General features: G+C 54.4%; 56 protein-coding genes and 5 pseudogenes (1 of these 61 running past the window's edge). 34 read left to right on the forward strand and 27 right to left on the reverse strand.

Annotation, left to right across the window (positions count from 1 at the left end):
- The coding region (locus tag BCA33_RS02870; protein WP_175469686.1) for an IS30 family transposase at positions 1 to 355 on the forward strand (355 nt) is incomplete at its 5' end.
- 101 nt (positions 356 to 456) lie between these two features.
- Here the strand turns inward: BCA33_RS02870 and BCA33_RS02875 are convergent.
- The 3 genes from BCA33_RS02875 to BCA33_RS02885 form a co-directional block, all read right to left on the reverse strand.
- Positions 457 to 1,650, reverse strand: a complete 1,194-nt coding sequence (locus tag BCA33_RS02875) for an O-antigen ligase (protein ID WP_139172864.1) — start codon at positions 1,648 to 1,650, stop codon at positions 457 to 459.
- A 326-nt stretch (positions 1,651 to 1,976) separates the two neighbouring features.
- Entirely contained in the window at positions 1,977 to 2,417 is a 441-nt protein-coding gene (locus BCA33_RS02880; RefSeq protein ID WP_071263358.1) for a pilin, read from the reverse strand.
- A gap of 346 nt (positions 2,418 to 2,763) precedes the next feature.
- The gene (locus tag BCA33_RS02885; protein ID WP_083394616.1) at positions 2,764 to 3,258 is read right to left on the reverse strand and encodes a pilin; all 495 of its coding nucleotides are present in this window, start codon (positions 3,256 to 3,258) and stop codon (positions 2,764 to 2,766) included.
- 399 nt (positions 3,259 to 3,657) lie between these two features.
- On the opposite strand from BCA33_RS02885, the gene pilB reads away from it, so the two are divergent.
- From pilB to BCA33_RS02945, 16 genes and pseudogenes are all read left to right on the forward strand, one after another.
- Positions 3,658 to 5,373, forward strand: coding sequence for a type IV-A pilus assembly ATPase PilB (pilB, locus tag BCA33_RS02890; protein ID WP_071263362.1), 1,716 nt, complete (start codon positions 3,658 to 3,660; stop codon positions 5,371 to 5,373).
- 2 nt (positions 5,374 to 5,375) lie between these two features.
- On the forward strand, positions 5,376 to 6,596 hold the full coding sequence (locus tag BCA33_RS02895) for a type II secretion system F family protein (protein WP_071263364.1): 1,221 nt from the start codon (positions 5,376 to 5,378) through the stop codon (positions 6,594 to 6,596).
- Between the two features lie 92 nt (positions 6,597 to 6,688).
- A pseudogene (locus BCA33_RS02900) lies at positions 6,689 to 7,562 on the forward strand (A24 family peptidase).
- 5 nt (positions 7,563 to 7,567) lie between these two features.
- Entirely contained in the window at positions 7,568 to 8,176 is a 609-nt protein-coding gene (gene coaE / locus BCA33_RS02905) for a dephospho-CoA kinase (protein WP_071263424.1), read from the forward strand.
- Positions 8,148 to 8,747 (forward strand): hypothetical protein, encoded by a 600-nt coding sequence (locus BCA33_RS21195; protein ID WP_254774133.1) that lies wholly within the window; start codon positions 8,148 to 8,150, stop codon positions 8,745 to 8,747. Before coaE ends, BCA33_RS21195 begins: the two co-directional genes overlap by 29 nt.
- An 80-nt stretch (positions 8,748 to 8,827) precedes the next feature.
- On the forward strand, positions 8,828 to 9,244 hold the full coding sequence (locus tag BCA33_RS21200; RefSeq protein WP_254774134.1) for a hypothetical protein: 417 nt from the start codon (positions 8,828 to 8,830) through the stop codon (positions 9,242 to 9,244).
- A gap of 32 nt (positions 9,245 to 9,276) precedes the next feature.
- Positions 9,277 to 10,019: pseudogene (gene tsaA / locus BCA33_RS02915) on the forward strand (tRNA (N6-threonylcarbamoyladenosine(37)-N6)-methyltransferase TrmO).
- 43 nt (positions 10,020 to 10,062) lie between these two features.
- Entirely contained in the window at positions 10,063 to 10,575 is a 513-nt protein-coding gene (locus BCA33_RS21205; RefSeq protein ID WP_254774135.1) for a hypothetical protein, read from the forward strand.
- Entirely contained in the window at positions 10,575 to 11,195 is a 621-nt protein-coding gene (locus BCA33_RS21210) for a histidine kinase dimerization/phospho-acceptor domain-containing protein (protein WP_254774136.1), read from the forward strand. The genes BCA33_RS21205 and BCA33_RS21210 overlap by 1 nt, the downstream gene beginning before the upstream one ends.
- A complete protein-coding gene (locus BCA33_RS21215) occupies positions 11,170 to 12,420 on the forward strand; it encodes a response regulator (RefSeq protein ID WP_254774137.1) in 1,251 nt (416 codons plus the stop codon). Before BCA33_RS21210 ends, BCA33_RS21215 begins: the two co-directional genes overlap by 26 nt.
- Positions 12,421 to 12,437: 17 nt before the next feature.
- A complete protein-coding gene (gene yacG / locus BCA33_RS02925) occupies positions 12,438 to 12,665 on the forward strand; it encodes a DNA gyrase inhibitor YacG (RefSeq protein ID WP_139172866.1) in 228 nt (75 codons plus the stop codon).
- 69 nt (positions 12,666 to 12,734) lie between these two features.
- Entirely contained in the window at positions 12,735 to 13,295 is a 561-nt protein-coding gene (locus BCA33_RS02930; protein WP_071263366.1) for a YfaZ family outer membrane protein, read from the forward strand.
- Positions 13,296 to 13,456: 161 nt separating this feature from the next.
- The gene (locus tag BCA33_RS02935) at positions 13,457 to 15,646 is read left to right on the forward strand and encodes a hypothetical protein (protein ID WP_071263368.1); all 2,190 of its coding nucleotides are present in this window, start codon (positions 13,457 to 13,459) and stop codon (positions 15,644 to 15,646) included.
- A gap of 103 nt (positions 15,647 to 15,749) precedes the next feature.
- A complete protein-coding gene (locus BCA33_RS02940) occupies positions 15,750 to 16,472 on the forward strand; it encodes a glucosaminidase domain-containing protein (RefSeq protein ID WP_368087208.1) in 723 nt (240 codons plus the stop codon).
- Positions 16,400 to 16,672, forward strand: coding sequence for a hypothetical protein (locus tag BCA33_RS22650; RefSeq protein ID WP_368087209.1), 273 nt, complete (start codon positions 16,400 to 16,402; stop codon positions 16,670 to 16,672). The genes BCA33_RS02940 and BCA33_RS22650 overlap by 73 nt, the downstream gene beginning before the upstream one ends.
- A gap of 38 nt (positions 16,673 to 16,710) precedes the next feature.
- The gene (locus BCA33_RS02945) at positions 16,711 to 17,622 is read left to right on the forward strand and encodes an acyltransferase (protein WP_071263370.1); all 912 of its coding nucleotides are present in this window, start codon (positions 16,711 to 16,713) and stop codon (positions 17,620 to 17,622) included.
- A gap of 20 nt (positions 17,623 to 17,642) precedes the next feature.
- Here BCA33_RS02945 and BCA33_RS21220 read toward each other — a convergent pair whose 3' ends face one another.
- The 5 genes from BCA33_RS21220 to zapE all read right to left on the reverse strand — a co-directional run bounded on the left by BCA33_RS21220 (position 17,643) and on the right by zapE (position 25,135).
- A complete protein-coding gene (locus BCA33_RS21220) occupies positions 17,643 to 19,346 on the reverse strand; it encodes a LuxR C-terminal-related transcriptional regulator (protein ID WP_254774138.1) in 1,704 nt (567 codons plus the stop codon).
- On the reverse strand, positions 19,337 to 20,329 hold the full coding sequence (locus tag BCA33_RS21225) for a hypothetical protein (RefSeq protein ID WP_254774139.1): 993 nt from the start codon (positions 20,327 to 20,329) through the stop codon (positions 19,337 to 19,339). The genes BCA33_RS21220 and BCA33_RS21225 overlap by 10 nt, the downstream gene beginning before the upstream one ends.
- A gap of 163 nt (positions 20,330 to 20,492) precedes the next feature.
- Complete coding sequence (locus tag BCA33_RS02955; protein ID WP_071263372.1) at positions 20,493 to 21,854, reverse strand: DUF1329 domain-containing protein; 1,362 nt, start codon at positions 21,852 to 21,854, stop codon at positions 20,493 to 20,495.
- A 33-nt stretch (positions 21,855 to 21,887) separates the two neighbouring features.
- On the reverse strand, positions 21,888 to 23,732 hold the full coding sequence (locus BCA33_RS02960; RefSeq protein ID WP_071263374.1) for a DUF1302 domain-containing protein: 1,845 nt from the start codon (positions 23,730 to 23,732) through the stop codon (positions 21,888 to 21,890).
- 269 nt (positions 23,733 to 24,001) lie between these two features.
- Complete coding sequence (gene zapE / locus BCA33_RS02965; protein ID WP_071263375.1) at positions 24,002 to 25,135, reverse strand: cell division protein ZapE; 1,134 nt, start codon at positions 25,133 to 25,135, stop codon at positions 24,002 to 24,004.
- Positions 25,136 to 25,329: 194 nt separating this feature from the next.
- Between zapE and BCA33_RS02970 the strand changes: the two genes are divergently transcribed.
- Positions 25,330 to 25,758: a YhcB family protein gene (locus tag BCA33_RS02970; RefSeq protein WP_071263376.1), complete on the forward strand. Its 429-nt coding sequence runs from the start codon at positions 25,330 to 25,332 to the stop codon at positions 25,756 to 25,758.
- Here the strand turns inward: BCA33_RS02970 and BCA33_RS02975 are convergent, their stop codons facing one another.
- From BCA33_RS02975 to BCA33_RS03020, 10 genes and pseudogenes are all read right to left on the reverse strand, one after another.
- Positions 25,759 to 26,502, reverse strand: a complete 744-nt coding sequence (locus tag BCA33_RS02975) for a Nif3-like dinuclear metal center hexameric protein (RefSeq protein ID WP_071263378.1) — start codon at positions 26,500 to 26,502, stop codon at positions 25,759 to 25,761.
- Between the two features lie 54 nt (positions 26,503 to 26,556).
- Positions 26,557 to 27,608, reverse strand: a pseudogene (gene hisC / locus BCA33_RS02980) (histidinol-phosphate transaminase).
- A complete protein-coding gene (hisD, locus tag BCA33_RS02985; protein ID WP_071263379.1) occupies positions 27,601 to 28,911 on the reverse strand; it encodes a histidinol dehydrogenase in 1,311 nt (436 codons plus the stop codon). Before hisD ends, hisC begins: the two are co-directional and overlap by 8 nt.
- Before the next feature lie 29 nt (positions 28,912 to 28,940).
- Entirely contained in the window at positions 28,941 to 29,579 is a 639-nt protein-coding gene (gene hisG, locus BCA33_RS02990) for an ATP phosphoribosyltransferase (RefSeq protein WP_071263381.1), read from the reverse strand.
- Positions 29,580 to 29,608: 29 nt separating this feature from the next.
- Positions 29,609 to 31,141 (reverse strand): UDP-N-acetylglucosamine 1-carboxyvinyltransferase, encoded by a 1,533-nt coding sequence (gene murA, locus BCA33_RS02995; protein ID WP_083394617.1) that lies wholly within the window; start codon positions 31,139 to 31,141, stop codon positions 29,609 to 29,611.
- A 25-nt stretch (positions 31,142 to 31,166) separates the two neighbouring features.
- Positions 31,167 to 31,475, reverse strand: a complete 309-nt coding sequence (locus tag BCA33_RS03000; RefSeq protein ID WP_071263382.1) for a lipid asymmetry maintenance protein MlaB — start codon at positions 31,473 to 31,475, stop codon at positions 31,167 to 31,169.
- Complete coding sequence (locus BCA33_RS03005) at positions 31,472 to 32,083, reverse strand: phospholipid-binding protein MlaC (protein WP_071263426.1); 612 nt, start codon at positions 32,081 to 32,083, stop codon at positions 31,472 to 31,474. The genes BCA33_RS03000 and BCA33_RS03005 overlap by 4 nt, the downstream gene beginning before the upstream one ends.
- 73 nt (positions 32,084 to 32,156) lie before the next feature.
- Positions 32,157 to 32,605 (reverse strand): annotated as a pseudogene (gene mlaD, locus BCA33_RS03010) (outer membrane lipid asymmetry maintenance protein MlaD).
- A gap of 34 nt (positions 32,606 to 32,639) precedes the next feature.
- Positions 32,640 to 33,422, reverse strand: a complete 783-nt coding sequence (mlaE, locus tag BCA33_RS03015) for a lipid asymmetry maintenance ABC transporter permease subunit MlaE (RefSeq protein ID WP_071263384.1) — start codon at positions 33,420 to 33,422, stop codon at positions 32,640 to 32,642.
- On the reverse strand, positions 33,419 to 34,231 hold the full coding sequence (locus BCA33_RS03020) for an ATP-binding cassette domain-containing protein (RefSeq protein WP_071263386.1): 813 nt from the start codon (positions 34,229 to 34,231) through the stop codon (positions 33,419 to 33,421). The genes mlaE and BCA33_RS03020 overlap by 4 nt, the downstream gene beginning before the upstream one ends.
- Positions 34,232 to 34,519: 288 nt before the next feature.
- Here BCA33_RS03020 and BCA33_RS03025 point away from each other — a divergent pair.
- From BCA33_RS03025 to yjgA, 12 genes and pseudogenes are all read left to right on the forward strand, one after another.
- Positions 34,520 to 35,499, forward strand: a pseudogene (locus tag BCA33_RS03025) (KpsF/GutQ family sugar-phosphate isomerase).
- An 11-nt stretch (positions 35,500 to 35,510) separates the two neighbouring features.
- Entirely contained in the window at positions 35,511 to 36,074 is a 564-nt protein-coding gene (locus BCA33_RS03030; RefSeq protein ID WP_071263388.1) for an HAD family hydrolase, read from the forward strand.
- 2 nt (positions 36,075 to 36,076) lie between these two features.
- Entirely contained in the window at positions 36,077 to 36,697 is a 621-nt protein-coding gene (lptC, locus tag BCA33_RS03035) for an LPS export ABC transporter periplasmic protein LptC (protein ID WP_071263390.1), read from the forward strand.
- Positions 36,681 to 37,214 (forward strand): lipopolysaccharide transport periplasmic protein LptA, encoded by a 534-nt coding sequence (gene lptA / locus BCA33_RS03040; protein ID WP_071263392.1) that lies wholly within the window; start codon positions 36,681 to 36,683, stop codon positions 37,212 to 37,214. The genes lptC and lptA overlap by 17 nt, the downstream gene beginning before the upstream one ends.
- A 27-nt stretch (positions 37,215 to 37,241) precedes the next feature.
- On the forward strand, positions 37,242 to 37,967 hold the full coding sequence (lptB, locus tag BCA33_RS03045) for an LPS export ABC transporter ATP-binding protein (protein WP_071263394.1): 726 nt from the start codon (positions 37,242 to 37,244) through the stop codon (positions 37,965 to 37,967).
- A 178-nt stretch (positions 37,968 to 38,145) separates the two neighbouring features.
- On the forward strand, positions 38,146 to 39,675 hold the full coding sequence (locus tag BCA33_RS03050) for an RNA polymerase factor sigma-54 (RefSeq protein WP_071263427.1): 1,530 nt from the start codon (positions 38,146 to 38,148) through the stop codon (positions 39,673 to 39,675).
- 103 nt (positions 39,676 to 39,778) lie between these two features.
- Positions 39,779 to 40,087 (forward strand): ribosome hibernation promoting factor, encoded by a 309-nt coding sequence (gene hpf / locus BCA33_RS03055; protein ID WP_071263396.1) that lies wholly within the window; start codon positions 39,779 to 39,781, stop codon positions 40,085 to 40,087.
- A gap of 84 nt (positions 40,088 to 40,171) precedes the next feature.
- Positions 40,172 to 40,642, forward strand: a complete 471-nt coding sequence (gene ptsN, locus BCA33_RS03060; RefSeq protein WP_071263397.1) for a PTS IIA-like nitrogen regulatory protein PtsN — start codon at positions 40,172 to 40,174, stop codon at positions 40,640 to 40,642.
- Positions 40,643 to 40,671: 29 nt separating this feature from the next.
- Positions 40,672 to 41,556, forward strand: a complete 885-nt coding sequence (rapZ, locus tag BCA33_RS03065; RefSeq protein WP_071263398.1) for an RNase adapter RapZ — start codon at positions 40,672 to 40,674, stop codon at positions 41,554 to 41,556.
- A gap of 6 nt (positions 41,557 to 41,562) precedes the next feature.
- Positions 41,563 to 41,832, forward strand: coding sequence for an HPr family phosphocarrier protein (locus BCA33_RS03070; protein WP_071263399.1), 270 nt, complete (start codon positions 41,563 to 41,565; stop codon positions 41,830 to 41,832).
- 94 nt (positions 41,833 to 41,926) lie between these two features.
- Positions 41,927 to 43,288, forward strand: a complete 1,362-nt coding sequence (mgtE, locus tag BCA33_RS03075; protein ID WP_071263400.1) for a magnesium transporter — start codon at positions 41,927 to 41,929, stop codon at positions 43,286 to 43,288.
- A gap of 22 nt (positions 43,289 to 43,310) precedes the next feature.
- Positions 43,311 to 43,835 (forward strand): ribosome biogenesis factor YjgA, encoded by a 525-nt coding sequence (gene yjgA, locus BCA33_RS03080; RefSeq protein ID WP_071263401.1) that lies wholly within the window; start codon positions 43,311 to 43,313, stop codon positions 43,833 to 43,835.
- 21 nt (positions 43,836 to 43,856) lie between these two features.
- On the opposite strand, the gene BCA33_RS21230 is transcribed toward yjgA, so the two are convergent.
- Genes BCA33_RS21230 through BCA33_RS03110 form a run of 8 tightly spaced genes read right to left on the reverse strand, consistent with a single transcriptional unit; the run spans position 43,857 to position 52,141 of the window.
- A complete protein-coding gene (locus BCA33_RS21230; protein ID WP_254774140.1) occupies positions 43,857 to 45,194 on the reverse strand; it encodes a YhdP family protein in 1,338 nt (445 codons plus the stop codon).
- Complete coding sequence (locus BCA33_RS21235; protein ID WP_254774141.1) at positions 45,191 to 47,110, reverse strand: DUF3971 domain-containing protein; 1,920 nt, start codon at positions 47,108 to 47,110, stop codon at positions 45,191 to 45,193. The genes BCA33_RS21230 and BCA33_RS21235 overlap by 4 nt, the downstream gene beginning before the upstream one ends.
- A gap of 2 nt (positions 47,111 to 47,112) precedes the next feature.
- Positions 47,113 to 47,619, reverse strand: a complete 507-nt coding sequence (locus BCA33_RS21240; protein WP_254774142.1) for a hypothetical protein — start codon at positions 47,617 to 47,619, stop codon at positions 47,113 to 47,115.
- 8 nt (positions 47,620 to 47,627) lie between these two features.
- Entirely contained in the window at positions 47,628 to 49,109 is a 1,482-nt protein-coding gene (rng, locus tag BCA33_RS03090; RefSeq protein WP_071263402.1) for a ribonuclease G, read from the reverse strand.
- Positions 49,106 to 49,708, reverse strand: a complete 603-nt coding sequence (locus BCA33_RS03095) for a nucleoside triphosphate pyrophosphatase (RefSeq protein ID WP_071263403.1) — start codon at positions 49,706 to 49,708, stop codon at positions 49,106 to 49,108. The genes rng and BCA33_RS03095 overlap by 4 nt, the downstream gene beginning before the upstream one ends.
- Positions 49,709 to 49,710: 2 nt before the next feature.
- A complete protein-coding gene (gene mreD, locus BCA33_RS03100; protein ID WP_071263405.1) occupies positions 49,711 to 50,187 on the reverse strand; it encodes a rod shape-determining protein MreD in 477 nt (158 codons plus the stop codon).
- A complete protein-coding gene (gene mreC, locus BCA33_RS03105; RefSeq protein WP_083394618.1) occupies positions 50,187 to 51,071 on the reverse strand; it encodes a rod shape-determining protein MreC in 885 nt (294 codons plus the stop codon). Before mreC ends, mreD begins: the two co-directional genes overlap by 1 nt.
- Before the next feature lie 29 nt (positions 51,072 to 51,100).
- Positions 51,101 to 52,141, reverse strand: coding sequence for a rod shape-determining protein (locus tag BCA33_RS03110; RefSeq protein ID WP_071263429.1), 1,041 nt, complete (start codon positions 52,139 to 52,141; stop codon positions 51,101 to 51,103).
- Positions 52,142 to 52,412: 271 nt separating this feature from the next.
- Here BCA33_RS03110 and BCA33_RS03115 point away from each other — a divergent pair, with 271 nt between their 5' ends.
- From BCA33_RS03115 to gatB, 4 genes are all read left to right on the forward strand, one after another.
- Positions 52,413 to 53,681 (forward strand): mechanosensitive ion channel domain-containing protein, encoded by a 1,269-nt coding sequence (locus BCA33_RS03115; RefSeq protein WP_071263406.1) that lies wholly within the window; start codon positions 52,413 to 52,415, stop codon positions 53,679 to 53,681.
- A 190-nt stretch (positions 53,682 to 53,871) separates the two neighbouring features.
- Positions 53,872 to 54,159 (forward strand): Asp-tRNA(Asn)/Glu-tRNA(Gln) amidotransferase subunit GatC, encoded by a 288-nt coding sequence (gatC, locus tag BCA33_RS03120; RefSeq protein WP_071263408.1) that lies wholly within the window; start codon positions 53,872 to 53,874, stop codon positions 54,157 to 54,159.
- Positions 54,160 to 54,199: 40 nt separating this feature from the next.
- Entirely contained in the window at positions 54,200 to 55,657 is a 1,458-nt protein-coding gene (gene gatA, locus BCA33_RS03125) for an Asp-tRNA(Asn)/Glu-tRNA(Gln) amidotransferase subunit GatA (protein WP_071263410.1), read from the forward strand.
- A gap of 21 nt (positions 55,658 to 55,678) precedes the next feature.
- On the forward strand, positions 55,679 to 57,130 hold the full coding sequence (gene gatB / locus BCA33_RS03130) for an Asp-tRNA(Asn)/Glu-tRNA(Gln) amidotransferase subunit GatB (protein ID WP_071263412.1): 1,452 nt from the start codon (positions 55,679 to 55,681) through the stop codon (positions 57,128 to 57,130).
- On the opposite strand, the gene BCA33_RS03135 is transcribed toward gatB, so the two are convergent.
- Positions 57,120 to 57,671 carry the 3' portion of a LysR family transcriptional regulator gene (locus tag BCA33_RS03135; RefSeq protein WP_071263413.1) on the reverse strand. It continues 414 nt past the right edge of the window, so 552 of the gene's 966 nt are visible here — the last part of the coding sequence; the start codon falls outside the window, past its right edge — the gene reads right to left on this strand; its stop codon occupies positions 57,120 to 57,122. The two genes, gatB and BCA33_RS03135, sit on opposite strands and share 11 nt — an antisense overlap.

Here is a 57,671-nt window from a genome sequence, read left to right on the forward strand (position 1 = left end):
CATCATCCGTGAGTTAAGGCCGATCAGAGGGGCTGTACAGACGCTGACATTGGACAACGGTTCTGAGTTTGCAGACCACCCAACATTTAGCAAAGCACTGTCGCTAACATCGTATTTCTGCGACCCTTATCGGTCCAGTCAGCGCGGCACCAACGAGAATACGAATGGCCTTTTGAGGCAATATTTTCCGAAAGGCACTGACTTCGCCAAGGTATCCAGAAAAGCCATCAGGCAAGCGGTAAACAAACTGAATAACCGGCCACGAAAACGGCTGGGTTATCGCACACCGGCAGAGGTTTTCTGGGGCGAATACTCAGGAGGCTTGGATACGAGCGGTGCTGCACTTAATACTTGAATCCAGGAACAAAGGCCCGAGGGTCGAAACCGCCGGGCCTTTGGGAATCACGTCAGGCCATGTGTGCCTGTCCGTGATCATTCAGTCCATGATGATCTATTCTATTCAGGCATTTGACTGGGATGACGCGGAAAATTTCCATGAAACCAGAATCTCGGTAACGTACCCGCAGGTACGCTCTCATAATAAAACTTTAGATCGTCTTCCATGGCTTCATGATAAGCCGACACCTCAGCCAACCAATAGAAGCCCGCTCCTCCGGAGGCTAAAACCACCGTAAGTGCCGCTACAAACCTTTTCCCAGTGCGCCCCTTACGGGTTACAGGCAACATATCGGGTGCTATCAGCGCCCAGAACACAGAAAGTACGAGAAACCCAATCAACATTGAGCCCGGAGCCATGAATACGGCTGAAACAGCCGCATGCAGCAGGGCGGCCGAAACGGAAGCTGTAAACGCCGCCAAAGACAACGCCAGTGGACCGCCACCAGCAACACGCGCTTCAGCTCGCCGGTGCCAGAATAATCGCACAGCCTGCGCAACAAACAGCATAAGTGCGCCCATAAACAGCCACCCGTACTCTGCGGCCCACATCAGGTACATATTATGAGGGTGGCCGAATTTACGAGACTGCTGGTACTCCTCAGTAAGCACCTCATGAGTCAACCAGGATTGCGGCCCCATGCCAAAGGGGAAGTTTTCAAGGCTCATGCGCCAAGCTTCAAGAAATAACGGCATTCGTCCAGACGTAGTGGAACTCAAGGAGCGCATGCTCACTTCATCCATAATGAACGAAGGGATCATTACGGAGAGCAGCAGCCAGGCCAGCACGCCATAAGCCAGATAGCGCAGAAACACCCGCAGCCAAGGCAACGCAGGCCGCCCAATCAGCAACGCTGTCAATACCACACCAAAAGCAATACCCAACATGCTACCCCGCGAGGTAGAAAGAAACTCGATCCACCACCAAAGCGCAGCGCCAAGTGCTACCAAAAACCGCCAGAGCCGCTCGTCTTTAAGTGGCCCTATAAGAACAGCCAGGGGCAAGAGCGGTAACAGCCAGGTTGCAATATGACTCCAATACCGGATGCTCACAAAACCCCAAGGAATAAAATTCGATAAGTTTGTCACCTGATCAGAAAGAGCAAACATATAAACCGTTATGGTGGCACCACCATAAAAAACGACGATAACTGCGGCTACACTAACCAGAGCAACTGCTGAATACCGCCTCTGCTCGTCGCTTTTCAGCACACAACCCAAAAGCACGAAACCAAGAAAGAATGCGGCATACATCCCGGGCTCGACCCAATTATAAGGAGCCACGCGGAACGGCAGCGCAAGCAGAACAAATCCTACCGAAATCAGAATTGCAGGCCATATATACCTGAACAGCGCCCACCCGTGTCGATACACTAAAATCGTTAGGCAAAGACAACGGCCAGCCCCAGCAGGCCTGCCAATATAAACCGCTGCGACGCATAACCACCAAAAGGCAGCGGCAAAAAGTCCGCAAATAAGACACAGAAAAACACAGCAGCAACCAATAGCCAAAGCGCTGCATTCCAAGCTGTTCGCATTATTTCCTCACGCTCAAGAAGATAGGAACTGAACGGACACACTCATAACCGACAGCCCGGCGGCAAATAGGACGACTTCCAGGTTGATGCGACGCCTGTGTTATCGATAACACACTCCCACTGCCCTGCGGTATTGCGATCAAAGCGCAGAATCAAGCCTGACACATCTGGGTGAGCGTTGCCGCTCATGGTCACTTGCAACTGACCTGAACCGTCAGAATTGAGCGTGCCGATGTTGGTACCGAGATCACCGCTTGTCAGGCTGGAAGGGCTATAGCCGATATCGCTATTAGTAACATTTCCATTTGAGCCAACACGCCCTTCGAACGGCGTTTTATAAGCTGACAACTCGCCTACCGCGCGGCTTACCAGGGCTTTCACTACGTAGCTTTGATAAGAGGGAATTGCTACGACAGCGAGAATACCGACGATTGCCACAACAATCATCAGTTCTATCAACGTAAAACCGGCTTTTTTAATCATATGTGATCAGGCTCTGGCAGTTGGCTTAAACTCTTGAACAGCAATATATGGGCCATCAACCTAGGCCGGAATTACACAGGCTAAGCTGTGCCCAGGCTAAGCTGTGCCTGTCCATGTTCAATTTATGAAGACCTATAATTCCATTGACATAAACCCGCAATAAACGCATCAGAAACAACAAAGGCCCGAGGGTCGAAACCACCGGGCCTTAGGGAATCAAGTCAGACTAAGCTGTGCCTGTCCATGATCGCTTTAATCCAAACGGAAAAGTCCGGAAGCTACGCATCCGGACTTTTAAGGGCTGAGCTGTGACTCAAAGATTCACAAACTGTCCATCAGCTCAAGTTCACGACGGCTGACAACCACTCGGGGCAAAACTGTCTTTCCAGCCATCGGTCGGCTCATCAGTTATATAGCAACTCCATTCGCCACTGGCCGAACGCGACCAATTAATTTTTGCGTTTCTGACCACGGCATTTGCACTTCCTCCAAGCTGGGCAACCAGCACTACGGCCGGACCGGCAGGGTTGGTAATTGTAAATCCAGCAGCAGCGACAGCATCAGTGCCAACTCCAACTAGATCTGAGCTTTCAACATTGAAGCCTACGTAACCGTCGTCCCCTGTAGTTGCTGATAGCGTAACACCTCGGTTGAGCAGTTCCTCAGCCGAGGTACGAACTGATGATATCTCCGCCACAACTCTGCTAACCTGAGAGCGAGCCGTATAATCCTGATACTGCGGAATGGCGATTGCCGCCAAAATACCAATGATCGCAACAACGATCATCAGCTCGATCAGCGTGAAACCCTTCTGGGCGTGATTGATTTTCATGTTCTTCATATTCGACCTCTGCATTTGTCGTTAAGAAACTCTAAATGGCCCGGGGCCGGTGGAGCTTTGCCCCGCAACCGGTTTTTTTGAGCCTAACGAGTCCTTAGCACCCCCCGTGCCAACTCAACAAAAAAGAAAGCCAGACTATATTAATCAACCACCTAGGCCTCACACACCTCTATAAAACGACAGATCACCACCATGACCAGAGAGCCGCTCCCGGTCATTCGCTGACAATATTTGTCACTCGCCCTCTATTGTCACGCCTACCTACACCCATAAACCCAACTCGAGTTAGTAGCCGCGATTCGGCCACACACCTTTCCAAAGCCAGACCAGCCATCTAAACTCTCTGCCAACCAACAAAACCTCATTTCAGTCACACAGGCAGTATTCTTAACCTCATTTATGACTACTAACAAAAGCAACATCACGCTGACCGGCCTGGCCCGGCGCTTTGTGGACGACGGACTTCTTGATGAAGCAACCGCCAAGGATGCCTTCATTCAAGCGTCCCAAAACCGCATCCCGCTGATTACATACCTCACCCAGAACAAACTGGCAGACAGTTCTCGGCTGGCTTTTTCTGCTGCGATGGAGTTTGGGGTATCGGTTTTAGACCTCTCATCTTTCCTGCCGGAAATGATGCCAGAGGGTGTGGTCGACGATAAGTTGGTGCGAAAGCACAACGCGCTTCCCCTCTACAAGCGTGGCAATCGCCTTTTTATTGCGGTGTCAGACCCCACCAACATTCAGGCGCTGGACGAGATTAAGTTCAACACTGGCCTGAGTACCGATGCGGTTCTGGTAGACGATGCCAAGCTGCGGGAGGCCATCGACAAATACTTGGACTCCCAAGACTCCTCCATGGGTGATCTGGACGATGCAGATTTAGAGGGCGTGGAAACCGAAGGTGGCGAGCAGGACGATGACGACGCGGTGGCTTCAAATGAAGTAGACGACGCGCCTATCGTAAAGTACGTGAACAAAATGCTGCTAGACGCCATTCGCGGTGGCGCTTCAGACGTGCACTTTGAGCCTTACGAAAAAACCTACCGCGTGCGTTACAGAACAGATGGCATTCTTAAAGAGATGTCGCGGCCTTCCATTAAACTGGCCCCGAAAATCTCTGCGCGCATAAAGATCATGGCCCAGCTGGACATTTCCGAGCGCCGGGTGCCCCAGGATGGCCGGATTAAGATGAAGCTGTCCAAAACCAAGGCCATCGACTTTCGGGTGAACACCCTGCCTACGCTTTGGGGTGAGAAAATTGTGCTGCGGATTCTGGACCCCAGCCAGGCAAAGCTTGGCATTGACGCACTGGGCTATGAGGAAGACCAGAAAGAGCTCTATATGGCTGCGCTGGCGCAGCCACAAGGCATGATTCTGGTTACCGGGCCGACGGGTTCTGGTAAGACTGTATCGCTGTACACTGGCTTGAATATCCTTAACACGGCGGATATCAACATCTCCACGGCGGAGGACCCGGCGGAGATTAACCTGGAAGGCATTAACCAGGTTAACGTGAACAACCGAGTTGGCTTGGGCTTTGCTGAGGCGCTTCGTGCGTTTTTGCGACAGGACCCGGATGTGATCATGGTGGGTGAGATTCGGGATCTTGAAACCGCCAACATTGCTATCAAGGCGGCTCAAACCGGCCACTTGGTTCTGTCTACCCTGCACACAAACAGTGCCGCAGAAACCCTCACCCGCATGATGAATATGGGTGTGCCGGCGTTCAATATTGCAACCTCTGTGAGTTTGATCGTTGCTCAGCGATTGGGCAGGCGCTTGTGCAGTGCATGTAAAAAGCCGGGGGAGGTGCCAAAAGACCTGCTTTTGGCCGAGGGGTTCACACAGGAACAAATTGATACAGGCTTCTCGTTGTACCACCCCAAGGGCTGTGATAAATGCAATGGTGGGTATAAAGGCCGCGTCGGTATTTACGAGGTGGTTAAGGTGACTGAAACGCTGGCGAGCATGATTATGGAAGAAGCCAGCTCCATCAAAATTGCAAAGCAGGCTGAGGCCGAAGGCTTCCGGAACTTGCGCCATTCAGCACTTTTAAAGGTGATGGAGGGCGTGACCAGCCTTGAGGAAGCCAACCGCGTGACGAAGGATTAAGCATGGCAGAGAAAGCGCAAAAGCTGGAATCGTACATATGGGAAGGCAAAGACCGCAAAGGCAATAAGTCCAAGGGCGAGCTTAACGGGTCTAGCCTATCCCTGGTTAAGGCCCAGCTACGTAAACAGGGCATTATTCCGGACAAAGTGAAGAAGAAGCCTAAGCCTTTGTTTGGTGGTAGCAAGAAAATCACCCCCTTTGATATTGCTATGCTCACCCGGCAACTGGCCACAATGATGAAAGCGGGCGTGCCACTGGTTCAGAGCTTCGATATTGTGGCAGATGGACTTGAGAATAAGGGCTTGCAAGAGCTGGTGATGTCTATCCGGAATGATATTTCCTCCGGTACCAGTTTTGCGGGTTCGCTGCGCAAGCATCCCAAGCACTTTGATAACCTGTACTGCAATCTGGTGGATTCTGGTGAGAAGGCCGGTGCGCTGGAGAAGATGCTGGACCGTATCGCTCTTTACCTTGAGAAAACCGAACTGCTAAAGAAAAAAGTAAAAAAGGCGATGACTTATCCCGCTGCCATCGTAGTCGTGGCCATCATTGTGACCGCTATTCTTTTGGTGAAAGTTGTTCCACAGTTTGAAAGTCTGTTCCAAGGCTTTGGTGCGGAGCTACCTGTATTTACCCAAATGGTTGTTAGGCTATCTGACTGGATGCAGACTTGGTGGTTTGTGGTGCTCATAGGAATTATGGGTACGATCTTCTTGTTCAAGGAAGCTAAGCGCCGTTCACAGAAGTTCTCGGATTTTGTGGACAAATACGTGCTTAAACTGCCTGTTGTGGGTGAAATTCTCGATAAATCGGCGGTGGCCAAGTTCGGGCGGGTTCTGTCTACCACGTTTGCTGCGGGTGTTCCGCTTGTGGATGCACTGGACTCGGTGGCAGGCGCTACGGGCAATGCGGTTTATCGGGATGCAATTCAACGCATTAAGAACGATGTTTCTAGTGGCACACAGTTGCAGGCTTCCATGCGGCAGCAGGATGTTTTCCCGGTAATGGCGGTGCAGTTGACGGCCATTGGTGAGGAATCCGGTAACCTGGATGAGATGCTTGAGAAGGTGGCAGTGCACTATGAAGCGGTGGTTGATGACATGGTGGATAACCTGACTGCGCTGATGGAGCCGATGATTATGGCTGTGTTGGGTGTGTTGGTGGGTGGTTTGATTATTGCTATGTACTTGCCGATCTTTCAGATGGGGCAGGTTGTGGGGTAGGAGTTGCCTACCCTCCCCCTCTCCCCCGGCCCCTCTCCCGCTGGGGGAGAGGGGAGTAGAGATTAAAAAAAAGAATCACTTAGAGTTTTTGAATGGCTACATTAGATATCTTCTTTTCGACCCCCTGGCTTTTTTATCTCACCGTTACGTTCGTCTCTCTGTGCATTGGCAGCTTTTTGAATGTGGTGATTCTGCGTTTGCCGAAGATGATGCATCAGGATTGGCGTTGCCAGTGTGAGGCGTTTTTGGAGATTGCTAAGGATCAACGCAAACAGGAGGCGCCGGTAACGCTTTCCAGCCCTGCTTCTACCTGCCCTTCTTGTGGCCATAAGATCCGCGCCTGGGAGAATATTCCGGTTATCAGCTACGTGTTTCTTGGCGGAAAATGTAGCGGGTGCAAAGAGCCTATTTCGATTCGCTACCCGATCATAGAAGCGGTAACGGCTTTGTTTTCTGTGATCACTGCGGTGATTGGTGGCCCTACCGAATCCACATTATTTGCGCTCCTATTGGTTTGGGCATTGGTTGCCCTTACGGTAATCGATTTCGACACACAGCTTCTGCCGGACAGCATCACCCTACCCTTGATGTGGCTGGGGCTGGTGTTGAGCTACTTCGGGTACCTGGGCGATTTTAACAGCGCGTTTGCCGGTGCGGTTTTTGGTTATCTTTCTTTGTGGTCTGTGTACTGGCTGTTTAAGCTGGTAACGGGTAAAGAAGGCATGGGGCATGGTGATTTCAAGCTGCTGGCTGCTTTGGGCGCCTGGCTTGGGTGGGAATTGCTGCCGGCGGTGATTCTGCTTTCATCGGTTGTGGGTGCCGTTGTAGGTATTAGCCTAATGATTTTCAAAAAGCACGGGCGGGAGGTGCCTATTCCTTTGGGCCTACCTGGCCGCTGCGGGTTTGCTGTGTTTGTGGTTTGGGGTTGAGATTCAGGCATTTTGGTATGGGCTGCTCGGGGTTTGACAGGTTTGGCTGATCAGGTGGTTATAGGTTTAACAGGCGGCATTGGGTCGGGTAAGTCCACTGTTGCACGGCAGTTCGGAAGCTTTGGCGTGCATTGGGTGGATGCAGACGACGTGGCCCGTGAGGTGGTGGAGCCGGGTACGCCGGCGCTGGCCGCAATTGCGAAGCATTTTGGAAAAGACATTCTCACGGATGGCGGGGCGCTGGACCGGGCAAGCCTTCGGCAGATCGTGTTTGAGCAGCCAGAGCAACGTGCGTGGCTTGAGAGCTTGCTGCACCCGATCATTCGTGAAGAACTGACTCGCCAGCTTCATCCGTTGGACTATGCTTTACCCTATGTACTGCTGGTCTCTCCTCTGCTTCTGGAAACCGACCAGCACCAACTGGTGGAGCGGGTGCTGGTAGTGGATGTGCCGGTGGATGTTCAGATTGAGCGCACCATGGCGCGGGATACCAATTCCCGTGAGCAGATAGAGCGTATTATTGCCGCCCAGATGCCCCGGGACCAGCGACTGGCCCAGGCAGATGCCATAATTGACAACAGCCAGCCCTCAGACAGGGTTTTAGCCGAGGTTTGCGCGTTGCATGAAGCGTTCATTGTGGATTTTGGTTGAGCGGTTCTGTTGGGCTATTACCGCCCTACTCCTCGGGTTCAGTGCTAACAGTTACAGCATGGGCCCCATATTTGAGGTGGAGAGACGCTCCATCTCAGACACTCTGACACCTGAAAATCTGCCACTGTCGTTTTATACGTTTGATCCAGATGAGTACTGGGCCAAGCCACGAGAATCTTACTGGATGGATTTCAGTAACTTTATTTTGCGCCAAGAGCGTATTCAGGGGCCAAAGGTTCAGGCCCTTGGGCAGTGGGCGGATCGGACTCTCTCTGGCGAACCCCATAACCTCCCCCATAACGAGAGTTATTTGCGCGTTGGCTTCGCGACTAAATCAGAGCATGGCGACCCTGCCCAGTTTGACCCAGAAGTGCGATTTCGGCTGGATGTCCCGACCACCAAACGCAAACTGCGCCTGGTTATCGAAAGCGAAAGCGATGAGCTGATTCCCTTGGCAGAACGCCAGCGCAACCGGCAGTTAACAGAAGCCGAACGCACAGACACTCAAACCACCGGTGCTTTTCGGTATATTTCACAAATTGGCGATGCATCAATCTATCCAACGACATAGGGGCCCGCCTGCGCCTTCCTCCGGATGCCTTCTGGCGGACGACAGCGGAGAAACGCTGGAAGGCAGGTGCCGACTGGGCCATGCGTGCGCAGCAGCGGTTTTATTACTATCACAAGGATGGCTGGGGCGCCCGCACCTGGTTCAGTGCCAGCCGATATGTAGGTAATGGGTGGCGGTTCTGGTCTTCCTCGGAGCTGGAGTGGGTGCACAGTGACAAACAATTTGAGGCCGCGCAGATTTTTGGTACCGACAAGCGCCTCAACAATCGATCTACCCTTACTCCGCGTATCGGTGTTCTTGGTGAGAGCCAGCCTGGCTGGCGCACCACGTCGGCATTTGCTGACCTCACCTGGCGTTACAGGCTACACAGTGACTGGTTGTTTGCTGAGATCATTCCTGCGCTCACTTTCCCCAGGGAAAAACATTTCAAAGATCAGGCCTCGATGCTTTTTCGCGTAGAAATGTTTTTTTCCGGTAGGATTAACCCGGACTTCTAGTACTCATACACGCATACCGCAAATTAAGGCCTATGCCCAGACACCATTCTATTCCTGCTGCAGATGCTTTGGCTCTGTCACCCATTGCCCTCACTCGATCCTGCTTTAAGGACAAATTTGGCGTGCCACGCCAACCGGGGCTCACCCGGCACGCCAGAGCAGACCTGATTGTTCAGCCACCGTATGACCGGGAAGATGCTTTCCGGGGCCTGGAAACGGCCAGTCACCTGTGGCTGATTTTTCAGTTTCACGAAGCCGTGCGAGCACAATGGCGGCCGGTGGTTCGGCCACCTCGCTCGGCGGTAACTCAAAAATGGGCGTGTTTGCCAGCCGCTCGCCGTTCCGCCCCAACAGTTTGGGGCTCTCGGTTGTTCGCAATGAGGGGCTTGTTCGCATAGATGGCCAGTTGGCGCTGCAGATAAGCGATCACGACCTGATTGACGGCACTCCAATTCTGGATATCAAACCTTACCTGCCATTTGCAGATTCGGTTCCGGATGCTGCTCTGGGTTGGGCTGAAACTGCGCCCACCGAAAAACTGGACGTTGTCTTCCTGCCGGAGGCTGAAACCCAGCTTGCGGGCCTGGCGAATGCGCAATATCCCGATTTGAAGCTATTGATTACCGATGTGGTTAGTTACGACCCTCGGCCTTCGTTCCGCCGGGGCCGCGATGAGGCGCGCATTTACGGGGCGCATCTTTATGATCTGAACGTGCGATTTCAGTTTGTGAATGAACATTCATGGAAACGTGTCGAAGTGCTAACTGTCTGTTAAACTCTCGCTGACGATTTTTTAGTCGACACAGGGAATTTGTGCCTTGCTTTCAAACCGGTTTTTCACGCGCATGGGTATTCGGCCGCTCGCAATGCGGCTGCTGGTGTATGTGTTGCTGTTCAGTTTGGTGATCTCGCTGATAGCCACTGGCGTGCAGATGATTGGTGAATTTGAGCGCCGCAAATCGGATGTTCAGGAAACCCAACAAAGAGCCGCTGGGCTTGTCTCTGGGGGCATGAGCAACAACATCTGGCTGATGAACTTCAGCGAGGTGGCCAATAGCCTGGATGACATGCGCACCGTGAAGGCCATTCAGTACGCCCAAGTTGTGACCTCTACCGGTGAAGAGTTCAGCACCGGCAGCTACCCGGAAGGCCGGGTTATTTCACAAACCTTCTCACTGGTGTTCAACCGTTCCACCTACCGTGACCCGGAAAACATGGGCAGCCTGACCATTACCTCGTCGATTGAGCAGGTGTATTCAGAGCTTCGCAATGGCGCCCTGATTAACCTGTTGTTCCAGTCGCTTATGGTGATGCTGGGCACGTTGGGCTGATGGTGATTGTTCGCCTTACGCTCTCACGCCACATGGAAACCATGGCAGATTACGCGGCACGGTTGAATCTGGACGCACTGGTGGAGCCATTGCAGCTAAAGCGCAAGGCACCCAAAACACCCGATGAGTTATCAGAGCTTGAGCACGCGCTCAATAAAATGCGCTTGCAGATCCTGGAAGACACTCGCTCGCTGCGGCAAACCACTATTCAATCGCAGGGTGAGCGGGACGAAGCGATACGGGCCAACCGCGCTAAAAATCAGTTTTTGGCCAACGTGAGCCATGAGCTGCGCACCCCTCTGCAGTCGGTTCTTGGCTACGCAAACCTGCTTACCGACACGCCACTGGATCAAGAGCAACGGGAATACGTGCACACCCTTCTCAGCGCCTCGGAGGGCCTCTCGTCCATCATCAACGACCTGCTGGACATCTCCAGCATGGAAGCGCAAAAGCTGGTGCTTGAGCATATTCCGTTCGACCTGCGGGAAACCCTGAACGACCTGGTGCACATACTGGGCGGGCGTGCCCGGGAAAAAGGCCTGGCACTGGAATTACGTATTGATGAGAACCTGCCTTGGGCCTGCGGGGGATCCAGTGCGGATCCGCCAGGTGCTACTTAACCTGGTATCCAACGCCATCAAATTTACCGATTCCGGGCATGTGCTGATCAGCATTGAAGTGCTCGGGCGCCGGGATGAAAAGGTTCGCCTGCGTTTGGCGGTGGAAGATACGGGCATTGGCATCAACCCGGAAGATATTCCTCTGGTGTATGAGCCCTACGTACAGCTGGGCCAGAGATTTCAGCGCCAACTGCCCGGGGCTGGGCTGGGGCTGACCATTTGTCGCCAGCTCGTCAATTTGATGCAAGGCTCGTTGGATGTGGAAAGCCGGCCTGGTGAGGGTTCTACTTTTTGGATTGAGCTAACGCTTCCCACGGCCCCGGAAAGCACATCGCGAGTGCGCCCCGATGCGCGCATGGTAACCGGTAAGCGGGTTTTGGTGGCGGATTCCTATGAGCTGTCCCGCAAGATTACGCTGGAAATGCTGTCGCGCCACGAGGTTCACATTGAGGCGGTTAAATCGGCTGGCGAAGCGCTCACATCATTACGCTTGGCGTTTGACAGCAAGGAGCCGTTTGACGCCATTATTCTCGACGGCTTTTTGCCAGACATGGACAGTGATTTGTTGTGCCGGCAGGTTCGTGGCAACCCGCTATGGACAGACATGCGCCTTCTTATCCTATCTTCCAACCCTCAGCGGGGCGATGCAGAACACTTTCGCCAGGCCGGCGCCGATGCGTTTCTCAGTAAATCCCTGAGGGAGTCTTGCCTTACCCCTATTTTGAATCAGCTGTTTGAGGACGCCAAAAAGAACGACCGGCGTTTTCTCACACGATTTTCACTGCAAGCCGCCGGTGATACAGAGAAACGCCGTGAGCTTACCTCTCGCCGCATGAAGGTGCTGCTGGTAGAGGACAACCCGGTAAATCGCACATTAACCCGCCGGCTGTTGGAGAAACTGGGTTGCGATGTAATGACCGCCAATGATGGTGAGGCGGCAACCAGCCTTTGGCAATGGCACCCGTTTGATCTTATATTTATGGACTGCATGATGCCGAAGGTTGATGGCTTTGAAGCCACCCGGCGCCTTCGTGCATGGGAGGCCACCCATAAGCATTCGCGTGTGCCTGTGGTGGCGCTGACTGCCAGCGCCATGGAAGAGGATGAAGAGCGTTGCCGCCGTGCCGGCATGGATTCATTTGTTGCCAAGCCTGTCAATATTGAAATGCTACGGGCTGTTCTGGAACAATACGCCCACGGTACTCCCGCAAAAGCCTCCGTTTAACGATTTGAAAGGTTCACATGAACGTAGAATGCCCCACCTGCAAAAAATCCGTGGAATGGACTGATACCAATACCTGGCGCCCATTCTGCTCAGAACGCTGCAAACTGATTGATCTTGGCGCCTGGGCCAACGAGGAATACCGGGTTCCGGCAGAAAACGCTACCCAGACGATTTTGATCAGGGCGGCGAGACTACACAGCACTGAGCCTTCGGCCCGTGGTTACCGCGGCCTTACAGGCTTGTAAGTTGTGGTACTGCGGGTAGCCCGTTACCATTCGCACCATTACTCGCACCGCAATCAAGAAGGTAAAAGAATGAAAGTATCCCGTATTTCTGTGTTGGCTCTTTCTTTGGCTGCCGCTCCAGTACTTGCAAGCGATCTGGACTTGAGCCTGACCAACGATTCTGTAAAGGGACAGGTCAACTTTTTTGGTAACAACAGCGATCTCCAACTAGGTACCGGCTATACCTACGTTGAAGGGGGCCGTCATATTGGCAACGTGGATTTCCATGCCCAGGGTCGCACCGCGCTGGGCAATCTGCCCACAACCGCAGGTATCGGCATGCGTGCAATAGGCTGGGATAGCGACCGTCTTGATGGTGGCGCTGTAGGCCTGGGTGGCTTTGCTACTGTGAACATCCCTGATGTACCGGGCCTCTCGTTCACTGGTGGCTTGCACTATGCACCACGAATCCTGTCGTTTGGTGACTCGGAAGAGATGACCAGCGTCGAGTTCCGTGGCAGCTATCGTGTCATCCGCAACGCTGAGCTGTTTGCCGGTTATCGCTACCTGAATACCGAACTGGATACGCCATACCGGGGTGACATCAACCTGGATGAAGGCGTTATGGCCGGTATGAAGATTTTCTTCTAAAGCTGCCTTCTATCAGATGCGGGCGCCCTATTCCGGGCGCCTGTTTCGTGCCCTCCCTCACGCTTTACCAAAACCTGCACTGCTAAACTGGCCATTGGCACTCTCATGCACTCTCATGACTGCCAACACCACCAACACCGCTTTAGCACGGGCAGCCTGATATGCGACTGACACTGGGGTTTCTTCTCTTCTCTGCGATTACGCTCACAGCCGCATGCAGCGGTGAGTCTGCAATTGAAGGTGCCCGAAACCAACCCAACTCTTTTACCGGCAGCAAAAACCCCACCACCGATTTCAGCCCCGGCAGCACGGGCGATTCCAGCAACAGCGGTGGGCTCGCAGCCAATGAAGTCCGCATCACCATGGAAGTACCCGCCAGCTTGGCGCCAAACGGTGAACCCACACGGCGCAACCTTCGCATTGTTCAACCAGACAACATCCGCGTATACCAAACAGACCGCAGCCTGCAGAACCTCGGTGCTCCGGCATCCAGCACCCGAATAGACAACAACGGTTTTACCGTTATCACGTTTGAGAACGGGCAGCCTTTGGCACCAGATGTGATCATTGAGGCGCAGTATGGCAATGCCACCCTGCGGGCATTGGCGACCGATGCCGATCGGGACATCAAGGTTAATCCGTTTTCCGAATACTTGGTGCGCAATACGCTTACACAATACTCCCCTGGCGAATTTCAGCGCATTCTGGACTGCGCGAAAGAGACCGGCGGCTCCTTGTGCCTCAACAAATATGTCTGGCCTGCCCTGGCTGACCAGGTTCACGATTTCGAAATTGACATTCCAACCGGGGCCAGCGTTGCAGGCGCACTGGATGTACTCGCCCAGCGCTCAGACTTTACCAACTATGTGGCCTCGGTGGCGGATTACGCACTGCTGGAAGATCAATCCTCGGGCAACATTTCTGCAAGCTCGGCAGACTACAACTCCGTTTTTATGGGCATAGAACTGGGGCAGACCTTTCTTGAGAGCAGCTTTTCCGGGTCTGGCCAGTGGGGCATCCGTATGGGGCGCGAGGAGTCGACCGGCACCGACACCCAACCGGCTTATAGTTACCCCGGGCTCACACTGGCGAGCCTTGATGTTTTCAACATCAACGTCACCTCTCTTGCCACGCAGATTCCGTACGACCGTAAAACGCTGATCCACAAAAACGGCAACGACTTTTTTACACGGGGCGCGGAAACCTGGGCATTGAATACTCATTCGTCTGCTCCCGGGGCCGCCACGCTGGATAACGATGTTCGCTTACTGGCTGGCCGAGCGCTTTATCAAAGCATTACTGACAGGAACAGTTCCAGAACCATTGGCTGGACTCGCAACCCCTACTTTCTGGACGCTTATACAGGCGGGGCCGGCGGCACCAACCTTGGCCCGGATCGCGCGCTGGCAGGCTACTTCAGCGCCGGCAAAGCCATTGAACTGGAATCGGAGAATGGCAAGCTCGCACGCAAAAAAGACTTGGAAGCCCATTACCTTTCAGCGTTGGAACTTAACCTGCTACGGGAGGAAGGCTTCGATGCTGGGATTCTGAACGGTCGCGATTACAACATGGTCTATTTGGCTACGCGATTTTCGGAATCCACGACACCGATGCAGATTGAATCAGGATCTGGTTCATGGCAGGTGCGCGCAGATTCCGGCAACAGCACCATTACTCAAACACAAACCTATACCACGCTGAGCCGGGACAGCTCCGGTGGAATCCTGGTGGGCGGTGCAGGCAGTCGCTCGGACAGCTGGACCCTCAGCCCCCGCACCGCACGCTTGAGCACCGGCGATAAAAACATCGGCCGGCTTAACCTCGATGTTAACAACCCGGCTGGGCCTTTCGGCCAACCGGATCTGGGCGTGGGCGCCAGTGTGCCAGATGGCTCATTGCTGGCCTTTAACCTGACCAATGCAGCCTCCTACAGTGACGTCATTGGTAATGGACTGCTCATTGCTGCAGAGAAAGCCTCTTCAGGTGCTCCAACATCCGGGCGTTACCGAGTTCAGGGCTTTGTTCTAGGCTTGGAGGACGGCTTCAACCGACTCGTGCATTTGGATAACGGCATCCTGAACCTTTCTGGCAGCACCGCGAACCTGAGCAGCAGCACGCTTGAAGTACTGTATGCCGTTGGTGACGAAACCGTTTCGGTACCTATGTCAGCGCAACGGGTTACAGCGCTTGCGTACACCGATGGAGGCAATGGACAGGTTCATTTCAGCGCCGGAAACCTATCACTCACCGGCTTTGTGACGGCGGATCAGACCCAGTTTTTCCTGGTATACCGCGACACGCTCCACGGTGAAGAACGCCGCGGCCTGATGATCGTGACTGAGTTGCCATGAACCCTCAGATAACCCCGTTCGTACAACCTGTTATAATCGTGAACCTATCGCCCGGTGCGTATAAGCTTACCTGGCATACAAACAGATTGTGACGAGAGGTTTTATGTTTCCCGCAATGCGCTCGCTAATGCTGGTTATTCCCCTGGTGGCTTTCGCCATCGCAGGCAGTCTTTACGTACCTTCGGATCGTTCAGGTGGTGGCTATAATAGCGGCTCGGAACCCGCTTTGAGCTCCCTCCCAACTCTGCCGACATGGGCCCGCGCGGATCTGCCGGATTTCTCGGGTTATCGGGATACCACTGAAAAGAAAGTGGCGTTTTTCTCGTTTCTCTACCCTCGTATTGTACTTGCCAACTCCCGCATCCTGATTGAACGGGATTATCTTGATAGCCTCACCCGCAAGGACACTTTGTCGAAACAAGAACACACCTGGCTTACCGCCCAGGCCAAGCGTTTGCGTGTGGATGAAGAACCCGGTACTCCAGAGCAGTTCTCTGTGCTGAGAAAACGGCTGGATGTTATTCCGCCTTCCCTGATTCTGGCACAGGCGGCGAATGAGTCGGCGTGGGGCACCTCACGCTTTGCTCTACGTGGCAATAATCTTTTCGGGCAGTGGTGTTTTTCCAAAGGCTGCGGCTTAGTGCCGCTGAGCCGTGTTGAGGGTGCCAGCCACGAAGTGGCAGCCTTTCCGTCGCCCTACCACTCGGTGCGGGCCTATGTTCAGAACCTGAACCGTCACGGGAGTTACCAGGGTTGCGCGACACCCGCCTGGATGACAGAGAGGCCGGCGACCCACTCTCCGGGCTTTCCCTTGCACGGGGGCTGATCAGCTATTCAGAGCGGGGGGAGGAATATGTTGATGAAATTCGCTCGATGATCCGCTATAACAACCTTGAATTCTACGACACTGAATTTCGCAAGATTCTGAGTGATCGCAGCCCATCGCACCTGAAAAGCCTGGCATCGGCAAGCGCGGAACGGGTTCTGCTTCCCGGCCAAAGCACAGACTCCTCGGCCGAAGGTTGAGCGTTCACTAACTCCCTGACAAACAGAGACGTTTTCGAATGTTTTATTTTTTGCCTGCGCCGCTAAAGGGAACCCTGGCGACCCTGCTTGTGCTGCTGAGCACCCTTGTGCTGTTCCCGTTCCTGATGCTGTTTGCGCTGCTTAAGCTGGCGCTTCCCGTTACCGCTCTTCGAAAAGGCTGCACGGTGGTGCTGAACACCATTGCCCGGCTATGGATAGGGTTTAACAACCTGGTGATGGATGTCCTCCACAAGATCGACTGGGACGTGCGGGGCGCACAGCACCTCAGCAAAGAGCACTGGTATTTTGTGACCTGCAATCATCAGAGTTGGGCCGACATACCCGCCATACAGTATGTGCTTAACAGCAGGATTCCACTGCTCAAGTTTTTTCTGAAAAAGGAGCTTATTTGGGTTCCGTTGCTTGGCGTTGCCTGGTGGGCACTGGATTTTCCATTTATGCATCGCCACACCAAGGAGCAGATTGCCAAGAGGCCAGAGCTGAAAGGCAAAGATATAGCAGCTACTGAAGCGGCGTGTGAGAAGTTCCGCTATACCCCGGTAACCATTTTCAACTTTATGGAAGGCACCCGTTTTACGCCTGCCAAGCACCAACGCCAGAACTCTCCTTTCAAGCACCTGCTTAAGCCCCGTGCCGGCGGTACAGAGTTTGTTTTGGGCGCCATGGGCGAAATGCTGAATACCATGCTAGATGTGACGATTGTTTATCCTGGGGAGCAACGCGTGGGTATTTGGGATTATCTGTGCGGGCGTATTCGCAAAATTGTGATTGATATCCGGGTAAACGAGATCCCGCCGCAATTTTTGGGAATGGATTATGAAAACAACCGCGAAACCCGGGTGGCGTTTCAGCGCTGGGTGAGTGAACTGTGGGCTGAGAAAGACGCCCGCATTGAAGCCCTCAAACATGAAGAGCTTTCGGCTTCTTAAGCGCGATTACCGCAAACTTATTACAGCAGCCCGAGCTCCCGGGCCCGCACAATCGCCTGGGTGCGGGAGCGCACTTCCAGCTTGGCATTTATTCGCCGAGCGTGGGTTTTGACGGTATGCAATGAGATGTGCAGCTGGTCTGCTATCGCCTGATTTGACAACCCTTTGGCGATCAACCCCAGCACGCCTTGCTCGCGCTCACTGATTGGCTCGGCCAATAGGGCGGGCAACACCTCCCCGGTTATGTCAAAAAGCTGGCCTAAGGCTGCCCGGAAAGGCGTTTCAGGCAGTTGGCCGTAGGCTTTTTGCATGAGTTCATCAAGCTCCCGCTTCAACTCGGCAAACGGGCTGATGAAGTGCTCTTTTTCCGCCTCGGATATCACCGATATAAGTTTTTTCTGCCCAGCGACCACACCTTTATCTTCGCTGATGAGTATAGCGTCCAATAGACGCATGTGAAGATCTACACCCCAAGGAATGGCTTCATTATAGCGTTTACGTGTGTTGGCGAGAGTTTCACGGGCTTTTACGGTTTCGCCCCGAGCGAGATCCAGCCGCACCTGAAGACAATCCAGTAACCCCGGCATCATCGGGAAGAGCTCTGGCACACAGCCGGCGTCACGGTATGGCTGCAATTTGACAAGAGCCTGGGCAACACTTTCCAGCTGGTTCTGCGCCAGCCAACAGCTGGCTTTTAGCGCCTCAAGCACCGGCACATAGAGGGATTCGTCCACCTGCCATGTGTGCATGATTCGCTCTGCCCTTCCAATCCAGACAAACGCGTCTTCCAGGCGGCCTTGAGAGCGACATATTAGCACCCTGATGGCCATGGCGAGCAGCAGCCCAAGATCACGTGCCTGCTCGGCATGACGGCCGCAGGCTACCAGTAACCGATCCGCCTCGGCGTACCGCCCTTGGTGCCAAAGCACGAGCACCAGATTTAACTGAAGCCGAGCCTCGCCTATGCGGGCGGGGCGAGCCATCTCCAGTACGGCTGTGTCCAAGCCGGTTCGCAAAAGCTGCTCGGCATGTTTGAGTGCACCCTTACCCAGCTCAATGCGAGCATGGGCGTACACGGCCAGTGCCTCTGAGCCAAAGTCGCCCGCCTCTCTCGCCAAGCGAGATGCCGCGCGATTGGCCTCTCGGGCTTCCGGGAAGCGCCCGGATGCGCACAGAGCGCTGGCACGAACCATTTGGGTAACCAGTTGGCCCTGGGGCGAAGAACCTCCCCCAGCCAAGGCCCGGTCTGCCATTTCCAACGCCGGCGCTACCTGCCCCTCCCCACGCATGATAAAGGCTTTAAGAGCACAAATTCGGGCCTCATATTCCTGGTAATTTTCTTTGCTCATACCGTCAATCAGCGCCTGCGCCTGCCGAAACTGACCGCCAATGGCGTGCACCCAGCTATACACGATTCTCAGCCTGGGGCTGCGTTCGAGCAAATGCGCCGGAAGGCTTTTGCGCAAGCGCAACAACGAAGCCGTGTCTTGCCCAAGCAGTAACGCTTCAGACCCCTCAGACGCAATGCGGATAACTTCTTCAGTGTCTCCGGCCAGCAGCGAGTATCTCAGCTCCTCAGGAAACTGATTGCGGCTGCCGAACCATCGGCTCGCAGCAAGCATCCGGTCGGTATAGCCAGCCATTACCGGGTTTTTCAACCAGTCCATCAAGAGTGGGTTGAGTCGGTACCAGCGCCCCCCACCCGGCATGACCCTTACGGGCAAGCTCGATCACAAACCTCCGATGGCAATAAAACGCCACCTGGAATCAGGGGCTTAAGTGACAAAAGCAGCTCATCGGAGCAAAGCCCGAGCTCCGCAACTGCTCTCAAAGAACGCACCTGGCCGGGCGCCAGATTGCCCAACACGGATTCTTTCAGAAAACGCTCGACACCGGGGGTTTCGGAAACCGCATGCCTTTCGGAGCTTTGCAGAATATCCCGGCGATAGAGCGCAAGCGGCGTGGGCCACCCCTCCGTGAGGTCGTATAGATGGTCAATTGTCACACTGGTTAGTTGCTGATCACTCAGCACATCCCGGAAGAACTCAAAAGTTTCGCTTCGGCTGAACTCGAGATTTTCGGACCCTATGCGGGCAAACCGGTTTTCCAACTCCAGCGCATGGGTTTCATAAGGCAGGGCCTGCCTTGAAAGCATGGCAATCGAAAAGTGAGACGGTATATCTACAACCAATTGCTGAAGCAGGGCAATGGCCGCCGGGTTTGTGATGTGATGGAGGCCATCCAGAACCAAAATAGCCGGCGGCTCTTCCGCTGTTTTTTTCAGGGCCAGAAGCATGATGGAGAGGGCATCAAGGAACGTGGCGCCACCACGCAAGCTGCTTTCGCAGGATTCGGGAATATTTAACGCCACAGACAACAAACTGAGAAATCGGGCTGGTGCGTTATCTTGGGAATTGAGCGTCAGCCAACGAACATTGTGTTCATCGATCCCGGCCGTCCGAACGCCCATGGCTAAGGTGTGGGATTTTCCATAACCGCAGGGTGCGTCAATAAAAAGCACGCCGCGAGGCGTCAATGCATCGGCGACCAACGCGGCCAAATGAGGCCGCGCCAATGAGTGTGCAGGCAGGGCTGGCACCTGCAGTCTCTGCTTGAGCAAATCTCTTACAAGCTCGCCCCGCTGGAGCCCACTGTTAGCTGACTGAAACTCGTCATTAGCTGCATTGCCATCATTGAATGATTTCACACGCTGCCCCGGATACGCCTTTAGTATGACAGGGAGGTTAAACTAATTAAGGGGCTGGCTGCAAAGTTTTGACGTGAAAGGTATTTGTTCAGTGACGTTTTTCTATCACAAAAACAAAAACGACGGGCCAAGGCCCGCCGTTTCTGAAGATCAACACCCCCGTTTAACGGGTTCCAGCCCTGCGTAGAGCAGCCGGAGTGTAATCTCTGGACTGACGCTCAACACCAAACTGGTACGGATCGACTTCCTCGTTTGTCAGACCCAGAACCAGATAGCGGCCAGACAATAGATCGTACAGGGTTTCAACCGCATACCAGGGAACGATCTGATCGTAAAACTGCATGGAATGGGCTTCTGCCACACGCCAGAGCTCACCACGCCCATCGTAATGGTCGATGACCGATGCCTGCCAGGTGTCTTCATCAATATAGAAATCACGCTGAGCATAAATATGGCGCTCGCCTTCTTTCAAGGTTGCGCGCACGTGCCACACTCGGTGGAGCTCGTAGCGAGTCAGATCCTGATTGATATGGCCAGGTTTTACGATCTGGTCGTAAGTCAGATTCCGATCAACCAGCTTGTAGGAGTTGTACGGAATGTACATTTCCTTCTTGCCAACCAGCTCCCAGTTGTAGCGGTCTGGTGCGCCGTTGAACATATCGAAGTTATCTGACGTACGCATGCCGTCAGACGCAGTACCCGGTCCGTCGTAGGCAACCTGAGGTGCACGGCGAACACGACGCTGGCCAGCGTTGTATACCCAGGCACGACGCGGCTCTGCAACCTGGTCAATGGTCTCATGAACCAACAACACGTTACCGGCCAGGCGCGCCGGAGCGGTGATGGCCTGCTTGAAATAGAACAGCACGTTGGCATCCTCACCCGGGCTGTAATCTTCCAGATAGGTCCGCCAGGTCAGCTCATCCTGAAATTTCACGATGGAGTAGGCGCCGTTGGCGGTAGGCGTTGCCTGCCCAACGTTGCGTTGCACCGAACCACCACGATAGCGCGTAATGTGGTTCCAGATTGCTTCCAGACCGTTCTGCGGGATTGGGAATGGCGTTGCGGTCTGGTAGTTGCCCAGACCGTTACCGTCCTTGATCAGCTCTGTACCCGTCGCATTCTTGACCGTTTCATCCATGACGTCTTTCGGATAGGCAGCCGTACGATGAGTCTCGTAAACCGGAAGCACATAGTCCGGGTATTGCTTGATCATTGCTACCTGCCCGGGGGACAGCTTGTCTGCGTATTCCGCTATGTTGCTCTGATCAATGGTGAACTGGGGTGTCTCATCAGGAAACGGATTCACATAAATGCCGTCTCCCTTGTAGCCAGCGGGGGGCGTTGTCAAACCCCCTGTCCACGCAGGAATAGCGCCGCCGTTACCGGCTTTTTCTGCGCCCATCGGTGTCAGGGAATCACCGAGCTTGGCTGCCTCCTCGGACGACACCGCAGCCCAGGCCTGGCCGGCTACTACACTCACAGCCAGAATACCTGTAGCCAGTAATTTTTTGTTCAGCTTCATTTAAATTACCTCGTTAAACGAATTCTTGGCGATTCAGAATGAGTAAGAAACACTGGCACTCACAAAATCACGATCTGTCAGCTCGTTATACGGTTTACCACCAAAAAAGTTGGTGTAACCGATGTTACCTGTAATCCTGTTCTGATACACCGCCTGAAGGGAGAGGCCAATAGCCTTATTACCTTCGTTGAAGGCACCGCCCGGCTGCGGGCTGTAACCTTCCACATCGTGGCTCCAGGCTATCTGTGGAAACAGATTTATCCCTGCAATTGCGCTCGAGTAATCCCAAACCAGCCGTGTACGATAGCCCCAGGAGAAGTCTGTGGTGAAGCCGTCATTGGTGCAATTACTAGTATTAATGTTTTCAGCCGCACCTCCTTCGCCTTTACAGAGATCTCCAGTGGCAAGCGGCAGCGTACCTATACCAAAAGTACCTGAGCGGCCATAACGAGCTTCATCAAGGCTCGGCAGATCATGAATATAAGTTGCACCAAACTCTGTGATCAAAGTCAGGCGACTTGCACCCATTACCTGATCGAAGAATTTTATCAGCGTAAACTGAGCCTGAGACACGCCAAATCGATCATTACCCGACACCCTTGAGCCAGGCACCAAAGTTCCCTGCTCTTGCTGGCGCTGTTTTTCAAGCTTGCTCAGTACTTCTCCATTTGGACCACGCTTCTGCAAACCACCGAAGATCAGCTCAAAAGCATTCCATTGCAGTGGCACTTTATCACGATAGGAGTATTCCGCACCCAGAGACCAGCCACCCGGCGTGCTGGTATTGACGCTGATGCCGTAAAGGTCGATATTCTCTGGGTATTCAATGAAGTACGACGGAAAAGGACTGCTGGAATCCTTGATGGTACCGCTCACATACGGCAAACGGCTATTATATTTGATGTAATAAAAACCAAACTCAGAATCGTTCAGCGCAGGAACATACCAGCGCATTGCAACCCCGAATTGATCTTTGGAATCTGCTTCAACGTCTCCAAGGCGAGGCGCTACGAAGCCCTGGGCCTGAGCCTGGGAATCCGACAACTGGCCAGCCAGCAATACAGGGCCACAGCCATCAGCCGCGAAGTCGTTGGTAGAGAAGAATGTCCCGCAATAGTCAGGACGAACCGGTTCCCAGTCTGTCTGAACGAAAGCCTCTAATGTAACGCTCTCTGTGACACCGGCCGACACGTAGAACATTTCAACCGGCAAAAGAGCGTCTTTCAGCTCGGACCCAGGCGCACGAAACGCGGGCACGTCGACCGGATTGATGGTGTTTATACCGCCCTGAATAAATGTGCTCTCACCCCAGCTCAATACCTGTTTGCCGTAACGTGCGCTCACGGGAACGTTACCCAGGTACCAGTCGGTGAATACATAGGCGTCAAGAATTTCGCCACCGGAGGCATAATCCTTCGCGTCGCTGTTGAGTTCACGCCGCTGCCCGACATAGTCCGTTGCGCGGTTCTCATCTTTCAGTTCAAAGTCGTACCAGTAACGACCGCGCAATAAACCACCAACCCGGGTCAGGTACTGACTATCGACTGCATAATCGAGGAACAGCTCACTGTTACCTTTTACGATTTTCGAGTAGGTGTCACCCTTTTCAAAGTTCAGGTTGCCGTCGTCGTAGTTATTGGTTGATGCGCCCGTGGTGGTGTTGGCAAATTGCGGCCCCAGGTTACCCTGGGCAATCAGACGCTTATCGCGATCTTCAACTCGCCAACCAGCCCCGGCTGAGAGCGTGGTGTTGAATTGGGCTTCCACATCCCCAAGGTAGAAAGAGTAAGCAGATGCTTGGCCAGAAAGGCCAGCTGCAACGGCCACGGCAAGCGGCAATTTTGCCCAACGCTGCCATTGGTGTGTTTTTCTTGTCATTGGAAGGCTACTCCATTGTTGTTCTGAGTCGCTGCTCTGATTATTGGAATTCACGAATATGTTGGAGGCTTCATGCACAGTGCTCGTGATGTAAGCACTATAGCTAACGCTGTCTAGTGCTTTGATCAGTCAAAAGTATGATTTTGCTCTCACCACCCGCTCACTACCCTTTCACAACCCCGATCGATGCCGGGTTTACCCGCACGAGCTAACTATAGACAACTATTCCAGATGCAACCACTTTGCTTTTGATGGTTTTTTTGCCCCGGCTAGGGTTTGTGTGGAGCTTCGAGATATTCCTGTGACTGCATTTCCAGAAGGCGTGACTCGGTGCGCTCAAATTCAAAACTCAGGCGCCCGCCGGAGTACAGCTCGGTAATCGGCGCAGCTGCCGAAATAATGACTTTCACATTACGGTCGTAGAACTCGTCGATCATGTTTACGAATCGGCGGGATTGATCGTCTTTTTCGCCCCCGAGAACGGGCACGTTGCTAACAATAATGGCATGGAACTGACGAGCCAATTCAATGTAATCATTCTGGCTACGAGGGCCGTCGCATACATCTTTGAAATCGAACCAAACCACGTCGTCGGCGTGGGCCTGTGCGGGGATCTTGCGGCCGTTAATCTCCATAGACTTACTGTGCTTTCCAGCCTCTACGGCCAGCGCGTCGAAGCTACTACGCAGACTGGTTTCTGCCCCTTCACCAAGCGGTGAATGGTAAAGCTCAGCCTGCTCAAGGGTGCGTAAGCGATAATCAACACCGCCATCTACATTCACGACATCGGTGTATTTTTTCACAAGCGCAATGGCTGGCAGGAAACGGGCCCGCTGCAACCCATCCTTGTAGAGCCCATCAGGGATAATATTGGAGGTGCATACCAGGGTGACGCCCCGCTTGAATAATCCGTCCATCAGGGTTGCGAGGATCATGGCATCGCCGATGTCGGAAACAAAAAATTCGTCAAAGCAGATCACTCGGGTTTCATCAGCGAATTTTTTGGCCACAAGGCCCAGTGGGTTCTTTTCGCCTTTAAAGGTTTTCAGTTCTTTATGAACCCGCTGCATGAACCGGTGAAAATGCACCCGCATTTTGCGTTTGAACGGCAACGACTCAAAAAATGTGTCCATCAGGTAGGTTTTGCCACGGCCCACACCACCCCAGAAGTACAGCCCTTTAACTGGCTCCTCCCTGCCCTTCTTCAACTTGCGCCGCAGTTTGGTCAATGCTTTGCCGCGTTCGCTTTCCGCCTCCACCAGTTTGTCGTAGAGTGTCTGGAGGCGCTGCACCGCATCGGCCTGGGCGGGATCCTTAAGGAAATCCGGGCGCTCAAGATCTTCTTGGTAGCGCTGCCAAGGGGTTTGGCTCGCGGTGGTTTCAGAAGGCATAGAAGCTGTCATCAGGAAATCCCGGGGTCTAATCGTTGATTTTGGGCGGCGCATTATCGCGTATTTACGGTTTTTTCGCCATGTTAAGAGGCTGCCGAGCAATACGACGATTGGCGCAGCATTCAGGCATGGGCTGAGAAGGCTTGGGGCGTTATACTGGCCAACATGGCTTGGCTCATTTTATAAGCAATAGGACGATACAGCATATGACAAACCTGATTCTGGCAGCGGTTGCCGCACTGATTATTGGCATTGTCATCGGAGCAGTTTTTAGCCGCTCGGGGCAGGGATCTACTCTGCGCCAGCGCCGTGCTGAACAACAAACCGAGGAAGTGCGCAACGAATACCTGCGGTATCAGGCCCAGGTGAATGAGCATTTCATGGAGTCGGCGCATTTGCTGCGCCGGTTTAATGATGCTTATCGCGATGTGAACCAGCATATGGCTCGCGGGGCGAATCGCTTGTGCAATGATGAGGAATGGTTGGCCGAGCTTGCCGAGGAGACTTCTCGCAAGCGCCTGGAAGAAGTTAGCGAGGACGGTGCTGAGCCGCCCCGGGATTACGCCCCCAAGACCTCGGGCACGCTCTCTGAAGACTTTGGATTAAAAAAAGGTGATAAGGCGACTGAAGCCTGATCAAACCGGATTGTCGCAATCGATGAACCGATGGCTGATTCCGAATTCTTTTTCTAGTGCAGCGCCAAGGGCTTTTACACCATACCGTTCAGTGGCGTGATGGCCTGCGGCGAAATAGTGGATGCCGCACTCACGAGCAGTGTGGGTGGTCGGCTCAGAGATCTCGCCACTGATGTAGGCATCAAGGCCCGCATCAATGGCTGTATTGATGAAACCCTGCGCCGCACCTGTGCACCAACCTACCTGCTTAATCTCGGCCTTGCCGTCGCCAACTCTTAACGGCTCGCGGTGGAGTGCCCGGGCAATGTGCAGGCCGAACTTTTCCGGGCTCATGGCTTGGGGCAGCTCACCTTCCCAAACAAGACCGTTTAACGGGCGCGGGTTCTCGATGCCGAGGATGTCCGCTAACTGACGGTTGTTGCCGTATTCTGGGTGATCATCCAGTGGCAGGTGGTGGGCAACAAGGTTGATGTCGTTGTCCAAAAGGCGCTTGATGCGTTCGCGTTTCATGCCTTGAATGCGCTGATCTTCACCTTTCCAGAAGTAGCCGTGATGAACGATCAGCATGTCGGCGTTGGCTGCAATGGCGGCTTCAATGAGTGCGCGGGAGGCGGTTACGCCGGTAACGATGGTTCTTACGTCGCTTTTGCCTTCAACTTGCAGGCCATTAGGGCAATAGTCTTGAAAACTCTCTGGCTGCAACCATTCGTTAATCTTCGCAAGAATATCGTCACGCTTTGCCATTTGCTTTACCCTCCTGGAAAAATCTGTACTTCGGAGTTCTCGGACTTCGATCGTTTACAGAGATTTAAGTCCGGCAATCAACGCATCATTTTGCTCTGGAGTGCCAATGGTAATCCTTAAGAAGTCGCTGATTCTAGGCTTGTTGAAGTGGCGAACGATGATGCCTTGCTCTCTCAGAGCTTTCGCAAGACTTTCACCTGAGTTCTCTCTGTGACGGGCGAAAACGAAGTTGGCTTTAGAGGGTAAGGCTTCAAAATTCAGGTCTTCCAGGCTTTTCGTCACGCGCTCGCGTTCGGAAATAACACCTTTGCATGACTTCTGAAACCAGGCTTCGTCTTCGTAGGCGGCTTTTGCGCCAGCCAAAGCGAGCTATCCAAAGGATAGCTGTTGAAGCTGTTTTTAACGCGATTCAACGCTTCGATTAGATCCGGGTGGCCGACGGCGAAGCCTACGCGGAGACCAGCCAAGGAGCGGGCTTTGGAGAGTGTCTGGCAGACAAGCAGGTTGGGATACTGATCAACGAGAGTCATGGCGGTTTCGCCGCCGAAGTCTATGTAAGCTTCGTCTACTACCACCACACGCTCCGGATTGGATTGGAGGATGGCTTCTACGTGCTCAAGCCCAAGATAACGGCCAGTTGGCGCGTTAGGGTTGGGGAAAATAATTCCACCGTTGGGCTGCTTGTAGTCTTCCGGGTTGATTTCGAAACTGTCGGTGAGAGGTATGGTTTTGCCTTCAATATTGTAAAGGCCACAGTACACCGGGTAAAAGCTGTAGGTCACGTCCGGGAACAGAACGGGCTGGCCGTGCTGGAACAGGGCGTAAAATATGTGGGCCAGAACTTCGTCGGAACCGTTCCCCAGAAAAATTTGTTCGGGTTTTACGCTGTGGTAGCCGGCGATGGTTTGGCGCAGGCTTTCGCCTTCCGGATCCGGATAGAGGCGCAAGCTGTCATTGAGTTCGGCCTGTATGGCTTCGATGACTTTTGGCGAGGGGCCGAACGGGTTTTCATTGGTGTTCAGTTTTACCAGGTTGGCCATTTTGGGCTGTTCGCCCGGTACATAGGGAACCAAGCTGCTAACCTGAGGACTCCAGAACTTACTCATCGCTTTTAATCCTGTATTCAGCCGACCGGGCGTGAGCTGTTAGCCCCTCGCCTCTTGCCAGAACCGATGCGACCCGCCCCATACGATCTGCACCCTTGGCGCTGAAACCGATGATGGATGAGCGTTTCTGGAAATCGTAGACGCCCAATGGAGACGAGAACCTGGCTGTTCCGCTGGTAGGCAGTACGTGGTTCGGCCCGGCGCAGTAATCACCCAAGGCTTCGGCCGTGTAACGACCCAGGAAAATGGCGCCGGCGTGGCGGATTTCTTCCACCAGAGTTTCCGGGTTTTCTACAGACAGCTCCAGGTGTTCCGGAGCTATGCGATTGGAGACTTTGGCGGCTTCGCTTAAGTCTGCAACATGTATTAGTGCAGCGCGATCGGTCATGGAGGTACGGATAATGTCGGCACGCTCCATGGTCGGCAGCAGCTTGTTGATGCTGGCTTCTACGGCGTCGAGGAAAGCAGCATCCGGGCTGATCAGGATGGACTGGGCCTGTTCGTCGTGTTCGGCTTGCGAGAACAGGTCCATGGCGATCCAATCCGGGTCGGTTTTGCCGTCGCAGATGACGAGTATTTCCGACGGGCCGGCGATCATGTCTATGCCAACGGTGCCAAACACTTCGCGCTTGGCGGTGGCGACGAAGATGTTGCCGGGGCCGACGATTTTGTCTACGGCCGGGATGGTGTCTGTGCCGTAGGCCAGAGCGCCAACGGCCTGCGCCCCGCCTATGGTGAATACACGATCAACACCGGCGATGGCTGCAGCGGCAAGCACCAAATCGTTCACCACGCCATCTGGCGTGGGAACCACCATAATCACTTCGCCCACGCCGGCCACTTTTGCGGGAATGGCGTTCATCAACACGGAGGACGGATAAGCAGCTTTGCCGCCAGGCACATACAACCCTGCGCGATCCAGAGGCGTTACTTTCTGCCCCAGCACGGTGCCGTCTTCGTCCTGATACTGCCAGGATTTCTGGTTCTGGCGCTCATGGTAATCCCGAACCCGCGCCGCAGCTTGTTCCAACGCCACACGCTGATCTTCCGGAATAGCGTTCAAGGCTTGCTGTAAACGGCTCTGGCTCATTTCCAGTTGCGCGACACTACCAGCCTTCAGCCGGTCAAACTTCTCCGTGAACTCCAAAACCGCTTGGTCGCCCCGGGTTTTCACTTCATGCAGGATATGACGCACCGTCTCGTTCACCTGATGATCAACGCTGTCGTCCCAAGCCAGCAGCGTGGCTAGCTCACTGTCAAAGTTGCCCTGGGAAGCGCTCAATCGTTTGATGCTAACGGTCATTTCTCAAATCCTGCTTTGGATTGTGAACTTTATCGGCGTTTTTCGACGGCAGCCGCCATCTTCTCGATAATGGGGTTAATCCGCTCGTGTTTCATCTTCATGGAGGCACGATTCACCACCAGCCTGGTGCTTATGTGGTCGATCAGTTCACGCGCTTCCAGGCCGTTGGCCTTCAAGGTATTGCCGGTATCCACGATATCGACGATCTCATCTGCCAAACCAAGAATTGGCGCCAATTCCATGGCACCGTAAAGCTTGATGATGTCGGCCTGGCGCCCTTGCGCTGCGTAATATCTGCGGGCCAGGTTGACAAACTTGGTCGCTACACGAACGCGCCCAACGGGTGGCGTTTCGCCTTTGGGACCGGCGGTCATCAGCCGGCAACGGGCAATGTTCAGATCCAGAGGCTCGTAAAGCCCTTCCCCGCCGTGCTCCATCAATACGTCTTTGCCTGTCACACCCAAATCCGCGCCACCATACTGTACATAGGTGGGCACGTCGGTGGCGCGTATAATCAGTATGCGCACATTCGGATGAGTCGTTGGGAACACCAGCTTTCGTGATTTCTTGATGTCATCGATCAGCTCAATCCCGGCTTCTGCCAGCAGTGGCAGGGTTTCTTCCAGGATTCGCCCCTTCGACAAAGCGATGGTAATGAAATCTGTCATGCGTCCTTCCGGTTTCCCGTATGTGTCTGTCACGCTGGCAGGCGGCGGATACTCCCACCAAGCAGCTGCAGTTTTTCTTCAATGCACTCGTAACCACGGTCAATGTGGTAAATGCGATCGATAATGGTGTCGCCTTCTGCCATCAGGCCTGCGATGACCAAGCTGGCCGATGCGCGCAGGTCGGTTGCCATAACAGGCGCGCCTGTAAGATGGTCGACGCCTTTGATAATCGCAGCGTTGCCTTCGAGCGTAATATCGGCACCCATGCGGGTCAGTTCCTGCAAGTGCATGAAACGATTTTCGAATACGGTCTCGATGATAGTCCCCGTGCCTTCTGCTACCGCGTTCATGGCAGCGAACTGGGCCTGCATATCCGTGGGGAAAGCCGGGTAAGGTGCGGTGCGTATATTAACCGCTTTCGGGCGCCGGCCTTTCATGTCCAGCTCGATCCAGTTTGGCCCGGAGGTGATATGCGCGCCGGCTTCTTCCAGCTTAAGCAGTACAGCGTCCAGAAGGTCCGCACGGGTATCTTTCAGCTTTACTCTGCCACCGGTGGCAGCCGCAGCGACCAAATAAGTACCGGTTTCGATGCGGTCTGGCAGCACGTTGTAATGACAGCCGTGCAGGCGCTCAACGCCTTCAATGACAATGGTCGAGGTGCCGTGGCCGGTAATATTGGCACCCATGGCGATCAGGCATTCGGCCAAATCCACCACTTCTGGTTCCCGGGCAGCATTCTCAAGAATGGTTTTGCCATCGGCGAGCGTTGCAGCCATCAACAGGTTCTCGGTACCGGTTACCGTCACCACATCCATGAAGATGTGCGCGCCTTTTAAGCGCCCGTTGGTTTTCGCCCTGATGTAGCCGTTCTCTACCTTGATATCCGCGCCCATCTGCTCAAGGCCTTGAATATGCAGGTTTACTGGGCGGCTACCGATGGCACAGCCACCTGGCAGTGATACTTCTGCTTCACCGAAATGCGCAAGCAGCGGGCCAAGCACCAAAATAGAAGCCCGCATGGTTTTAACCAGCTCGTAAGGCGCGTGGAAATGTTTGATGGTGTTGGCGTGAATTTCCACGCTCATTTTCTCATCAATCATCAGGTCCACACCCATGCGGCCAAGCAGCTCGATCATGGTGGTAACGTCGTGCAGGTGCGGCAGGTTACCAACGGTAACTGGCTCGTCGGCCAGCAGCGTTGCTGCAAGAATTGGGAGGGCGGCATTTTTGGCACCGGAAATCCGGATTTCACCGTCCAGAGGCTTACGGCCCCGGATTAGAAGTTTGTCCACAATAGTAATCCTGTCGTGTGCGAGAGGCTCAGCCTGGCGCGCAGCCCATTCAGCCGGTGTAAAGGGTTTCGGGTGAAGGGCGTGAATAGTGCCATCCATGATTTGTTGGAATAGCGCTTTGTTGATCAGTTGCTGCCGCTTGATGGTCGACAGGCCTTCAAAAACGTCACCTATAACGACCACCATATAATGGTTACCGTCGATCTGTACCTGCACTTCACAATCGGGCAGTGCGTCTTTGACCAACTGGGTGACTTCGGTGGCGTCCATAGTAAATCCTCAGGTATTTATGAAATCAGGGGCGGGATTGTAACCAATTCGCGAGGTTGCTCAAAGCGGCAAGAGACACGAGGCGATCCGGCGCCTCGGTAAAAGACAGTGAAACGCCCTGTTTTTCCGCCAATCGGCTCCAACAAAGGAGCATGGAGAGGATAACGCTGTGGGCCGAAGACAGACCACCAAGATCCACCACCAGATTGCCACTGGCAGCCATGACTAGCCGCTCGCCCTCAGCTCGCACCGGGGCAACGTTGTGGGCATCAATTGCGCCGAAGACAGAGAGCACCCCTGCCTCCAACTGAGCGCGGGGAACTTCTGTGCTCATGGTTTGCTCACTTCGTCTTCCAGGTTGAGGGATTTCACTGCATCGCTCCACCCGTCAATAACAGCCTGAACCTGTCCGCGGTTGGCTTCCATTTCCTGGGTAAAGCGATCCCGGAAGGAGAGGCCAATATTAACCCCTTCCACGATCACGTTTTCCATCATCCAATCGCCGCCGTCTTTGCGATACATGGAATAAGTCACAAAATGGCGATTGCCCGAGGCCGTAGTCACTTCCATTGCCACGGAGGCACGGTTGTCATCCTGCGGATTGATCGTGGCGTCGTTCACTTTAATTTTGAAATCTTCGGCACTTACCAATGCTTGGGCGTAGCTATCGAACAGGCTGCGCTTAAACTTGGCCACAAACTCGTCTCGCTGTTCCGGCGTTGTCTGGCGTGCATAGCGCCCCATTACCCGGGCAGCAATGCGGCGAAAATCGACAAAGCCGTCCAAGGCATCGTCCATGTTTTTGTAAAAAGCTTCCGGATCACGCTCATAAAGACCGCGTTCCTCATTGAGCTTGGCCACCAACCGCTGGGTGTTTTCATCTACATACTGCTGTAAGTCTTCTTCTGGGCCCGCCTGAACCGAAGCGATACCAAATGCCATCAGTGTTAGGGCGAGTAAAAATCGCTGTGTTAATGCAATCACCTGGCTTCTCCTGTTCTGTCGCAACGCTGGCTTATTTGCCAGACGCAAAGTTACTGATCAACCGCTCGATATTCATGGCGGACTGGGTGGAATAAAAGGTATCGCCTGCCTTGAGGGAGTCCATGTCACCACCTACGGATATATCAATGTACTGCTCACCCAGCAGACCGGATGTACGTATTACTGCAGCGCTGTCGGCCGGAATATTGTCCACGTCGCCATAGATGGACATGGTGACGCGGGCCTGGAAGGTTTTTTTGTTGAGATCTATCGAATCGATGCTGCCCACCGTTACGCCCGCCATGGAAACCCTGCCCCTGGGCGTGATGCCGCCGGTATCGTTAAAGTCTGCGTAGATGGTGTACGTGCTTTCGGCCGATTTTGGCGAGAGCCACTTACTTGCAGTGCCAAAAATAGCAGCGCAGCCAACCCAGCGAGCATAAACAGGCCAACTGTGATGTCCGTTGTTCTTTGTGTCATTACCGGCTCCCGGTGTTGTCTCGTCAATCGTTGATCAAAAGTTGCCGAACATTACGGCGGTCAGTACAAAATCCAGCCCCAACACAGCCAGCGAAGAGTACACCACGGTTTTGGTGGTGGCTGAGCTGATTCCTGCCGAGGTGGGTACGCAATCGTAGCCTTGATAAACTGCAATCCAGGCGCAAACAAAACCAAATACAACGCTCTTGATGACGCCGTTTACCACGTCGTCCCAGAAGTCCACGGAGGCCTGCATGTTGCCCCAGTAAGATCCTTCAAATACTCCAAGCCATTCTACGCCTACCAACATACCGCCCCAGATACCTACCATCGAAAAAATGATAGCCAGTATCGGCATCGCAATAAAGCCAGCCCAAAGCCTGGGCGCGATGACCCGGCGCAGGGGATCTACCCCCATCATTTCCATACTGGAAAGCTGCTCGGTTGCCTTCATCAAGCCAATCTCGGCGGTCAATGCAGATCCTGCGCGCCCTGCAAACAGCAAAGCGGTTACAACGGGCCCGAGCTCTCGCACCAGAGTGAGCGCAATCATCTGCCCAATGGCCGCTTCAGAGCCGAAATCACTGAGGATGGTATAGCCTTGAAGGCCAAGCACCATGCCGATAAACAGCCCAGACACCACCACAATAGCCAGCGACAGCACACCAACTGAGTAAAGTTGCTTCATTAAAAGCGGGAAACCGGTTGCCGGGCGCGGAACACCTGATAACACACCCGCTAAAAAGCGGCCGGAGCGACCAAAAGATATAACAATATCTACCCCGCTGCGCCCGAAGGAGGCGATTCTATCGATCACGAAGCACCTCCCGAAAGCCCAAAATCTTCACTCGCTTCAGAGGAAGGATAATGGAAGGGCACAGGGCCATCTGGATGCCCCTGCAAAAATTGCTGCACCTGTTCAGAGGGATGATCCTGCAATTCGGCCGGCGTGCCGGCACCAATGACTTTTCCATCTGCAATAATGCAGGCGTAGTGGCAGATACTCAGGGATTCTTGTACGTCGTGGGAAACCAACACGCTGGTTAAGCCCATGGAGCTGTTTAGATCGCGAATGAGCTTTACCAATACACCCATGGCGATTGGATCCTGACCGGTGAACGGCTCGTCATACATGATCAGTTCGGGATCCAGTGCAATGCTGCGCGCAAGAGCAACACGCCGGGTCATGCCGCCGGAGAGCTCGGAGGGCATCAGTTTGCGGGCACCTCGCAGGCCAACGGCTTCAAGCTTCATTAATACGATGTCGTGAATCATGTCTTCTGGCAATTTGGTGTGCACTCGCATCGGGAAAGCCACGTTCTCAAATACGCTCAAATCCGTAAATAGCGCACCGCTCTGGAAAAGCATGCCCATTTTTTCCCGCAACGTATAAAGCTCTTTGCGCCGAAGCTCAGGTACTGAGTGGCCATCCACCACTATGCTACCGGAGTCCGGTTTAAGCTGGCCGCCAATGAGGCGCAGCAAGGTGGTTTTCCCGGTGCCGCTGGGGCCCATGATAGCGGTAATTTTTCCACGGGGGATCTCAATGGAAACACCGTCGAAAATACGGCGCCCAGAGCGGGAAAATACAACGTCTTTCAATGAAATATAGGAGCGCAAACTCATCATCCTTACCTTTCAGCCCATAGCGCTTAGCTTTCACCCCATAGCTCTTAGGCATAAGGGAGCGGCTACATTATGCCAAGGAGCCCTCAAGCTCAATCAATGGTTCCCAAAATGAATTGATAGCAATGATCAGTTTTACTGATCTTTTCACAGGTCTCCCTAGTGGCTCTAATGAACTTGCCGTAACCAGACTGCTCAGCTCGCGGGAAATGTTATACTCCCTCAACCTAATCGCACTCCCGTCTTTTCATATGGAAGGCGTCAACGAGAAAGCAGGTTCTTCTCCCGATGACTGAACAGAAAACGTACGATTTCCGGAACCCCGCACTTCAGGCTATCCGCATTGAGCGGGACGCAATCAGTGCCTTGGAAAACCGCATCGACGACCACTTTATACGTGCCTGCGAAGTAATCATGGCATGTAAGGGCCGGGTTGTCGTAACAGGCATGGGGAAATCCGGCCATATTGGCCACAAGATTGCTGCCACACTTGCCAGCACCGGAACACCTTCATTCTTTGTTCACCCCGGGGAAGCCAGCCACGGCGATATGGGCATGATTACCAGCCAGGATGTGGTTATCGCCATTTCAAACAGTGGTAACACCAGCGAAGTGGTTACCATTTTGCCACTGATAAAACGCATGGGCGCACCTCTGATAAGCATGACCGGCAACCCCAACTCCACGCTGGCAAAAGAGGCTGCAGCAAACCTGGACGTAAGTGTTGAAGCAGAGGCCTGCCCTCTTGGCCTGGCGCCTACGTCTAGCACAACCGCAACTCTGGTAATGGGCGATGCGCTGGCGGTCGCCTTGCTGGAAGCCCGCGGGTTCAGCGCAGAAGATTTTGCCTTCTCGCACCCGGGTGGCAGCCTGGGGCGCAAACTCCTGCTGCGGGTAGCCGATATTATGCACACTGGCGATCGCATACCTATCGTAAATGAAGACACCACCCTGAGCGGTGCTTTGCTGGAAATATCCCGCAAAGGCTGGGCATGACCACTGTTGTAGACGCCACAGGCGCCATGACTGGCGTCTTCACCGACGGCGACCTGCGCCGCACCCTGGACAAATCCGTTGATGTGCACACCACGCCCATGCGAGATGTGATGACACGTAACGGGAGAACCATTCAGCCAGACCAATTGGCTGCAGAAGCGCTCAACGTTATGGAAGGTCTGAAGATCAGCGCACTCCCCGTTGTTGATGGCCAAGGCGCGTTGGTTGGTGCAATTAACATGCACGACCTACTCCGCGCTGGCGTGATTTAAGAGGCAATATGATGGCCAAACTGAAGAGCCCATTGGCAGCAATCTGGCCAGAAGCCTTACTGGCTAAAGCCGCGCGCATCAAGCTCGTTGCCCTGGACGTTGATGGTATTATGAGCGACGGCAAAATTTACTTCAGCGCCAAAGGCGATGAGGTAAAAGGCTTCAACATTCTGGACGGTCTGGGCTTAAAGCAGATTATGGCCGCAGGGATTACCGTAGCCGTTATTACTGGCCGCAGCTCCCCGCTGACTGAAAAGCGCATGCAAGACTTGGGCATCCCCCATCTGATGCAAGGGCGTGAAGATAAAAAAATCGCCCTACAGGAGCTGGCGAATACGCTGGGCATCCTGCCTGAGGCAATAGCGTATATGGGCGACGACTTGCCCGACTTGCCTGCCATTCGCTACGCAGGTTTTGGGGTGACGGTTCCCAATGGCTACTGGCTGGTGCGAGAACATGCGGATTATTGTACCCAGGCTAGCGGGGGCAATGGCGCCGTGCGAGAGATGTGCGATCTGCTACTGACTGCCGGGGGCCACTTGGGCGCAGCACTAACACCGTACCTGGAGTCATAACCATGGCCGCAAGCGCTGAAAGCAGCCAGTTTTCCAAACTGGCCCTGGCAAACAGGCCCCGGCTGCGCATGCTGGCTTTGGCGATCACCCTTGCCGTTGCCGTTTTTTTGTTGTGGCAAGGCGGCGAACCACCGGCCACCAGCTACAGTGACGCAAAACAACTCCGGGGCGAAGCCGAGCCAGACGGCTTTGTCATCAATGGCAGCTACACATCGTACGATGAAACAGGGCACCTCAAGATCGTTTTTACAAGCCCTCGCATTGAGCAGTTCGAAGACGACAATCTGGCCACCATGGAATCACCAAGCGCAGAGCTGTTTAGCGATACAAGCGATGGCCCGTGGATTCTGAACGCCGAGAACGGCAACCTGCGCCGGAGCGAAGATGTGCTGCACCTCTCTGGCAATGTTCGTGTGGTGCGCACCATTGGCGACCGCGAAGCGACACTGGCTACCGAGAGCCTGACCCTAGACAATGCTGAGGGCATCGTATTTACCGACGACCCGGTAACAATCACTGACCTTACAGGCATTACCCGAGCCATAGGCATGAAAGCCTGGATCGATGAACGTATTCTGGAACTCAACTCCCAGGTGAAAGGACGCTATGAAACCGTTAAATAACCCCACGTATAAGCTGCTGATTGCTTTTTTTCTGGCGGCCATTGCCAGCCCTGCAGCAGCTTTTGATCTTGATTCTGACCAGCCGATAACTGTCAGTGCCGACAGTGCTCGCCTGGATGATGGCAAAGGCATTGCCACCTATACTGGTGCGGTTGAACTGGTTCAAGGCAAGACCCGCCTTACAGCCGAACGCGTGGTTTTGTACCGTAGCGCAGAAGGCCTAAACCGCATTGAGGCAAACGGTTCACCTGCCCGCTACCAACAGCCCGTTACCAGTGGCGAAGGCGAAACCGACGCAAAAGCCAAAAACATCACCTGGTCTGCCACAGACAAACAGCTCACGTTTGAACGTGACGCGGTGATTGAGCAGAATGGCAACGTGTTCCGCGGCGACATTATTCACTACGATACTGAACAGCGAGTGGTTACCGCAGAAGGCGGCGAGGATACTGGCTCCGGCCCCGGCCGGGTTGAGATGGTAATCCAGCCCCGTGGCAACAGCGACTCCGGCAACTAACAGCAGATAACACGAAACAGGGATCCGATGGCAGTTCTCAGAGCGAGCAACCTGGCGAAAAGTTATAAACAAAAAAAAGTGGTCATTGATGTATCGCTGGAAATTCGCAGCGGTGAAATTGTCGGCTTACTGGGCCCGAACGGCGCCGGCAAAACCACCTGCTTCTACATGATTGTAGGGCTGGTAAACGCTGATAACGGCCGCATTAGCATCGACAGTCAAGACATTACGCCTTTACCCATGCATGGCCGGGCCCGCAAGGGTATTGGCTACCTGCCCCAGGAGGCCTCCGTGTTCCGCAAGCTTTCGGTGCGGGATAACATCATGGCGATTCTGGAAACCCGTAAGACACTCAGCCGTGCTGATCGCCTGAGCAAGGTTGAGCAACTGCTGGAAGAATTCCACATCACCCATATCCGCGACAGCCTGGGCATGGCGCTTTCTGGCGGTGAACGGCGCCGGGTAGAAATTGCCCGAGCCCTGGCCATGGAGCCTGCGTTTATTCTGCTGGACGAGCCGTTTGCCGGGGTAGACCCAATCTCCGTGAGTGACATCAAACAGATCATCCGCCACCTGCGGGATAAAGGCATAGGCGTACTGATCACCGATCACAACGTGCGCGAAACTCTGGATATCTGCGAGAACGCTTACATTGTTTCCGGCGGCCATATTATTGCCTCCGGAAACTCAGAGACCATCCTTGCCAATCAACAGGTTAAAGAAGTATATCTTGGCAATGAATTCCGCCTGTAGCGGCTGATTTCAGGCACTGCGACACACCCGCCAGATTGTGTTGCTGACCCGGAGCAAGTAAACTCGGCAAAGAACTTGCTAGGGCGACGCTATAGAGCGGCAAGTAGCGACATATAACGATTTTTAGCCGATGCAAGAAATTCAAAGTGGGTAGAGTGACGGATCCCGAGCGATGGTTATGAAAGCCTCTTTACAATTAAAGCTGGGTCAGAGCCTGACAATGACGCCCCAGCTGCAACAGGCGATCAGGCTTCTGCAGTTATCGACCCTCGACCTTCAGCAGGAGATCCAGCAAGCTCTGGAGTCCAACCCTCTGCTGGAAACCCAGGATGAGGACGACCAGGCAGAGGCGTCGTCAGCAGATAACGACCGCAATCAGGACAACTCCACAGACGAAGCGCCATCCGATACGGGTTCAGACTCATCCAGTTCCGACTGGGACGAGAGCGAAAACGGCCCCGACTGGCAATCTGAAAACGACATCCCTGACGCGATTCCCGACGACCTTCCGGTTGATACTGCGTGGGAGGATATTTACCAGTCTGCCCCTGCGCCCGCCGCCCGGAACGACGACGAAAACGACCACGATTTCGAAACCCGGAACTCCCCCAGCGAAACCCTGCGCGATCATCTTGAGTGGCAGCTGAACCTTACTCCCTTGAACGAGCGGGACCAGGCCATTGCCCATGCGCTGATGGACGCAGTGGATGAGCGGGGCTACCTCACCAGCCCTGTTGAAGACATTTACGCGGGCCTGGTAGACAGTTCCGATGAGGACCCCCTTGAACTGGATGAAGTAGAAGCCGTTTTACGCCGGCTGCAGTACTTTGATCCGCCCGGGGTGTTTGCCAGAGATCTTCAGGACTGCCTGCTGATCCAGCTTAACCAGCTGCCACCAGAAACCCCCTGGCTTGCCCAGGCACGGCTGGTTATCACTCATTACATCAACCTGTTGGGCAATCGCGATTATGCCCAACTGCTTCGCCGTAGCCGCCTTAAAGAAGACCAATTGCGGGATGTACTGGCCCTGATTACCAGCCTCAACCCGCAGCCAGGCGATATCATTGATCGTACTGAACCGGATTACGTTATCCCCGATGTCATCGTGCGCAAGCACAACGGCCGCTGGCGAGTAGAACTGAATCCTGAAATTGCGCCGCGCATACGCGTGAATGCCAGCTATGCTTCATTAATAAGGCGAGCGGACAGCAGCGCAGATAATACTTACCTGCGCGATCAACTGCAGGAGGCAAAATGGTTTATCAAAAGCCTGCAAAGCCGGAACGAAACACTGTTGAAAGTGGCAACGCGCATTGTTGAATATCAGCAAGGCTTTCTGGATCACGGGGAGGAATCGATGAAACCACTGATCCTCTCGGATATTGCCCAGTTGGTGGAAATGCACGAGTCCACCATTTCCCGTGTCACTACTCAGAAATACATGCATACACCGCGGGGCATTTTTGAGCTGAAGTATTTTTTCTCCAGCCATGTCGGCACCGACGAAGGTGGCGAATGCTCCTCTACGGCTATCCGCGCCATGATCAAAAAGCTGATTGCCGCAGAAACCCCAAAAAAGCCGTTGAGTGATAGCAAGATTGCGGCCATGCTGGGAGAACAAGGAATAAAGGTGGCGCGGCGTACGGTTGCGAAATACCGCGAGGCGATGCACATTCCGCCCTCAAACGAACGCAAGCGTTTGGTTTAAGCCGACACCTTTACCAACGTATACGGATTTCGCAGGCACACTCGTGTGCCCGCACATAATGCCGGCTCAACCGGGCCGGAGTGGATGACAATAGGAGACGTCTATGCAACTCAACATTTCAGGCCATCACGTAGAGCTGACTCCCGCGTTAAAAGATTATGTAGCCGAGAAACTGGAACGGCTGGAGAGGCACTTTGACCACATCAGCAATTGCCAGGTGACCCTGGAAGTGGATAAGGTTCGCCAAATAGCAGATGCTACGCTCCACGTGGTTGGTGGTGAGATTCACGCAAAGGCGGAAAATGAGGATATGTACGCAGCAATCGACGGCCTTGTCGATAAGCTAGACCGGCAGATCCTCAAGCACAAAGAAAAGAGTGTGGACAGGATGCAGGGTAACATCGCCCGCTAGGCGACTGTTTTCAGGCATGTCATCTAATCAGGCTGCGGCACGGGAAACGTGTCGCAGCTTTTTTAACGGAAGTACGGTCGATTCATGAGCGACACATCACTGACAATAGACAACATCCTTGCCCCGGAATTGACCCTGTGCAAGGTGCCCGCATCCAGTAAAAAGCGGGTTCTTGAGTTCATTGCCGAGCAGATCAGCCAGCACAATGATGCTCTTAACGAGGGCCAGATATTTAACAATCTGATTGCCCGTGAGCGGCTGGGCAGCACCGGAATCGGCCAGGGAATCGCCATCCCCCATTGCCGCCTGGATGGACTTGAGAAGGTTATTGGCGTACTGATGACTCTGGACGAAACCGTGGAGTTTGACGCGATTGATAACCAACCGGTAGATCTGGTGTTTGCACTTGTTGTGCCTAAAGAAGCGACCAGCGAGCATCTTGAGTTGCTAAGCCAGCTGGCTGAAAAATTTAATGAGCGCGCTTTCTGTGACCGCCTCAGACAGTGCAAAGATGCAACTGAGCTTTACCAAAGCATGACCGCCGCAAGCGGCTGATATCCACTCTGGCAACAGGCTGTTTCACCATGAAGCTGATCATCGTCAGTGGCCGATCCGGGTCCGGCAAAAGTACCGCTCTGCACGTACTGGAAGATCTCGGCTACTACTGCATTGATAACCTGCCTATCGGGCTTTTGTTCCCTCTTACTCGGGAGGCGGCTGACCAAAGCGCACCAGGGCGGCTCGACAAAATGGCGGTCAGTATTGATGCCCGCAACCTGTCCGCCGAACTGGCTAATTTTGAAGAGATTTACCGAAAACTCCGCAAGGCGGATATTCTGGTAGAGATCATCTACCTGGACGCCGATGAGCAGTCACTGCTGCAGAGATTTCACGCGACCCGCCGCAAACACCCCCTGAGCAACGATAAAACGTCTCTCCGAGAGGCCATCAGCAGCGAAAAAGAGCTGCTGGAGCCGCTCTCCAAACTTGCGGATCTCTACATCAACACCAAAGGCCTGTCGATGTACGAACTGCGGGATATGGTGAAGCAGCGCGTGGCCGGGCGCAAAGATCAGGAACTGGCCCTGCTGTTCCAGTCTTTCGGCTTCAAGCATGGTGTACCACTGGATTCCGATTACGTATTTGATGTGCGCTGCCTGCCGAACCCGTACTGGGATACCAGCTTGCGCAAGTTTACCGGCCTGGATCAACCGGTTGCCGAGTTTCTGGAGAAAGAACCTGCAAGCCACAAAATGGTGAACGATCTTATTGCTTTTCTGGAAAGCTGGATCCCCTCTTTTGCCGACAGCAATCGCAGTTATATGACCATTTCCATTGGCTGCACCGGCGGCCAGCACCGGTCGGTATATGTCTGTGAACAGCTGGGGCGGCATTTCCGGGAACTCAGCAGCAACGTGCAAGTACGTCATACTGAGCTGCCGCATCTGCAGGCCCGGAAAGAGGTCTGAGTTGCTGTGATACGCCACCCCATTATTATTATAAATAAACTTGGCCTGCACGCCCGGGCCACAGCAAAGCTGGTTGCCACTGCATCACGGTTCGACAGTGCTGTAAAAGTCTGCGGCAAGGGCCGTGAAGTAGACGCTAAAAACATCATGCAGGTCATGATGCTCGCAGCCAGCAAAGGCACCGAGGTGGAGTTGGTAGCCGATGGCCCAGACGAGCAGCACGCTATCGACGCCCTCGCCGCCCTGATCAACGACTATTTTGGCGAAGGCGAATAACTGGCCATTTTTCATAGCCCATCCCTGCAACTCTTTCTCACGTGCGCTGGCTAACTCCGTTATAATACTGGCGTTTTCTGACTGCAGGTGATTCATGTCTGATATTCTGGAAAAAAGCCAAGCCCGCCAACGTTTACGCTCACTGAGCGAAGCGCTGGACAGCGGCGCGCTGAAACAAGTTGCCCGTATTCTCAACGGCGGCCTGAGCCCCAGTGATATTGCCCACCTGCTAGAATCTTCGCCGCCACGCCAGCGCGCCCTGCTCTGGAACCTGGTTGATAAGCAGCTGGAAGGTGATGTTCTCCAATACCTTAACGAGGACATTCGCGCCGAATACCTGAGCCGGTTGAACGCCCAGGAACTGGCGGACATTATTGAGGATTTCGAGTCGGACGACCTGGCCGACCTTCTCCAGCAGTTACCCGATACGGTGATCCAGGAAGTTCTGGACACCATGGACGAGCAGGATCGGCAGCGGGTTGAAGAGGTGCTTTCGTACCCGGAAGACACCGCCGGCGGCTTGATGAACACCGACACCATCACCGTGCGCCCTGACATAAGCATCGATGTGGTGTTGCGTTATCTACGCCGGCACCGGGTGCTGCCACCCATGACAGACAGCCTGATTGTCGTGAACCGGCGGGATGAGTTTATCGGCATGTTGCCTATCACCAAGATGCTCGTGTCGAATCAGGCTGCAACCGTTCGGGAGGTGATGGATACAGACATTGAACCCATCCCCGTCACCCTGTCAGATACCAAGGTTGCCACCCTGTTTGAGCGCTACGATCTTATTTCTGCGCCGGTTGTGAACGAAGAAGGCCGTCTTCTGGGGCGGATCACCATCGATGACGTGGTGGATGTTATCCGGGAAGACGCGGACCACTCGCTGATGAGTATGGCGGGCCTGGATGATGACGAAGATACCTTTGCACCCGTGTGGAAAACGACCCGGCGCCGGGCGATTTGGCTGGGCGTTAACCTGCTCACCGCCTTCATTGCCTCTGGCGTCATTGGCCTGTTTGAAGACACCATCGAAAAAGTGGTTGCCCTGGCGGTGCTCATGCCCATTGTAGCCAGCATGGGCGGAATTGCCGGCAGCCAGACCCTCACACTGGTTATCAGAGGCATGGCGGTTGGGCAGATAAGCGGAGCCAATGTGGGCTGGTTGCTGAACCGGGAGTTTCTTTCCGGTATTCTCAACGGCTTGCTCTGGGCCGCGGTGGTGGCTGCCGCGGCCACCGCCTGGTTTCAGGATATAATGATAGGGGTGGTTATCGCGGCGGCGCTGGTTATTAACCTGGTGGCCGCAGCGCTAGTGGGAACTGTACTGCCGCTGTTCCTGAAATCTCGCAACATAGACCCGGCCCTGGCAGGCAGCGTTATACTGACAACCGTTACCGATGTGGTCGGTTTTATGTCTTTTCTTGGCCTTGCGACCATTTTTTACGCGTGACCCGACAAACCTGGATGTAATCATGATTGACAACACTCAAGACGACGCCCCGGAGTATTCCGGGCCGAGTAAATCCCAGCTCAAGCGGGACATGCACGCGCTGCAGAACATTGGTAAGCGTATGCTGGAATTGAGCAACGAACAGCTTGATACGCTGACCATCAGCGATACCCTCAGAAGCGCCATTGAAGAATCCCGCAGGATTCGGCAGAACGAAGCCAAGCGTCGTCACTTGCAATATATCGGCAAGATTATCCGGCAAGAAGACGACCCAGAGGCGGTGCTGCGGGCTATTGATGCTTTCGATTCAGGAAGCGAGGAACACACTCGCCGCCACCATCTGGCTGAGCGCTGGCGCGACCGAATGATTGCCGACGGCGACTCTGTTGCTGGTGAGTTTTTCAGTTACTGCCCTGGTGCAGACATTCAGCACTTGCGTAACCTGGTTCGTAACGCCCGCAGAGATGTGGATAAACAGAAAAACACCGGCCAGGCCCGCAAACTATTCCGCTACCTGCGCGAGTGTGTTGATGAAGTTGAAGCCTGATTCTGGCAGCAACCATTCCGGTCAGTTGCCGGTATCAAATACCCGTCGCAGATCCACGCTAGGCTCGTCCCAGGTTCCGGTCACATTGTAGGTAGCGCTGGTCAGTTTGCTCAATGGATCACCCAGTACTTTATCGAGTACAAAAAGCGCACCTCCGATGGGAGCACCGGCTCCCATTAATAATGCCGCCAGTGGCAAGTTCTGCGTCAGTGGCAGAACCACTACCAGGCGCATATCGAGCACCTCATCTGCCAGGTTGGTGCTGCCGCTAAGCTTGAATGCGCCAGACGGCCCAACCACCTGAAGCTCCGGATCCATGGTCAGCAGGCCATCTTTCAGGCGCGCCTTGCCTGAGATAGCATCAAAGGCTACGCCACGCTCATACAGATCGGAAAAGTCCAGCTTGAGCCTACGCCAAAGCGTGTCAGCATTGAGTAGATTGAAGATTCTGAACACTTGCGCGCTGTTATTGCGTTCCAGAATAACGCCGTCGTCCAGACGAGCGCTAACCTCCCCACTGAGGCTTGCGAGCTCAAACTCATCAGGCCGCCCCGGCCAGTCCAGCTCAAGCTCAATATTGCTTTGCTTGTTGGATAAAGGAATGTCTGAACCAAAAAGCCCTCCCAAATCAGCCAAAGCGTCGCCAGTTACAGACCCGGAAAACTGACTGGTTTCTCTGTTATCGACAACGCTCCAGGTCATATCCCCCTGCAACGTGAGGGACTTGAGGCGGCCTTCAATTTCGGTAATTTTCAGCTTCTCGGCCTCAGGCCGCAAATAAAAAGACCAACGACCCAAACTCTCACCGTTTAGTTGCAGCTCCGATATGGCAATGTCCACATCTGGCCAGTTCGCCATATCCAAGGCCCGAAAGGCTTCAAGTTGCTGCTTCAGTGTTAACAGTTCTGGAGCCTCTTTCGCGGCCTCCTCATTTCGAACCAAGCGAAGCACTTGAAAATCTGCAGTAACTAGGCTCAGGTCATTAGGTATTTCCAGCCGGCCAACCGCCCGCTCTGAGCGAGTAGTAAGAACCCAGCGGTCACCAAGATCAAGGGCTTCAAGGTTTATGTTCGTCAGAGTTTGAGCCCCCAGATAGAGCTCCTCAAAGGTCAGCTCAAGCCCGGAGTTTTTCCACAGCAAGTCAAAGGTCGCGCGATTCTCCCAGGTACCAGAAATACCCAAGCCGTCCTCGGCTTCGATGTCTATTTCCGCCACCAGCGGTGCGGCTTCGTCCGCATCTTTGGAAAACGGAGCAGGCCAATCGATGGCCAACCCTTCAAGGCTGGAACGGACCGTTAGCCTTGAATCGCTGCCTGGCGCCACATCCAGCTGCGCCGTATATTCAGTCGTGCCGCTCAAGCCATACTGGCTCTTTTTGGGGGTTCCATCAGCCCTTCGGGCTTCACAATGCCTACCTGGCGAAACACACCGGGCACAGCTAACGCGCCGGTTTGCTGAATTCTGAGCCCATCGCCCGCTCCTGGCTGATCCGAATTCGTCTGGCTGAACGCTACGCTGACCGGCTCGCCCAAAAAGCTTGCTTGCAGGGGCTCCCCGGAGAAGCCCTTAACAGAGTGATAATTCAGCGCACCGGAAATGCTGTCCCAACGCAGGTCTGCCTCAGGATAGTTAACTGAACCATTACGGGTGTAAATGTTCGCCTCAACCACGGGCGTGGCGCCATCGATTAGAGGCAAGTCAATCGCAAGGTCCAGTTCGTAATCGCCGGCGTAATTGAGGTTTTGGGCTTCTGCTCCGACCATGTCGCCAAACGGGCTGTTCTCCACCCAATAGGCCACAGCGTCCCCAGGCACTGGTGCCGACACATCCACGCGCACGAGTGCACCGTCCTGTTTGGGAACCACGGCTACGGTACCAGGATTCAGGGACAGGCCGCCGGTGGTTCCGGCTTCCAGCGACACCAGCGTGTCGCCATTTTGTATGTCAACTCGTCCGCGAGCGCCGGTTACTTCAGGCCACTGATCGTCATAGCGCACGGTGGCGTTATCAAACTCGTACCACATGGACGACACAAATGACCCTGCAGGCGAGTCTGCGCTAATCTGGCCATGGCCATAGTAAACACCTGATGTAATATTCGCCTTGGTGATAGCGGTGGTCAGCCACTCATAAAGTTCGGCATCCACGACTTTCTGCGGAACAAATTCTGCCAACATGGACGCCGTGGCGTCCTCAACGCCAATACGCAGGCCTAAATTGCTCTCTCCCTGTTCATCCAGCTTCAGATCGAAAGCGCCGGCCAAGAGGGTTTTTTCGCCATATCCAATGCGTATGTCATCTGCATACACTCGGGTAATGGGGCCATCCAATTGCCAGGCGACGGTCGCAGCCATCTCGGGCAAGGACCATTCGCTGCTGAACAGTTCCGGAAACTCCAAAATAACCGGTCGCACACCGGAGCGGGCTCGCACATACCCAGCAGTCTCATCAACATAAACAATGCCCTGCACACCACTGACCGCTGGCGCCCCATCATAGGCTGCAGCCCCAACGTTCCGAAGCCGGGCAGAGAACTCAAAACTGTTTTCACCACGCCCCGGAACACTGATTTTCACACCGTCAAGAAAGCCCACCGGGCGATAGTCTTTCAGGGCGTCACTGGCGACCGGGGGCAAAAGCGGGAGCGCACCGACCAGATTACGTAGCGGGCGCAGCGGCATAGCTTCGGCGGTAATGGTAAAGCCTTCCGGTTTTGGGACTAGCTTCAGGCTGAATGGTGGTACTTCATCACCGTTCCAGGCCCAGGCCAGCTGTTTCAAATGCCATTCTCCGATGGTTTCAGCCCCGTCACCGGTTTCTTCCGGCGCCTCCATCACGGCACTGTGTCTGCGCCAACCAAACTGCGCACTGATATCTTCCAGTGGGGCCAAGGACTCACCGGCAACCCCCAGCTGCAAGTATGGCGTTCTCACGGTTCCGCTTACTTGCTGCAGGACACCTTCACGGAAGGTCAACCAGGCCTCGCCGCCCAAATCAAACCCTTCTACCCGGATGTCTCGCCATTGATATTCATCAAACAGGCCATCAAACAATCGGCCCGAATCCACATCGAGGTATAATTGGCCGCTAAAGTCACCGCGAAAAAAGTGCTTACCCACCAGTGTAAAACTGGCAAGTTGCTGGGTTGTTGCGGATCGCATGGCCCGCCCGGACGCCCGAAACAGGCCCTTTTGATATACCAGATCAAGCTGGGGGATATCCAGGTGGCGCAGCTGGCCTTGATTATCACGAATACCCAGGCTCACGCGGGTCACTTTTATGTAGGGGTCCGACAGCCATTTCCCGGCGATTTCGAGCAATATCGGAAGCGGTTATTGAGCGGCTCAGGAAAGTCGGCACCCCGAACGCCCACTTCGCCACTGTCATTTTGGTTAAGCGTTAATTCAAGCCCGTCGGCCTCGAAATCCTCAAAGACGATCCTGAACCGCATCAGCGACGCCAGCACGTCGAAACGAATGGTCAGATGCTGCAGGCTCACTACCTGCACCCCGGAATCCGGGTTGGTAACATCAATATCTTGAGCGGTAAATGAGGGGTCCAGCCAGAACCAGCGGGAGGAGAGGTTGCCAATGCGTACTTCGTGCCCCAAGCGAGCAGAAAGATCCCTGGAAAGATCGTCCCGAAAGCTATCTATATTCTGGGTAAGCTGCCGGCCAATGCCCACATAAAGGGCAAACAGCACCAACACGATAAGCAGCGACCACCACACAGCGCCGGTAAACAGCGCCATCAAACGTAAAGGCTGGCGTTTAGAGGAAGACATTGGGGGCGTCAGAGCAAAACGACATCATACTGCTCCTGACTGTAAAACGGCTCTACCTGAAAGCGGACAGCCTTGGCAATAAAGGTTTCAAGGTCTGCCACGTTGTCGGACTCCTCATCAAGAAGACGATCCACCACGCTTTGAGACGCCATCACCAGATAGTTTTCTGCATCGTAAGCCCGGTTAATCCGCATAATTTCCCGGAAAATTTCGAAGCACACGGTTTCACTGGTTTTAAGGAAGCCACGGCCATCGCAAATTGGGCAAGGTTCACACAAAACCTGACCAAGGCTTTCAGTGGTTCGCTTTCGGGTCATCTCTACAAGACCCAGCTCAGACACACCGGTAATTTTGGTTTTTGCGTGATCCCGCTCGAGCATTTTTTCCAGCATTCGGTGAACCTGGCGCTGATGCTCGGCGTCTTCCATATCGATGAAGTCGATGATGATTATGCCACCCAGATTGCGCAAGCGCAGTTGGCGGCTGATCGCCCGAGCCGCTTCCAGATTGGTCTTGAAAATCGTCTCTTCCAGGTTGCGATGACCCACAAACGCGCCGGTGTTGATATCAATGGTGGTCATGGCTTCGGTCTGGTCAATGATCACGTAGCCTCCAGACTTGAGCTGCACCTTGCGGCTGAGCGCCTTCTGGATCTCATCCTCTACCGAGTAGAGATCGAAAATCGGCCGCTCACCTGGGTAGTACTCCACCTTATCGGCAAATTCGGTCACAAACTCTTCAACAAATTCCATGACCCGCTGATGACTCTCTCGGCTGTCGATACGTACTTTTTCGGTTTGCGGCCGAATAAGATCACGAATGGTGCGGATAAACAGCGGTAAATCCTTGTAAACAGCGGCAGGCGCCTGCACCTTTTCAATCCGCTCGTGGATAGACTGGCTGAGGTGGTGCAGGTAATTCATGTCTGCCATCAGCTCTTCCGCCGTCGCCGCCTCAGCCGCTGTGCGGATAATATACCCGCCCTTCACGTCCGGATGGGTTGCAGCGCCTTCTTCCACGAGGGTTTTCAATCGGTTGCGTTCGGCTTCGTCCTCGATTCTCTGGGAAATACCCACATGGCTAACCTCGGGCATGAAAACCAAATAGCGAGAGGGTATGGAAAGCTGGGTCGTGAGCCGGGCACCTTTTGTACCAATAGGGTCTTTGGTGACCTGCACCACCAATGACTGCCCTTCACGCAACAAGGTGCGAATATCCGGTACGGTTTTGGGGGAGGCCCCAGGCTCTGACGCACTGGACTGGCTAGACACTACATCGGAGGCGTGTATGAATGCGGCCTTCTCCAGACCAATGTCGACAAACGCAGCTTCCATGCCGGGGAGCACCCGCACAACCTTACCTTTGTAGATATTACCAACAATGCCTTTACGACTGGCACGCTCAATGTAGGCTTCCTGCAGCATACCGTTCTCAACCAGCGCAACCCGGGTTTCAACCGGTGTTACGTTGATCAGGATTTCTTCGCTCATGATTGGCTCTCCCTACTACTCGGCCAGTGTTTCCAAACGGGGCAGCCAGCACTGGCCAGCAAGGCGGCAGTTTCCTGTAATGGCAGGCCAACAACCGCACTGTAGCTCCCTTTGAGTTCCTTCACAAAAATACCACCAAGTCCCTGAATGCCATAACTTCCAGCCTTGTCCATTGGCTCTCCTGTGGCCACATAGGCGGCGATCTCGTCGTCAGACAGACAACGGAACGTTACTTGCGTCGTCACCAAACAAGTCTCGCAGTGCCCTCCCTGTGCCAGTGCGATGGCCGTCATAACCTGGTGAGTTGTGCCAGACAGCTTGGCGAGCATAGCTTTAGCTTCGCGCTCGTTGGATGGCTTACCAAGAATTGCTGCATTCAGAACCACAGAGGTATCAGAGCCGAGAACCAGTTTGCCGGGAAAGCTGATCGCAACAGCGAGGGCTTTCTCCCGGGCCAGCCGCTCGACGTAATCACCGGGCATCTCTGCGGTTCGCGGGGTTTCGTCAATATGGGCGGGCTGCACAGAAAAGCGGACACCAATCTGCTCAAGCAGTTCTGAACGGCGTGGCGACGCAGAAGCGAGAATAACTGAAGCCATGGTTAACCCAACTTTCGATTGATGTTGTCCATCAGTATGGAAAACATGGGCCATACCACGGCGCTGGTCAGTGCCGGCCACAGATAGCTGAACCCAGCATCCTCGCCACCAAGCATCTGCTTGAGAAAGTGCACCAGCATCTGGTTAATGCCAAGAACAAGAAAGACCATCAGGCACTGTTGCGATAAGGGATACATGCGCAGCCGCTGATGGATAGTAAGAACCAAAAAGGCAATCAGCCCCATCGCCAGGGCGTTAACGCCCAACGGCGTTGCTTCCAGCACATCGAGCAACAGGCCGAGACACCAGGCAAACAGAATGCCGAATTGCGCCGGGGCCCGGAATGTCCAATAAAACACGATTAAACCAAGCCACTCAGGCCGGAACTCGAACCAGCCCACGGGAAACAAGGAAATGCTCAACACCAGTGACGCGATCACCGACAGCACAAATACCGGATAACTGATTACAGACAACATCAGCCCTGGCCCTCCTGCGCCGATTCGGTGGCCGGAAGGTTATCACCGGCTTCTGGCTCCGCTGGCGATTCGCCCTTTGGAGAGAATACAACCAAAACCAAACGGCTTTGGTTGAGCTGTGCTTTCGGGCGAGCCTGAATAGACACAAAGGGCTCCCCTGGCTCTTTATTGATCAGGCTTACCTCAGCAACCGGGTAACCCCGCGGGAAACGCCCTCCAAGGCCGGAGCTGACCAGCAAATCCCCCTCACGAATATCCGCGGTGTCTGGCACGTGCACCAAATCAAGTGTGCCGGAATCGCCGGTGCCAAGCAGAATGGCCCGTAGCCCATTACGCACAACCTCAACCGGTACGGCATGGCTGCTGTCTGAGACAAGAAGTACGCGGGAGGTGATTTGGCTAGTTTGCACCACCTGCCCCATCAGGCCGTGGGCATCCAATACGGCCTGACCTACCTGCAAACCGTCACTGCGGCCTTTATTGATAATAACTTCGTGGGAATACGGGTCTGGCGACACCCCCACCACTTCGCTGACAATAACCCGGTCGTCCAGGAGTTCCGAAGAGTTCATCAGGCGACGAAGTTCGTTGTTTTCGGACGCCAGCGCGGCGTACTTGAGGGCCCTGCGCTCGAGAATGAGCAGCCGGGCCTTCAGGCCTTCGTTTTCCTGCTTCACATCTTCGCGGGTGGTGAACAAGCCGGCAACCCAGCCACTGAACTGATTGGGGGCGTTGCCAAGCCAATACACCGGTGTGAGGCCGGTTGCCAAAGTGGATCGAACAGGGGTAACACGATCGAACTGCTGATCGGCAACGATCAACGCCGCCGATACGATAATAACGAGCAGTAGCCTGAGGCCTGGTACCGGCCCCTGGACAAAAATGGTTTTAATGGCGATCCCTCCCCAAAGGATTATCCCTCCGGAGAGAACATTCCGATGCCGCCCCGGTCAATAACTTCCAGCGCCTTGCCACCACCACGGGCAACACAGGTTAGCGGGTCTTCTGCAATGATAACCGGCAGCCCGGTTTCTTCACTGATCAGCTTATCCAACCCGCGCAGCAGCGCACCACCACCGGTCAACACTATGCCGCGCTCGGCAATATCCGAGGCCAGTTCTGGTGGAGACTGCTCCAGAGCGCTTTTAACCGTCTGTACAATCTGTGCCAGCGATTCCTGAAGGGCGTCCAGAATTTCTTCACTGTTAAGTGTGAAGGCTCGTGGCACACCTTCGGCCAGGTTGCGGCCACGCACATCAATTTCGAGAATCTCCAAGCCTTCGTAGGCGCAGCCGATTTCGTGCTTGATGCGCTCGGCGGTAGATTCACCAATAAGGCTGCCGTAGTTACGGCGCACATAAGTAACAATGGCTTCGTCAAACTTGTCACCGCCCACCCGCACTGAATCTGCGTATACGATGCCGTTAAGGGAAATAATAGCGATTTCGGAGGTACCACCACCGACATCCACAATCATTGAGCCACTGGCTTCTTCTACCGGCAGGCCGGCACCGATGGCGGCGGCCATGGGCTCTTCAATCAGGAACACTTCGCGGGCGCCGGCTCCCAGAGCCGATTCACGAATAGCTTTACGCTCCACCTGGGTGGATTTGCTGGGCACACACACCAGAACCCGTGGGCTTGGAGTGATAAAGCTGTTCTCGTGCACTTTGTGAATAAAGTGCTGGAGCATTTTTTCAGTCACCACAAAGTCGGCTATTACGCCGTCTTTCATGGGGCGAATGGCGGTGATGTTGCCAGGAGTGCGACCTAGCATGCGCTTCGCCTCGGCGCCGACGGCAGCGACCGTTTTCGTGGAGTTAGTAGTACGAATGGCTACAACGGACGGCTCATTCAGCACAATCCCGCGGTCACGCACGAAAATAAGGGTGTTGGCGGTGCCCAGATCGATGGACAGGTCGCTGGAAAATAAACCTCGGAGTCTTTTAATCAACATTCGTGTAGTTTCAACCTGAGAGTTGCGGTTGCGGAAAGATGCGGCAACTTTAGCAGTGCCCCCCGCTCAGGCAAGGCGCAGCCTGCTGCAAAGGCAAATGATATTGCTCTTTGCATGAACAATCGTTCATACGCTTATTAGGGCCAGAAACCGCTACAGGGCAATTTGCTGGTTGACGCGGGCATTGAGTTGATCTTTGCTACACACTAAAGTCGGCCTGAAAAGCCATCCAAACCATTCTGATTAACTGCCACAACCGAGGCCGCTGTTGAGGATACCAAAGATTACCATTGCGCAGGCACTGGCGTTTGTTATCGCGGTAGGCCTACCCTCGCTCGCCCTGGCTCAACAAGGCGAAACCGAGCGAGCTGGCCCAATCGCTCTGGCGCCAGGTGCTGGCAATGACGCGCTGATCACTCAACGTATTGCCAGCATTTTTGAGCAGATTCCTCAATTTAAATCACTGCAGGTCGGCGTTAACAGCGGCGTAGTGGCCATATCGGGGCAGATTGCCAACGAAGCCCAGGCCCAGCGGGCACTGAAACTGGCCAGCCGGATAGAGGGCGCCATCGCAGTTGACGACAGGGTTGTGCGCACTCTGGATTTACAAGATAACCTCAACCCCCTGTGGGATTCGTTACAGGACTCTCTGCACGGCTGGATAAGGGCGCTGCCATTATTGCTGGTGGCGCTGAGCATTTTCGTTATTGTGGCTTTCGCCGGACACCGGCTGGCCGCATACACCCCACTCTGGTCACGGCTAACCAAGAACCCCTTTCTAGCAGAACTGGCCGGCCACGCAGTCCGGCTGGCAACCATACTTCTGGGTTTGCTACTTGCTCTGAACATTCTCGGAGCCACGGCACTGATGGGCACTCTGCTTGGAGGTGCGGGCGTGCTGGGACTGGCTATCAGCTTTGCAGTCAAAGACTCCATGGAGAACTACATTTCCAGCATCATGCTGAGTATTCGGCAGCCATTCAGGGCCCAGGAGCACGTGACCATCAACGACTACGAAGGTGTTGTCGTTAGACTGACATCACGCTCAACGGTATTGATGACCTTGGAAGGCAACCATTTACGCATCCCCAACGCGACCGTTTTCAAAGCCGTTATCCTGAACTACACCCGCAACCCTCAGCGCCGCTTTGATTTTGTGTTGGGAGTAGACGCCGAAGATGACCCAGCTTTGGCTATACAGACCGGCCTGGCTGCTCTGCAGCAGCTGGAGTGGGTGCTAGGCGACCCGGAGCCCAACGGAATTATCGAATCCGTGGGCGACTCCAGCATTCTTATTAAATTCATGGCCTGGATTGACCAACGTGAATCTGATTATGGCAAGGCCCGCAGCCTCTCTATTCGTACTGCCAAAAACGCGCTGGAGACTCAGGCTTCACCTTACCCGAACCCATCTACCGGCTGCGTTTCGACCAATCTCCCGCCATCCTGGGTGCCACGGATGCACCTGAACGGCCCGAAAAGGGGAGCACAGGCGCAGCTAAATCCGCATCTGAGGCGCCGCCAGGCGATGTGCTGAACGTGCGCCCGGACACCCATATTTCCCGGCAAGTGCGGGAAGAACGGAACGACGCCACAGCCGAAGACCTATTGGATGATACCCGGCCAATTGAGTAAATTTGCGGCATCGCAGCGCCTCTCCCGCACAGCCGCGAATCTGTTACCATAACCACCTTCTTTAAAACTCTGTTTTATACTTTGGAGTCAACGTGACCATTTCCCGCGAAGACATTGAAAAAGTCGCCGTGCTGGCCCGAATTCGTCTCGACGAAGAGCAGATACCAGCACTGGAGAACGATCTGGGCAACATCCTCAGCCTGGTTGACCAGCTCAGCGCCGCCGATACCGACAACGTAGAGCCGCTGGCTCACCCGCTGGATGCCGTGCAGCGTTTGCGCGCAGACGAAGTGACCGAGACCAATCAACGGGAAGCCTTCCAGGCCATCGCGCCAGCTACCGAAGACGGCCTTTATCTCGTACCCCGGGTTATTGAGTGATCTGACGAAGCCCACCATCAGCCCACTATCAGGATTGAACATGCATAAAAAATCCGTAGCAGAGCTTTCCCGCGAACTGGAAAGCGGCAAGATTTCAAGCGTGGAACTGACCCGTGAGTTCCTCGATCGCATCAGAGCCGAAGACCGCCGGTACAACAGCTTTATTACCATCACCGAAGATCAGGCCATGGCCGATGCCAAAACCGCTGACGAGCAGCGGGCAGAGGGCAAGGCTGGCGTATGGACAGGTGTGCCCTTTGCACACAAAGACATCTTCTGCACCAACGGCGTAACCACCACCGCCGGCTCAAAAATGCTGGCCAACTTTGTACCTCCTTATGATGCCACGGTTACCGCCAACTTCCGCGCAGCGGGCGCAGTGTGCCTTGGCAAAACCAATATGGATGAGTTCGCCATGGGCTCCTCCAACGAATCCAGCTTCTTTGGCCCTGTGAATAATCCCTGGGGCCTGAGCAACGGCGACAAACGCGTGCCAGGTGGTTCTTCCGGCGGCTCCGCTGCGGCCATAGCCGCTCGTCTTGTGCCTGCAGCCACGGCTACGGATACCGGCGGCTCCATCCGCCAGCCCGCTGCTCTATGCGGCATCACTGGCCTGAAGCCCACTTACGGCCGGGTATCCCGCTACGGCATGATTGCGTTTGCCTCCAGCCTTGACCAAGGCGGCACCATGGCCCGCACGGCAGAAGACAATGCCCTGATGCTGAACGTGATGGCCGGGTTCGACCCGAAGGACTCCACGTGCGTTGAGCGCGCCGTGCCGGACTACACCGCCACCCTGAACGAGCCCCTGAACGGCCTGCGCATCGGTCTTCCGAAAGAGTATTTCTCCGATCAGCTCAGCCCCGCCATGGAGCAGCAGATTCGCAATGCGGTGAAGGAATACGAAAAGCTGGGCGCCTCCGTAAAAGAAGTGTCACTACCCCACGCCAAGTTGGCCATCGCCGCCTATTATGTGATTGCGCCTGCAGAGGCCTCCGCCAACCTGTCACGCTTTGACGGCGTGCGTTACGGCTATCGCTGCGAAAATCCACAGGATCTCAACGACCTTTATACCCGCACCCGTGCCGAAGGCTTCGGAAGCGAAGTTAAGCGCCGAATTCTGGTTGGAACATACGCGCTTTCAGCCGGCTACTTTGATGCCTATTACCTGAAGGCCCAAAAGGTTCGCCGCCTGATCCAGCAGGACTTCATTAATGCGTTCAAGGAAGTGGATGTATTGATGAGCCCGGTGACGCCCTCGCCTGCGTTTGTGCAAGGTGAGAAAACCAGCGATCCGGTGACCATGTACCTAGAAGATGTTTTCACCATCGCTGTAAACCTTGCAGGCGTGCCAGCCATGTCGGTACCGGCAGGTTTTGTTGACGGCCTGCCGGTGGGGCTGCAGATTATCGGGAACTATTTTGAAGAAGCTCGTTTGCTGAACGCAGCCCATCAGCTCCAGCAAGTTACCGACTGGCACCAAAAACTTCCCCAGTAAGCCCGAATCAGGAGAACAGTTATGCAGTGGGATATTGTGATCGGGCTGGAAATTCATGCTCAGCTTGCCACCCAAACCAAGATTTTTTCCGGCTCCAGCACAGCCTTTGGCGCCGAGCCCAACACCCAGGCCAGCGCCGTTGACCTGGCCATGCCTGGCACCTTGCCTGTGCCCAACGAACAGGCGTTCCGTTACGCCGTGATGTTCGGCCTGGCGGTAAACGCCGAAATCGGTCGGCGCTCGGTGTTCGACCGTAAAAACTATTTTTATCCGGACTTGCCCAAGGGCTATCAAACTACACAGCTGGACCACCCCATTGTTGGCCCGGGCTTCGTGGACGTTGATCTGGCAGATGGCCGTAGCAAGCGTGTGCGCATTCACCACGCCCACCTGGAAGAGGATGCCGGCAAATCGCTACACGAAGATTTTGATGGTATGACAGGCATCGACCTGAATCGCGCCGGCACACCGCTCATCGAAATCGTCACCGAGCCCGATATGAACAGCGCGGAAGAAGCCGTCGCCTTTGCCAAAAAGCTGCACAGCCTGGTGTCTTCGCTGGGCATCTGCGACGGCGATATGAGCCAGGGCTCCCTGCGCTTTGACGTGAACATCTCGCTCAAGCCAAAAGGCTCGGAAGAACTTGGCACCCGTACCGAAACCAAAAACCTGAACTCTTTCCGCTTTATGGAACAGGCCATTGCCCACGAAGTAGAGCGGCAGATGGACATTCTGGAAGACGGCGGTCGCATCGTTCAGGAGACCCGCCTCTACAACGGCGAGCGAGACGAATCCCGCTCCATGCGCAGCAAGGAAGAAGCCAACGATTACCGCTACTTCCCCTGCCCGGATTTGCTACCGGTAGTGATCGACGAGGCCTTTATTGAAAGCGCTCGCGACCTACTCCCGGAGCTGCCAGACGAGCGCAAAGGACGATTCAAGGCGCAGTACGGCCTCAACGATTACGACGCCCGTTTGCTCAGCGACGATGCACGCATGGCCGCATTCTTCGAAGAAACCGCCAGCCACGGCAAAGACGCAAAACTGGCTGCCAACTGGGTATTGGGTGAGTTCTCCGCGCGCTTGAACGCCGAAGACAAAACCGTCACGCAAGCACCCATCACGGGCACTCAGCTGGGCCAACTGGTTGCACGGATTGCAGACAATACTGTGTCTTCATCCGGGGCCAAGAAGGTGTTCGAAGCACTTTGGAATAGGGATGGAGACAATGCTGATGCCATCATTGAAGCCCAAGGGCTGAAGCAGGTATCGGATACCGGTGCACTGGAACAGATGGTGGATGAGGTTTTGGCTGGTATGCCAGACCAAGTCGCCCAGTACCAGCAGGAAATCGACCCCAAAAAACAGAAGAAGATGCTGGGTGGCTTTATGGGACCTTTGATGAAGGCTTCCAAAGGGCAAGGCAATCCGAAGCTGTTCACTGAAATCCTGCTGAAAAAGCTCAGCGACTGAGAAACATCTGCTCAAACTGGCGGATATTCTGCTGCACGTAGTCAATAAATGCCCGCATGGCCGGCGTAGGATGCCGAGCCTGCGGGTAGACGACACACCAGCTACGCCTCAGCGGGAAACCTTTAATATCCAAAACGTGCAAACTGCCCAAGGCGATCTCCGACAACACACCCAACCTTGGCAGAACGGCTACTCCCAATCCTGCCAGAACCGCATGTTTTACCGCATCGTTAGAGCCTAACTCTATACTTGGCTTTGCCCGTAATCGCCGATCCTGACAATGTAACTCCAGCGCCAGACGGCTACCTGACCCACTTTCCCGCACGAGCAATCCACTGTCCAGGAACTCCTGGGCTGTCACACTGTGCTGCTGTAGCAGCGGGTGGCCACTGGGCACCACCGGCACCAGTTCGTTATCCAGAAACGGCAGCGAAGCCAACGGTCGCTCAGCGGGCACCATACCCATAATAACCAGATCATCGGAATTGTCGTTCAGCCGCTGCAGGGCCGTTGCCCGGTTTACAACTGCCACAGACACAGT

It is taken from the genome of Marinobacter sp. AC-23 (assembly GCF_001858325.1).
Taxonomy (GTDB): domain Bacteria; phylum Pseudomonadota; class Gammaproteobacteria; order Pseudomonadales; family Oleiphilaceae; genus Marinobacter.

Coding starts and splice junctions, on each gene's coding strand:
- BCA33_RS02875 (WP_139172864.1), bottom strand. CDS start 1,650: ATGTATGCCGCATTCTTTCTTGGTTTCGTGCTTTTGGGTTGTGTGCTG.
- BCA33_RS02880 (WP_071263358.1), bottom strand. CDS start 2,417: ATGATTAAAAAAGCCGGTTTTACGTTGATAGAACTGATGATTGTTGTG.
- BCA33_RS02885 (WP_083394616.1), bottom strand. CDS start 3,258: ATGAAGAACATGAAAATCAATCACGCCCAGAAGGGTTTCACGCTGATC.
- pilB (WP_071263362.1), top strand. CDS start 3,658: ATGACTACTAACAAAAGCAACATCACGCTGACCGGCCTGGCCCGGCGC.
- BCA33_RS02895 (WP_071263364.1), top strand. CDS start 5,376: ATGGCAGAGAAAGCGCAAAAGCTGGAATCGTACATATGGGAAGGCAAA.
- BCA33_RS21195 (WP_254774133.1), top strand. CDS start 8,148: ATGAAGCGTTCATTGTGGATTTTGGTTGAGCGGTTCTGTTGGGCTATT.
- BCA33_RS21200 (WP_254774134.1), top strand. CDS start 8,828: ATGCGTGCGCAGCAGCGGTTTTATTACTATCACAAGGATGGCTGGGGC.
- BCA33_RS21210 (WP_254774136.1), top strand. CDS start 10,575: ATGGTGATTGTTCGCCTTACGCTCTCACGCCACATGGAAACCATGGCA.
- yacG (WP_139172866.1), top strand. CDS start 12,438: ATGAACGTAGAATGCCCCACCTGCAAAAAATCCGTGGAATGGACTGAT.
- BCA33_RS02930 (WP_071263366.1), top strand. CDS start 12,735: ATGAAAGTATCCCGTATTTCTGTGTTGGCTCTTTCTTTGGCTGCCGCT.
- BCA33_RS02935 (WP_071263368.1), top strand. CDS start 13,457: ATGCGACTGACACTGGGGTTTCTTCTCTTCTCTGCGATTACGCTCACA.
- BCA33_RS02940 (WP_368087208.1), top strand. CDS start 15,750: ATGTTTCCCGCAATGCGCTCGCTAATGCTGGTTATTCCCCTGGTGGCT.
- BCA33_RS02945 (WP_071263370.1), top strand. CDS start 16,711: ATGTTTTATTTTTTGCCTGCGCCGCTAAAGGGAACCCTGGCGACCCTG.
- BCA33_RS02955 (WP_071263372.1), bottom strand. CDS start 21,854: ATGAAGCTGAACAAAAAATTACTGGCTACAGGTATTCTGGCTGTGAGT.
- BCA33_RS02960 (WP_071263374.1), bottom strand. CDS start 23,732: ATGACAAGAAAAACACACCAATGGCAGCGTTGGGCAAAATTGCCGCTT.
- zapE (WP_071263375.1), bottom strand. CDS start 25,135: ATGACAGCTTCTATGCCTTCTGAAACCACCGCGAGCCAAACCCCTTGG.
- BCA33_RS02970 (WP_071263376.1), top strand. CDS start 25,330: ATGACAAACCTGATTCTGGCAGCGGTTGCCGCACTGATTATTGGCATT.
- BCA33_RS02975 (WP_071263378.1), bottom strand. CDS start 26,502: ATGGCAAAGCGTGACGATATTCTTGCGAAGATTAACGAATGGTTGCAG.
- hisD (WP_071263379.1), bottom strand. CDS start 28,911: ATGACCGTTAGCATCAAACGATTGAGCGCTTCCCAGGGCAACTTTGAC.
- hisG (WP_071263381.1), bottom strand. CDS start 29,579: ATGACAGATTTCATTACCATCGCTTTGTCGAAGGGGCGAATCCTGGAA.
- murA (WP_083394617.1), bottom strand. CDS start 31,141: ATGGACGCCACCGAAGTCACCCAGTTGGTCAAAGACGCACTGCCCGAT.
- BCA33_RS03000 (WP_071263382.1), bottom strand. CDS start 31,475: ATGAGCACAGAAGTTCCCCGCGCTCAGTTGGAGGCAGGGGTGCTCTCT.
- BCA33_RS03005 (WP_071263426.1), bottom strand. CDS start 32,083: ATGGCATTTGGTATCGCTTCGGTTCAGGCGGGCCCAGAAGAAGACTTA.
- BCA33_RS03020 (WP_071263386.1), bottom strand. CDS start 34,231: ATGAGTTTGCGCTCCTATATTTCATTGAAAGACGTTGTATTTTCCCGC.
- BCA33_RS03030 (WP_071263388.1), top strand. CDS start 35,511: ATGGCCAAACTGAAGAGCCCATTGGCAGCAATCTGGCCAGAAGCCTTA.
- lptC (WP_071263390.1), top strand. CDS start 36,077: ATGGCCGCAAGCGCTGAAAGCAGCCAGTTTTCCAAACTGGCCCTGGCA.
- lptA (WP_071263392.1), top strand. CDS start 36,681: ATGAAACCGTTAAATAACCCCACGTATAAGCTGCTGATTGCTTTTTTT.
- lptB (WP_071263394.1), top strand. CDS start 37,242: ATGGCAGTTCTCAGAGCGAGCAACCTGGCGAAAAGTTATAAACAAAAA.
- BCA33_RS03050 (WP_071263427.1), top strand. CDS start 38,146: ATGAAAGCCTCTTTACAATTAAAGCTGGGTCAGAGCCTGACAATGACG.
- hpf (WP_071263396.1), top strand. CDS start 39,779: ATGCAACTCAACATTTCAGGCCATCACGTAGAGCTGACTCCCGCGTTA.
- ptsN (WP_071263397.1), top strand. CDS start 40,172: ATGAGCGACACATCACTGACAATAGACAACATCCTTGCCCCGGAATTG.
- rapZ (WP_071263398.1), top strand. CDS start 40,672: ATGAAGCTGATCATCGTCAGTGGCCGATCCGGGTCCGGCAAAAGTACC.
- mgtE (WP_071263400.1), top strand. CDS start 41,927: ATGTCTGATATTCTGGAAAAAAGCCAAGCCCGCCAACGTTTACGCTCA.
- yjgA (WP_071263401.1), top strand. CDS start 43,311: ATGATTGACAACACTCAAGACGACGCCCCGGAGTATTCCGGGCCGAGT.
- BCA33_RS21240 (WP_254774142.1), bottom strand. CDS start 47,619: ATGTCTTCCTCTAAACGCCAGCCTTTACGTTTGATGGCGCTGTTTACC.
- rng (WP_071263402.1), bottom strand. CDS start 49,109: ATGAGCGAAGAAATCCTGATCAACGTAACACCGGTTGAAACCCGGGTT.
- BCA33_RS03095 (WP_071263403.1), bottom strand. CDS start 49,708: ATGGCTTCAGTTATTCTCGCTTCTGCGTCGCCACGCCGTTCAGAACTG.
- mreD (WP_071263405.1), bottom strand. CDS start 50,187: ATGTTGTCTGTAATCAGTTATCCGGTATTTGTGCTGTCGGTGATCGCG.
- gatA (WP_071263410.1), top strand. CDS start 54,200: ATGCATAAAAAATCCGTAGCAGAGCTTTCCCGCGAACTGGAAAGCGGC.
- gatB (WP_071263412.1), top strand. CDS start 55,679: ATGCAGTGGGATATTGTGATCGGGCTGGAAATTCATGCTCAGCTTGCC.